Genomic DNA, 55,014 nt, shown 5'->3' with positions numbered 1-55,014 from the left:
GGTGAGGACCTTCTCGTGGCCCACGCCACGTCGGGGGTCGGCGTTGGTGATGTCGACGAGCTCGGTGACGGTGTGCTCACCGTCTCCGACGACGTGCGCCGGCACGCGCTCGGCGATGGCCTGCATCCGGCCGCCGACGATGAGGCAGCGGTAGTCCTTGCCGGTGATGAACGACTCGACGATGACGTGGCCGCGCCGGGACTGCTCGCGCGCCACCTCGAAGGCTTCGCGCACCTCGTCGTCGGTGGTGATGTCGAGGCAGACGCCACGTCCGTGGTTGCCGTCGAGCGGCTTGAGAACCACCGGGAAGCCGATGCGCCGGGCGGCCGCGACGGCGTCCTCGGGGCCACGCACGGTCTCCTGCTTGGGCACCGGCAGACCGGCCGACCCGAGCAGCTTGGTCGTCAGGTCCTTGTCCGAGGCGATGTCGACCGCCAGTGCTCCGGTCTTGGACGTCATCGTGGCGCGGATGCGCTGGGCGTGAACCCCCTGACCCAGCTGGACGAGGCTGGCGCTGTTGAGCCGGATGTAGGGGATGTCGCGGCTGACCGCCTCCTCGAGGATCGCCGCGGTCGACGGCCCGAAGGCGGTCCGCTCGGCGCGACGCAGGAACGCCTCGAGAGCGCTGTCGAAGTCGAACCCCTCCTCGGCCCGGACGAGGTGGTTGACGAGGCGCACCGCGAGCTTGCCGGCCGCCAGGCCCACACCCTCGTCGGAGTAGCCGTAGACGACGTTGTAGCGGCCCGGGTGGCCCTTGACCTCACGGGTCTTGCCGCGGCGCTGGTCGTGACCGGCCTCCTGCTGGAGCTGGAGAGCGATGTGCTCGCTCACGTGACCGAGCCAGGTACCCTCGCGCAGCCGCTGGACGAAACCGCCCCTCACCCCCCGTGAGCAGGTGTGGTTCTCGATGCCGGGCAGGAGCTGGAGGAGCTGGTCGGTGAAGCCGTCGAGGAGGTCTGTGGGGTACTGCTCGAGGATGCCCAGGTCCACGATGAGGTGGACGGCCGGGTCGTAGGACCAGATGTTGCCGCCGCGGTAGACCCTCGACTCGACGATCGTGAGCTCGGGCGCGGCAGGGCCGGTGGGGGTGGGGCGGTCCTCGGTCATCGGACTCCTCGGTGCTGGCAGGGGTGGTGCAGGGTGCGGGTGCTGCGGCTGGTGCTGTGGGGCGGGAGCGCTCCGGCCAGGAGTGCTGTGGGCGCCCCTAGGCCTTGGCGGTGGCGAGGCCGATCGCGACGTCACCGTGCTGCTCGACGAAGTCGACGAGGGTGGCCGTGGGGAGGTCGAACGTGGCTCCGGCGGGGAGGTTGTGGATGACGGCTCCGGACACGAGCAACGGTGCTCCGCGCCGGGCGTCGGGAGCGTCCGTCGTCACGTCCCGGCAGTCCATGACGATGACCCCGCCACGACCGTGGACGGTGAACCGCGTTCCGTCGCTGACCTCGATCGCGGTGTCCTCGTCGATCCCGATCCCGAGCAGGCTCGGGGAGGACGCGACGACGGACAGCAGCCGCCCGTAGCGGGAGCGCTGGGCGAAGTGCTGGTCGACGATGACTCCCTTGAGGAGGCCGATGCCCGCACTGACCTGGCTGGCTCGTTGCACGGGGGTGAGGCCCTCGTCACCCATCGAGATCATGAACTCGCTCATGATCGAGGCGCCGGCCGACGTGCCCGCCACGACCGCGCCGCGCGAGTGTGCGCGGTGGAGCGCGTCGCCGAGCGGAGTGCCGGGGAAGAACTGGGACAGGCGGAGCTGGGACCCACCGCTCATGAAGATCCCGGTGGCCTGGTCGAGGAGGGCGACGGCACGGGGGTCGTGTGCCTCGCGTCGCGACTGCGGGTTGACGACGTCGACGGCCTCGACACCGAAGCGGTTGAAGACCTCGGTGTAGGACGCCACCACCTCGTCCTGGAACGAGGACGCGGTCGGGATGACGACGACGCGGGACTGCCGACCGCCACTGATCCGGACGAAGCGTCGCAGCAGCGCTGCCCGTCCGACACGGTCCTCGGCGCCGCCGATGATGAACAGCGTGGGTGTCGTGGAGGGGTAACGGGCCATTGGTCCAGCCTAGGAGGTGTCAGCCGTGCTCGACGGCAGGGGCGTGTGTCGGTGTGCCGTCGGCGTCGTCGGCCTCCTCGATCTCCTCCCGGGTGATCCCGAGGAGGTGGAGCACCGCGTCGAGGTAGGGCACGTTGACGGCGGTGTCCGCCTGCTCGCGGACGAGCGGCTTGGCGTTGAAGGCGATGCCCAGGCCGGCCGTGCCGAGCATGTCGAGGTCGTTGGCCCCGTCGCCGATGGCGACGGTTCGGGACAGGGGCAGCCCGGCGTCCTCGGCGAACTCGCGCAGCGCGCTGGCCTTGCCCTGACGATCCACCACTGCGCCGAGCACGCGGCCCGTGAGGCGACCGTCCTCGACCTCGAGTCGGTTGGCCCGGGCGTGGTCGATGCCGAGCTCGTCGGCGATCGGCTGGACGATCTCGATGAAGCCGCCGGAGACGAGGGCCACGGTGAACCCGAGCCGCTTGAGCGTGCGGACGAGCGTGCGTGCACCGGGCGTGAGGCGCACCGCCGCCCGAACCTCCTCGAGGACGGCGACGTCGAGACCCGCGAGGGTGGCGACGCGGGCGTGCAGGCTCGCGGCGAAGTCGAGCTCACCGGCCATGGCCCGTTCGGTCACGGCAGCGACCTCCGCCTCTCGACCCGCGTGCCGCGCGAGGAGCTCGATGACCTCGTCCTGGATGAGCGTCGAGTCGACGTCCATGACGACCAGCCGTCGACCGCGCCGGGCCAGACCTGCGGGAGACACGGCGATGTCGACCCTCTCGTGGGCAGCGACGAGCGACAGCTCGCGGCGCAGGGCGCCGAGGTCAGCCCCGCTGACGTCCAGCTCGAGGGTCGTCACGGGGTAGCGCGAGAGTCGGCGGATGCGGTCGATGTTGGCGCCGTGGGCGGCGATCGAGCGAGCCACCGCGGCGACGCCCTGCGACCGCAAGGGAGCACCCAGCACGACGACAGCAGCCCGCCCGGTGGGGCGCTCGCGGTTGTCACCCCGTCCCTTGGACATGCTCACGCTGAGGCCCAGCTCGTCCGCGACGCCGTCGACCACGCCACGCAACGCCTTGGCCGCGCCACCGGGCTCGAGCAGGACGGCGAGCGTGAGCTGACCCCGCACGACCACCTGCTCGAGGTCGAGCACCACGGCACCCGTCGGGGCGACGGCGTCGAACAGGGTGCTGGTCACCCCCGGCCGGTCCTCGCCCGTCAGGGTCACGAGGAGCGTGGACGGGAGCTCGGGCGTCGGCCCGTCAGGGGCCGGTCGGGTGGTCACGGGATCAGGCTAGGAGTTCACCGCGTCGCGCCACGCGAGGAGGTCACGGACCGGACCGAGGTCGTGGTGCGGACCACTCAGTCCGGTGGTGAACAGACGCGTGCCGACGGCATACAGGGCGTCTGCTCCGGCGGCGTAGTCCTCGACGTCCTCGGGGAAGCGACCGGGGCGGGGACTGACCCCCGCCGAGCGGATGATCGACGAAGGGTCGCGACCCACGCGGCCACACCAGTCGTCGAGCACGGCGTGCTTGTGGGCGATCGTGTCGGCGTCGCCGAACCCGTGCCAGATGTCGGCCTGCTCGGCGACGATGCGCAGCGTCTTGCGCTCGCCACCACCGCCGATGAGCATCGGGATCTTCCGCGTGGGAGCGGGGTTGAGCTTGCCCCAGCGCTCCTTGATGAGGGGCAGGTCACGGTCGAGCGCGTTCAGTCGTCCACCGGCAGAACCGAACTCGTAGCCGTACTCGTCGTAGTCGCGCTCGAACCAGCCCGACCCGATACCGAGGATGAGCCGCCCCTCGCCGCCGCGAGCGGAGATGTGGTCCACGGTCCTCGCCATGTCGGCCAGGAGCTGTGGGTTGCGATAGGAGTTGCAGGTGACGAGTGCGCCGATCTCGACGCGCTCGGTGGCCTCGGCCCAGGCCGCGAGCATCGACCAGCACTCGAAGTGCGCGCCGTCGGGGTCACCGTTGAGCGGATAGAAGTGATCCCAGTTGAAGAGGACGTCGACGCCCATCTCCTCGAGCGTCGCGCAGGTGCGTCGGATCTCGGCGTATGCCGCGTGCTGTGGCTGGACCTGTACGCCGATGCGCGCTCGGCTCACGACCCGAGCACCGTGCCCTTGCCGACGACGGTGATGCCGGAGTCGGTGACGGTGAAGCCGCGGGCCCGGTCCTGCTCGGCGTCGAAGCCGACGGAGGTGCCTTCGGGCAGGCGGACGTTCTTGTCGATGATGGCGCGCCGCACCCGGCAGTTGCGGCCGACGTCGACGCCGTCGAGGAGGACGGAGTCGTCCACCTCCGAGTAGCTGTGGACGCGGACGTCGGGGGAGACGATCGAGGAGTTCACGCGGGCGCCGCTGATGATGACGCCCGGGGAGACCATCGAGTTCAGCGCCTCACCGAAACGACCACTCGCACCGTGGACGAACTTGGCCGGCGGGTAGGGGCCGTAGCTCGTGAACAGCGGCCAGTCGTAGTTGTAGAGGTTGAAGATCGGGTGGATCGAGATGAGGTCCATGTGGGCGTCGAAGTAGGAGTCGAGCGTCCCGACGTCACGCCAGTAGCCCTTGTCGCGCTCGGTGCCGCCGGGGATGACGTTCTTCTTGAAGTCGTAGGTGTAGGCAGCACCCTGCTTGACGAGCGCCGGGACGATGTCGCCGCCCATGTCATGGGTGCTGTCCGGGTCCTCTGAGTCGCGGGTGACGGCCTCCTGGAGGACGTCGGCGTCGAAGACGTAGTTGCCCATCGAGGCGAGGATCTCGTCGGGGGAGTCGGGCAGCCCGTCCGGGTTCTTCGGCTTCTCGAGGAAGGCCTTGATGCGCGTGTGGTCGTCGGCCTCGACCTCGATGACCCCGAACTGGGCGGCCATGTCGATCGGCTGCCGGATGGCGGCCACCGTCACTCCGGCACCGGACTCGACGTGCTGGTCGACCATCTGGGAGAAGTCCATGCGGTAGACGTGGTCGGCGCCCACGACGACGACGATGTCCGGGCGCTCGTCGGTGATCGTGTTGAGGCTCTGGAAGATCGCGTCGGCACTGCCTTGGTACCAGGACTTGTCGATGCGCTGCTGCGCCGGGATCGGCGCGACGTAGTTGCCGAGCATCGTCGACATGCGCCACGTCTTGGTGACGTGCCGGTCGAGGCTGTGCGACTTGTACTGCGTCAGCACGACGATCTTGAGGTAGCCGGAGTTGACGACGTTGCTCAGGGCGAAGTCGATGAGGCGGTAGATGCCCCCGAACGGCACCGCTGGCTTGGCCCGGTCGGCGGTGAGTGGCATGAGTCTCTTGCCCTCTCCACCTGCGAGAACGATGACGAGCACCTTGGGTCCACCGCTGCGGTATGCCATGTCGCTCAACCTAGTGGAACGAGCACCAGAATGTGACCGGCGTCTCGCGTCGGGCTCGGCACGTCGCTAGGGTCAGGGCGTGCGCGTCGACATCCTCAGCAAGGAGTACCCACCCACGATCTACGGCGGGGCGGGGGTGCACGTCGCCGAGCTGACCAGAGCTCTGCGCGAGCGTGGCGACATCGACGTCCGCGTACGCGCCTTCGGCCCTCCTCGTGACGAGGAGGGGACGACGGGGTATGCCGACCTGCCGGCTCTCGAGGACGCCAACCCGGCGCTCGTGACGATGGGCGTGGACCTCGCCATCGCGGCTGACTGCGCCGGCACCGATCTCGTGCACTCGCACACCTGGTACGCCAACTTCGCCGGGCACACCGCCTCGCTCCTCGAGGGTGTCCCGCACGTCGTCAGTGCGCACAGCCTCGAGCCGATGCGTCCCTGGAAGGCCGAGCAGCTCGGTGGTGGCTACCGGCTGTCCTCGTGGATCGAGCGGACGGCATACGAGGGCGCTGCGGCCGTCATCGCGGTGAGCGACGGCATGCGCAAGGACGTCCTGCGCAGCTATCCGTCGATCGACCCGGCCAAGGTGAAGGTCGTCCACAACGGGATCGACAGCGACCTGTGGAAGCGGGCCGAGGACCCGGACACGGTGCGCCGCCACGGCGTCGACCCCGACCGGCCGAGCGTCATCTTCGTCGGACGGATCACCCGACAGAAGGGCCTGCCCTACCTCCTGCGGGCGGTTGCCGAGCTCCCGCCCGAGGTGCAGATCGTGCTCCTCGCGGGCGCGCCCGACACTCCCGAGATCAAGGCCGAGGTCGAGCGGCTGATCGATGACCTCCGCCAGACCCGGGACGGCGTCGTCTGGGTCCCTGAGATGCTGCCGCGCGCCGAGGTCATCGCCTTGCTCTCTGCCGCAACGGTCTTCGTCTGCCCGTCGGTCTACGAGCCGCTCGGCATCGTCAACCTCGAGGCCATGGCCTGCGACCTGCCCGTCGTGGCCACCGCGACGGGCGGCATCCCGGAGGTCGTCGTCGACGGCGAGACCGGCTGGCTCGTCCCCATCGAACAGGTCCAGGACGGGTCGGGCACGCCAGTCGACCCCGACCGCTTCGTCGCCGACCTCGCGAACGCGCTCAACGCTGCCGTGTCGGACCCTGACCGGGCGGCGCGCTTCGGCCAGGCCGGTCGCGCCCGCGCGGTGGAGTCCTTCTCCTGGTCACGCATCGGTGACGAGACCCTGACGGTCTACCGCGACGTCCTGGGGTGAGCGACGGCGACGACGCCCGCGTTCGTCGCATCCACGAGTGAGCGTTCGGCCACGCGACGCAGCTCGCGCAAGAGGTCGAGCCGCCGCTGCTGCGTGTAGCCGTCCAGCGCGTCCTGGGGTCCGTCCAGCCCTGCCGCCGCGGCGGTGCTGATGGCGGCGGCGAAGGTGATGGCGCGCAGGGTCTGGCCGGGCAGCTCCTCCGGCAGCGCCCACGATCCCGGCCGTGGCACCGCCTCACGGGCCGAGACCGCGTCGAACGGCTGCCCGCCGAGCTCGTCCAGCTGCGCGGTCGTCTCGAGGACGGTCGTCGTGAGCAACCGGGTCGACTCGCGCGGGTCGAGCGCCTCGACACGGTGGACGGGCACGGGGTCGCAGTCGTGTGCGGACCAGTCGAGCCGGGTACCGGAGTCGGCCCTCGTGGCCCCGGGAGGGCCGAAGGTCGACCAGGTCGGAACGAGGAGGGCGCCCAGACCGGGTGCGATCACGCACTCCTCGGCGTCCACGGCTGCGGCCCGGGCATCGGCGCCGCACCGCGGGAGGCTCGTGATGTCACCGCTCGTCGGCAGGGCCACGAGGACCGTACGCTCGCCGAGGTCGTGCCACAGGTCGAGGGTGCGTACCCCCGACCCCACGGCATCGACGTCGGGCAGGGCCGACTCGATGGCGCTCTCGAGGGTCTCGCCGCGAGTCCACGCGGAGGTGACCCAGAGGGCGAGCCGAACGGAAGCGGGCAGCTCGGGCATGCCGTCATCGTAGGCACGCCCGGGTCAACTAGGGTTCCCGTCATGAGCGATGTGCTGGCGCTGGCGGGGGTGACCGTCGTCCGCGGCGGCGCGACCCTGCTCGACGACGTCGACTGGGAGGTCGAGGAGGGGCAGCGCTGGGTCATCCTCGGTCCCAACGGGGCGGGCAAGACGACGCTGCTGCAGCTGGCCTCGGGACGGATGCACCCGACGTTGGGGGTCGCCGGTGTCCTCGGTGAGGTCCTCGGTGCGGTGGACGTCTTCGAGCTCCGGCCGCGGATCGGACTGGCCTCGGCCTCGTTGGCCGAACGCATCCCCGGGGGTGAGCGCGTGGGCGACGTCGTCGTGACCGCGTCCTACGGTGTGGTCGGTCGGTGGCGCGAGAGCTACGACGCCCTCGACCATGCCCGTGCCGGTGAGCTGCTCGGCGCGCTCGGTGCCGGCCACCTCGTGGACCGCACCTACGGCACGTTGTCCGAGGGAGAGCGCAAGCGCGTCCAGATCGCGCGTGCCCTCATGACCGATCCCGAGCTGATGCTGCTCGACGAGCCCGCCGCCGGCCTCGACCTCGGTGGCCGCGAGGACCTCGTCGCCCGGCTCGGCACCATCGCGGGCGACGTGACGGCACCCGCGCTCATCCTCGTGACCCATCACGTCGAGGAGATCCCGCCCAACTTCACCGATGTCCTCCTCCTGCGCGAGGGCCGCGTCGTGGCCCAGGGGCCGCTCGAGATCACCCTCACCGCCGAGAACCTCAGCGCCACTTTCGGGTTGCCGCTCGAGCTGGAACGGCGGGGATCCCGGTATGCCGCGTGGTCCCGTTGAGGACGCGGTGACCGGCACCCGTCGCCTCGTGGGATCGTTGTCCTGACAGAGGCCGTCGAGGACGACGGCACGAAAGGGGAATGTCATGGAGTGGCTCACCGACAACCCGTGGCTGGTCTGGGTGGGAGTGGCCCTGATCCTCGCTGCGGTCGAGGCGGCGACGGTGGACTTCGTCTTCGTCATGCTCGCCGGCGGGGCGCTGGCCGGCGGGCTCGCGGCCGGCCTCGGCGGCAACGCCACCGTCCAGGTCATCATCGCCATCCTCGTCGCAGGACTGCTCCTCTTCGTCGTGCGCCCGATCGTCAAGCGCAAGTTCACGCAGGGCGAGCACGACCACAGCATCGGCGCGTCGAGTCTCGTGGGACGTGAAGCCCGGGTGCTCCAGACCGTCACCGACACCGACGGCCGGATCAAGCTCGCCGGGGAGACGTGGTCGGCCCGGGTCGCTGAGGGCTCTGAGTCCCTGCGCCCCGGCGACGACGCTCGTGTCATCGCCATCCACGGCGCGACGGCCATCGTCGCGGCCGACCGCCACTGACCACTAGGGGATCTCATGATCGAACTCATCATCCTGGGCCTGCTGCTGCTCTTCGCAGTGATCGTCATCATGCGCACCGTGCGCATCGTGCCGCAGCAGACCGCGCTCATCATCGAGCGGCTCGGGCGCTACAACGCCACGCTGGAGGGCGGCATACATTTCCTCGTGCCCTTCGTCGACAAGGTGCGCGCCAACATCGACCTGCGTGAGCAGGTCGTGTCGTTCCCGCCGCAGCCGGTGATCACCAGCGACAACCTCGTCGTCAACATCGACACGGTCATCTACTACTCCGTCATCGACGCCAAGTCCGCGGTCTACGAGATCGCGAACTTCATCCAGGGCATCGAGCAGCTCACCGTCACCACGCTCCGCAACGTCATCGGCTCCCTCGACCTCGAGCAGACGCTGACCAGCCGCGACCAGATCAACGCGCAGTTGCGCGGCGTCCTCGACGAGGCGACGGGCAAGTGGGGCATCCGCGTCAACCGCGTCGAGCTCAAGGCGATCGACCCGCCCATGTCGATCCAGGAGTCCATGGAGAAGCAGATGAAGGCCGAGCGTGAGCGGCGCGCCATCATCCTCACCGCCGAGGGCGCCAAGCAGTCCAACATCCTCACGGCCGAGGGTGAGAAGCAGAGCCAGATCCTGCGTGCCGAGGGCTCGGCCCAGGCCCGTGTCCTCGAGGCCCAGGGTCAGGCCCGCGCCATCCAGCAGGTCTTCGACGCCATCCACCGCGGCAAGCCGACCCAGAAGCTGCTCGCCTACCAGTACCTCCAGGTCCTCCCGCAGATCGCCCGCGGCGACTCCAACAAGATGTGGATCATCCCCAGCGAGCTCACCGACGCCCTCAAGGGCATCGGCGGCATGCTCGGACGCAACGAGGGAGGCGGCGGCAACGGTGGCGGCTTCAGCGACGACGACGCCGAGCCGTGGGAGCCGACCGAGGAGATGAAGACGGTCTTCGACGACACGGTGCTGGCCGACCCGGCGCAGGCCCTTGCCGAGGCCCGTGGCGAGGCGGGTGAGGCCTCCCGCGAGGCCAAGGACCACTCCCAGGTGCCGGTCCGTCAGCAGCCGCCGCTGAGGCCGCCCGCCGACGCCGTCCCGCCACGGACCCCGCAGGCGGACCCTGCCCCGCTGACCGAGCCCATCCCGGCGATGGACCCCGCTCCGCCGGCGGATCCGGCCCCGCCGACGGACCCCGCCCCGCCGCGCCAGAGCTGAGGTGGGCGCCGCCGAGGCAGCGCTCATCCTGGTCGCCGGCGTCGTTGCCGGCACGATCAACACCGTCGTCGGTTCCGGCACGCTGGTGACCTTCCCGACCCTGCTCTTCTTCGGGTATGCACCGGTCACGGCCAACGTCTCCAACACCATCGGGCTCGTGGCCGGTGGCCTCACCGGGTCGTGGGGCTACCGGCACGAGCTCCGTGGGACGAGGGCAACGCTGTTGCGGTGGGCTCCGATGTCGCTGCTCGGCGGAGTCGTCGGCGCGGGGCTGCTCCTCGTGCTCGACCCCGCGGCGTTCCGGGCGATCGTGCCGGCGCTCATCGGTCTCGGCCTGCTGCTGGTCGTCTTCGGACCTCGCATCACGGCGTGGACGACCGCGCGCCGCGGGGACTTCCCGGCGACAGCCCTGGACGAGCACTCGGCGCGCAGAGCCGCCCTGCTCATGGTCGGTGTCTTCGCCACCGCGATCTACGGCGGCTACTTCGGGGCGGCGCAGGGCGTGATCCTCATGGGCGTCCTCACGACGCTCACGAGCGCGAGCCTGCAGAGCCTCAACGCCATCAAGAACGTCCTCGCGACCATCGTCAACTCGGTGGCGGCCCTGACCTTCATCATCGTCGCGCCCGAGCAGGTCGACTGGCGCGTGGCCGGACTCATCGCTGCCGGCTCGCTCCTCGGTGGCGTCCTCGGCGCCCGGGTGGGACGTCGACTGCCGCCCACCGTCCTGCGTGCCGTCATCATCGTCATCGGTGTCGTCGCGATCGTGCGCATGCTCTGGTTCTCGTGATCGACTGGCCGCTCGTCCTCGGGCTGGGGGTCGCTCTCCTGACCGGGGCGTTCGTGCAGTCGTCGATCGGGTTCGGCATGTCGGTCGTGGCCGCCCCGTTCGTCGTCGTCCTCGCGCCAGACCTCATGCCCGGCGCCCTGCTGGTCACGAGCTTCTCGCTGCCCATCGTCCAGCTGTCCATGGCGCCTGTCGACATCGCGTGGAGGTCCCTGTCGTGGGCCCTGCTCGGGCGCCTGCTCCTCACTCCCGTCGGGGTCGCCGTGGTGGCGGTCCTCTCCGTGCGCTCGATCTCGGTCATCGTCGCGGTGCTCATCCTCCTGACGGTGGCGACGTCCCTCACCACCATCCGCATCCGCAACACACCGGTCACGGCGGGGGTCGCCGGAGGCCTCGCCGGCGTCTGGGGGACGGCGACGAGCATCGGTGGGCCGTTCCTGGCTCTCGTGCTGCAGCACGAGAAGCCGGACCGTCTGCGGGCGACCCTGGCCGCCTTCTTCCTCATCGGCTCGACCCTCTCGGCGGCAGGTCTCGTCCTCCTCGGAGAGTTCACCGACGAACAGCTCGTCACCGGGCTCGTCTGGATACCGTTCCTGCTGCTGGGGTATGCCGCCGCGTCACCCCTGCGAGCCCGCCTCGACACCGAGCGGCTCCGCCGAGCAGTGCTCGCCTTCTGTGTCCTGGCCGGAGTGAGCATCCTCGTGCGCGCATTCGTCTTCTGAGCGCGCACCTCCTAGCCTCACACCGTGCCGCAACGGATCACCGACCCCCACGACGACCGCGTCCGCGACTACGTCGCCCTCACCGACGTGGCGCTCCGGCGACGGACCGAGCCTGAGCGCGGCCTCTACATCGCCGAGTCCGAGAAGGTCATCCGGCGGGCGGTGGCGGCCGGGCACCGGCCGCGCTCCTACCTCATGGCGGAGCGCTGGCTCACGGACCTCAGTGACCTCGTCACGGACGCCGAGCGAGACGGCATACCCGTCTTCGTGGCCGACCACGACGTCATCGAGGGCTTCACCGGGTTCCACCTGCACCGAGGAACGTTGGCCTCGATGCAGCGCCCCGAGCTGCGCTCGGTCGACGAGGTCGTCGCGGACGCGCGACGGGTGCTCGTCATCGAGGACGTCGTCGACCACACCAACGTGGGTGCGATCTTCCGGAGCGCGGCAGCCCTCGGCGTGGATGCCGTGCTCGTCACGCCCCGGTGCGCCGACCCGCTCTATCGTCGCGCGATCCGCGTGTCGATGGGGACGGTGTTCCAGGTGCCCTGGACGCGCATCGACCCGTGGCCGGCGGGGATCAACGTGCTTCGTGACCGCGGTTTCACGGTGGCTGCCCTGGCCCTGTCCGACGACGCGATCGGTCTCGACACGCTCGCCGCCGACCCACCCGAACGGCTTGCGCTCGTCCTCGGCACCGAGGGCGACGGGCTGAGCCGTCGCACGGTCGAGAGCGCCGACCTCGTCGTCACGATCCCCATGGCTGGCGGCGTGGACTCCCTCAACGTCGCCGCCGCCGCCGCCGTCGCAGCATGGGCCCTGCGGGCCCGCTGACCCGGCTTCTCCTAGCGGACGAGTCGGTCGAGCAGCGCTGCCAGCTCGGCCGCGGGGTCCTCGGCCGTCCCGCCGTGCACGCCGGACGGCTGGATGACGGTGCTGCGGGGCGCGCTGAGCCATCCGAACCGCTTGCCGGACGTCGCGAGCCGCGGACGCCCGCCGCCGTCGGTGCCGGCGCACACGTCGTCGACGACGGCCAAGGAGGCGATGACGGCCTCGACGTCCACCTCCGGGGCGAAGGCACGCAGCCGTTCGGCGTCGACATGGCACGCCGCACCGAGGAAGCCGGCCGACTGCGAGAAGAGCACGACGCCGACGTTGAGGCACTCGCCACGGTCCACGCGGGGGACGCACTTGAGGACGACGTACTGGTAGGGGTGGCTCATGCGGTGGCCTCCCACCAGACGGTGGCGTTCTCGAGTCGTCGTGTGAGGTGATCGACGTATGCCGTCCGCACCGCGGCTGCGTCGTCGAGACCCGGAGCCGGTTCGAGCCATTCGGTGGGGACGAGTCCCACGACCTCGGCCAGCAGCCCCGGGGTGACGATCGCGCACGCGCGGGCGTGTGCCGCCGCGAGGTCACCAGCGACGTCACCGAGCACGTGCTCGGAGGCGTCGAACGGCTGGCTGGCGAACCGCGAGGCATCGGCGCCGCGGCTCGGCCAGGAGTGGTGGAACCAGATCGCCGCTCCGTGGTCGATGGCCCACACCTGGCGGTGCCACACGAGCAGGTTGGGGTTGGACCAGGTGCGGTCGACGTTGGCCGTGAAGGCGTCCAACCACACGATGTCGGCGGCCTCGTCGGCGGTGGGTGGACGCGAGCCGTCATAGCCGAAGGACCCCGGCAGGAAGTCGACGGCGAGGTTGTCACCCGTGCTCGCGACGAGGAGGTCTTGGACCTCCTCGTCGGCTTCGTAGCGGGCCAGGGCCGGAGGCAGGTCGATGACCGCCATGGCGGGGACGCGGATCCCGAGGCGCCGGCCCAGCTCCCCGACGATCACCTCCGCGACGAGAACCTTGAGCCCCTGGCCCGCGCCGCGGAACTTCGCCACGTAGGTGCCGTCATCCGACGCCTCGACGATCCCGGGCAGCGAGCCACCCTCGCGCAGGGGGGTGACGAACCTCGTCGCAGTGATCTGGGGCAGCACGTTCACAGGTTACGGGAGGGACTAGGGTCGGACGGACGTCCACGCGAGGAGTTGCATTGAGCACGACGCAAGGGCGGCTGCTCGGCGGTCGCTACCGACTGGGGGCCCCGCTGGGACGCGGTGGCATGGCTGTCGTCTGGCGGGCCGATGACGAGATGCTCGGGCGCGAGGTGGCGGTCAAGACCCTCGACCTCACCGGCCCCGACAGCGACAACGCCGGCGAGCGCTTCCGCCGTGAGGCGCGGGCGACCGCTGCTCTCAACCACCCGCACATCGTCACCGTCTTCGACACCGGCGTCGAGGAGCACACGGCATACCTCGTCATGGAGCTGCTTCCCGGACCGACGCTCGCCGAGCAGCTGCGTGACTTCGGCCCGCTGCCCGTCGACGAGGTGCGCACCATCGGCCAGGAGGTGGGCGACGCCCTGCAGGCCGCCCACGACGCGGGCATCATCCACCGTGACATCAAGCCCGGCAACATCTCGTATGCCGCGGACGGCACCACCAAGGTCCTCGACTTCGGCATCACCCAGCTCGTCGACGAGGCACTGGGCCACCACCAGCTGACGATGACCGACACGATCGTCGGCACGGCCGAGTACCTCGCCCCCGAGCAGGCGACCGGGCAGCGGGTCGATGCCCGTGCCGACCTCTATGCCCTCGGGTGCGTGCTGCACGCCCTGCTGACGGGACAGGCACCCTTCACGGCCCCGACACCGGTCGCGATCCTCATGAAGCACGCCCACGACATTCCAGCGGACGTGCGCGAGCTGCGCCCCGACACCCCGGCCGACCTCGCCGCGATCATCGCAGCGCTCCTCGCCAAGGACCCCTCGGAGCGGCCGCAGTCCGGCCACGAGGTCGCCGAGCTGCTGCGCTCGCACCGCGCCCCGGCCGTGACCGAGATCATCAGCCCAGTGGCTGCTGCTGCCGTGCCGCCGACCACGCTCGCCCCGCGGCCGGAGAGGTGGGACGAACCGGTCTACGCACCGGCATCCGAGCCTGCCTGGGAGGACGAGCCGCGCCGGTCGCGCGCCTGGGTCTGGCTGCTCCTGCTCGCCGCGGCCATCGCGGCGGCGGGCATCTGGTACCTGCTCTCGCAGGACGACGAACCGAACACACCGACGAACACGCCGACGTCGTCCCAGACCAGTCCCGCGGTCACACCGACGGACTCGCCGACGACGGACACTCCGACGCCGACCCCCAGCCCGACGACCCCGAGCCCGCCTGTCACGGTGACGCAGACGGCGACGCCCACCCCGACCCCGACGCCCACACCCACCACGCCCTCACCGACATCTTCGGTGGACACCGGTGCGGCCGTCATCGATGCCAGCGCGGCGATGAGCGATGCCGTCCGTGGCCTCTCGGCCGACGGCCTGGACCCGTCCATCGCCAAGACCATCGAGGGCAAGCTCCGCGATATCGACAAGGCCGTCCGTGCAGGCGACGCGCCGGCGGTGAACTCACTGGTCGGCGACATCGAGGGAGAGCTCAACCAGGCCCGGCAGCAGGGCGAGCTCAGTGAGCCCGGTGCGGCTGCTCTCGAGGAGCCGCTGGCCAGTCTGGGCGAGGCGGCAGACGCGTTCCGACCCTGACGGGCCCCCGCGCACGGTACGTTCCGCCCCATGGATTCCGCCCTCATCTCGGTCGGCCTGCCGATCGCGCTGGCCGTCATCATGTTCGGACTCGGCCTCTCCCTCACGCCCGCCGACTTCCGCAGGGTGGGACAGAGCCCGAAGGCCGTGGCGATCGCACTCGCCTGCCAGCTGCTGCTCCTGCCGCTGGTCGCGTTCGGGCTGGTCAAGCTGTTCGACCTGTCACCGTTGCTCGCGGTGGGCTTCATGATCCTGGCGGCGTCTCCCGGCGGCACGACCGCGAACCTCTACAGCCACCTGTTCCGCGGTGACGTCGCCCTCAACATCACCCTCACGGCCATCAACTCGGTCATCGCGATCATCACCCTGCCGGTCCTCACGAACTTCGCGATCAGTCACTTCATCGACGACTCGAGCCGGGTGGGCCTGCAGTACGACAAGCTGCTCCAGGTCTTTGCCATCGTCGTGGTCCCGGTCGTCATCGGGATGCTGGTGCGGCGCCGCTCACCCCGGTTCGCGGACCGGATGGACCGTCCCGTGCGCATCGCCTCGGCGGTGCTGCTGCTGCTCGTCGTCCTCGGCGCGATGCTGTCCGAGCGCGACAACATCGCCGACTACTTCGCCGAGGTCGGGCTGATCGCCGCCCTGTTCTGCGTCCTGTCGCTCGGCGTCGGCTATGTCGTCCCGCGGGCTCTGGGGCTGTCGGAGGACCAGGCGGTGGCGAGCGGTTTCGAGATCGGGATCCACAACAGCACCCTGGCGATCGCCATGGCGCTCACCGTCATCGGAAACACCCAGATGTCCATCCCGGCCGCCGTCTACGGGGTGCTGATGTTCCCGATCGCCGCCGTGTTCGGGGTGGTGGTCCGCAACCGCGCAGTGGCCGGTGCGACCGACGAGAAGCGCTCACTGGACCAGCGCAGCCGCTGACGTACCCCTGGTGCTCCCCGGCTCTCCTCCAACGGGCAAAGCGAAGCGCCCCGAGTCTCTGACCTGCAGAGACTCGGGGCGCGATCTGTGTCCGAGGGGGGACTTGAACCCCCACCCTCTATACGAGGACTAGCACCTCAAGCTAGCGCGTCTGCCATTTCCGCCACCCGGACGAGGTGATTGCCGGACCCGTGGAGCGGTCCTTCGCAACGTGCCGGAACTTTACACGGCATACCGACGCATCGAGAAATCGGGTGGGCGTCCTACTGTGGACGGCATGACGCAGACCACGAGCAGCCGCCCCGAGGACGAGGTCGTCGGCATCTGCCAGGACCTCATCCGCATCGACACGTCGAACTACGGCGACGGATCCGGCCCGGGGGAGCGGGCCGCGGCGGACCACGTCGTCGGGCTGTTCCGCGAGGTCGGCCTCGAACCCGAGATCATCGAGTCCGACCCCGGCCGTGCCTCGGTCGTCGTCCGCATCCCGGGGGCCGACCGGGAGCGTGGGGGCCTCTGCATCCACGGGCACCTCGACGTCGTCCCGGCCAACGCCGAGGACTGGGAGGTCGACCCCTTCTCGGGTCTCGAGAAGGACGGATGCATCTGGGGGCGCGGGGCCGTCGACATGAAGGACATGGACGCGATGATCATCGCCTGCGTCCGCCACATCGCCCGCGAGGGCATCGTCCCGCCGCGCGACCTCGTCATCGCCCTCTTCGCCGACGAAGAGGCCGGGGGAGTCAAGGGCTCACACCACCTCGTCGACACCCGCCCCGAGCTGTTCGAGGGCGTGACCGAGGCCATCAGCGAGGTGGGGGGCTACAGCGTCACCGTGCCGACGGCAGATGGCGGCGAGAAGCGCGCCTACCTGCTGCAGACCGCCGAGAAGGGCATCGCCTGGATCCGCCTCACCGCAACGGGCCGCGCCGGCCACGGCTCCGTGCCCAACGACGAGAACCCCATCGCCCGGCTCGCCGAGGCCATCAGCCGCCTCGCCGCGCACAAGTGGCCGCGTGAGTACATCCCCTCGGTGCGCACCCTGCTCGACGGACTGAGCGAGCTGACAGGTGTGAGCTACTCCGACGAGGACGCCGAAGAGCTGCTCGAGCACCTCGGTGGCGCCCAGGGGTTCGTGCGAGGAACGTTGCAGGACACCAGCAACGTGACGATGCTCGACGCCGGCTACAAGCACAACGTCATCCCGCAGCACGCCAGCGCCAACGTCGACTGTCGCTTCCTCCCCGGCCATGAGGACGAGCTCATGCAGACCGTCAAGGACCTCGTCGGTGAGCACGTCACGATCGAGGTGCTGCACCGTGACATCGCCCTGGACTCGCCCTTCGAGGGGCCGCTCGTGGAGGCGATGGTCGCGGCGCTCAAGGAGGAGGACCCCGAGGCCGAGGTGCTGCCCTACTGCCTCTCCGGCGGCACCGACAACAAGGCGCTGTCTCTGCTGGGCATCACCGGCTACGGCTTCGCGCCGCTGCGGCTCCCGGCGGACCTCGACTTCGCGCCGATGTTCCACGGTATCAACGAGCGCGTCCCGACCGAGTCCCTGAAGTTCGGCGCACGCGTCCTGCAGCGACTCATCGAGACCAGCTGACGGGCTCCTGGGCAGTGCGCAGGCGAGCCCGAGACCGAGTGGTCAGGAGGCGCGCCGAGCGCGGATGATCCTGCGTCGCAACCAGGTTCGCGTGACGCCACCGATATAGATGCGGGTGCGGTGCAGCTCCCAGTGGCCGTACTCGGCCTGCTCGGTGAGGGTGCGTCGGATGTCACCGCGGCGGGTGTCGCGCCCGAACGACAGGACCCGATACTCGTATTCGACCATTGACACATTGTGCGGCACGAGGCGCTACCGTTCTCAACTATGAGCGCCGACCCGCGTGCCGCCCTTTCCCTCCTCGTCTCCGCCTTCGAACGCCACCTCGAGGCGTGCTCCGGTCGTCGCGGTGAGGACGACCCGACGGTGGCAGCGGCCTACGACGACCTCCTCGACGCCTTCGAGACCTACGACAACACGCTCTACGAGTCCTTCGGCGAGATGACCCCCCTCGACGTCTACACCGGTGACGACGGTGACGACAGCGACGAGGAGGACGATGACGACGACCTCGGCGACGACGATGACGACGATGACGGTGTCTACTCCGGGCTCGACGACGAGGAGTTCGACGACGAGTCCGACGACACTCCTGGCGACACTGCCGGTGACAGCGGCCCCAGTGCCGCCCCTGCGTCCAACGGCGACACGCGAGCCCGCTGACCCACCTCGGTGACGCCGTGACCAGCGGCCGCCACTACCGTTGGCGCCATGCGACTGGCAGTGAATCTCGGCTACATGGGGCTCTCCACGAGCCAGGACATGCTCACCCTCGCGACGGAGGCGGACCGCCTCGGCTACGACTCGGCCTGGGTCGCTGAGGCCTATGGGAGTGACACGGTGTCCTTCCTGTCGTGGATCGGCGCCCGCACCGAGCGGATCGGGCTCGGCTCGGCCGTGATGCAGATCCCGGGCCGCACCCCGGCCATGACCGCGATGACCGCCGCCACCCTGGATCACCTCTCCGGAGGCCGTTTCCGGCTGGGCCTCGGGGTCTCCGGGCCCCAGGTCAGCGAGGGCTGGCACGGCGTCCGTTTCACCAAACCGCTCGCGCGCACCCGTGAGTACGTCGAGATCGTGCGGCAGGCGCTGTCGCGCCAACGCGTGGAGTATGCCGGCGAGCACTTCACGCTGCCGCTGCCCGATGGTCCCGGGAAGGCCCTCAAGCTGACGATCGCCCCCACCCAGCAGAACCTGCCGATCTACCTCGCCGCGGTGGGTCCCAGGAACCTCGAGCTCACCGGCGAGATCGCCGACGGCTGGCTAGCCATCTTCTTCTCGCCCGAGCACTCCGGGGAGATCGTCGAGTCCATCGCGACCGGACGTCGCGCCGCGGGCAGGGGAGCCGAGGACGACCCGCTCGACGGGTTCGACATCGTGCCCACCGTCCCGGTCGTCATCACCGACGACCTGGAGGCGGGAGCGGCGGCCGTCGCGGCATACTCCGCCCTCTACATCGGAGGCATGGGCTCGAAGGAGAAGAACTTCTACAACCAGCTCGCCTGCCGCATGGGGTTCGAGGCCGAGGCGGCCCGCGTCCAGGAGCTCTTCCTCGCGGGCCGGCACCGTGACGCCGCCGAGGCCGTCCCGTTCGAGTTCATCGACGCGACAGCCCTCCTCGGCACGCCCGAGCGGATCGCCGAGCGCATCGGGCGCTACGCCGACGCCGGGGTCACGACGTTGGCCGTCTCACCCTTCGCCCTGACCGTCGAGGAGCGCATCGAGACCCTCCGCGTCATGTCCGAGCTCGTCCCCACCACCAGCCAGGAAGTCCCCACCCCGTGATCGTTGCCGTCGACGCGCCCGTCGAGCTCAGCTACTTCCAGTCCGTCGTCCTCGGCATCGTCGAAGGGGTCACCGAGTACCTCCCGGTCTCCTCGACGGGCCACCTCACGATCGCCGAGAAGCTCCTCGGGATGCCGGTCGACGCACCGGCGGTCACGGCATACACCGCCTTGATCCAGATCGGCGCGATCCTTGCGACGTTCACCTATTTCGGCAAGAAGATCCTGCGTCTCTTCCTCGCCTGGGTGGCCGGGCTCCGCAGCGCCGAGGCGAGGCAGGACCACGACTACCAGCTCGCCTGGGCCGTCATCGTCGGCTCGTTGCCCGTCGTCGTCGTCGCGCTGCTGCTCAAGGACCTCATCTCCGGCCCGTTGCGCAGCCTCTGGGTCGTCGCCGGAGCGCTCGTGCTGTGGAGCGCGGTGATGTGGGTGGCCGAGCGCCGTCATGACGTCCTCGAGGCCAAGGGGGTGCATCGCGGTGAGGACGCGCTGACCGTCAAGGACGGACTGATCATCGGTCTGGTGCAGTGCTTCTCGCTCGTGCCCGGTGTCTCCCGCTCAGGAGCCACGATCTCGGCCGGCCTCATGCGGGGGATCGACCGGGTCACGTCGACCGAGCTGTCGTTCTTCCTCGCCATCCCGGCGCTCACCGGCGCCGGGATCTACGAGACCTTCGACAACGTCGAAGCCCTCAAGGTCCTCGGTGTCGGACCGATCCTCACCGGGATGGTGGTGGCGTTCGTCGTCGCCTACGCGTCCATTGCGTGGCTGCTGAAGTTCGTGCAGAGCAACTCGCTCATGTCGTTCATCGCCTACCGCGTCGTGCTGGGTGCCTTCATGTTCCTGGCGCTCGGCGCCGGCTGGATCACCGCCACCTGACGCAGGTGTTGGTGGGGCTCAGAGCCACCGGACCTTCTTGAAGGTGACGAAGAGGCCCACGCAGACGGTCGCCATGAGTCCCAGGACCGCGAAGTAGCCGTACTGCCACCGGAGCTCGGGCATGTTGTCGAAGTTCATGCCGTAGATCCCGGCGATGGCCGTGGGCACCGCGGCGATCGCGACCCAGGCCGAGATCTTGCGCATGTCGGAGTTCTGCTGCACGGAGATCTTGGCGAGGTTGGCGCTGAGCACGTCGCTGAGCAGCCGGTCGTAGGAGTCGACGCGATCGGCCACGAAGTGCAGGTGGTCGTCGACGTCACGGAACAGCAGCCGAAGCTCGTCGTCCGGGACCGGCGAGCGAGCGCTCGTGTGGAGCATCCGGACGGGCACGATGAGAGGGGTGATGGCCCGGCGGAACTCGAGCACCTCCCGCTTGAGGCGATAGATCGTGTCCGACGAGACGAGGCCGTCCGAGAACACGGCCTCCTCGATCTCGTCGATGTCGCGCGCGAGCTCGACCTCGATGTCGCGGTACTGGTCGACGACCCGGTCGATGATGGCGTGCAGCGCGGCCATCGGCCCGAGGGCGAGCTTGGCCTGGTCGTCCTCGAGGTCCTTGCGCACACCGGCGAGCGGGCTGAGCTCCCCACGCCGGATGGTGAGGACGAAGTGCTCACCGACGTGGACCATGAGCTCGCCGGTCTCGACGTCGGAGGTGGCCTCGATGTAGCTCAGCGTCTTGAGGACGACGAAGACGTTGGTGCCGTAGAGCTCGATCTTGGCGCGCTGACGACCGTTGACCGCGTCCTCGATGGCGAGGGGGTGCAGTCCCAGTCCGAGCTCGTCGTTGGCGTCCTGGAGCTCGGTCATCGAGGGGTCCTTGAGCCCGATCCAGAGGAAGTCGGTGCCCACCCCGTTGGCCCTCAGGGCGTCGAGCTCCTCGCTGAGGTCGCCGCACGATCCTCGCCGGCCATCGCGGTAGAGCGCCTTGTCGATGATCACGCGCGCCATTGTTGCCTACAGTGGGCGCCGTGGCACTGCTCCTGCTCGTCCGACACGGTCACTCGACCGCCAACGCCGACGCCGTCCTCGCGGGATGGACGAAGGGGGTGGGTCTCACCGACCGCGGGCGCGCCGACGTGGCCCGGATCGCCGCCCGACTGGCCGAGACCGGCACCGAGGTGGCGCGGCTCGTCACCAGTCCGCTCCAGCGCTGTCGCGAGACGTCCGAGCTGCTGCTGCCCGGTGCCACGGCAGAGGTGGACGACGACCTCGGTGAGTGCCACTACGGGGCGTGGACGGGACGGCCGATCGCCGAGCTCGCCTCGGAACCGTTGTGGCGCACCGTCCAGGACGATCCCGCCTCCGCCCGTTTCCCGGACAGCGAGCTGTATGCCGCGGAGTCCCTGCCCGAGATGGCGGCCCGCATCGGAGCGGCCGTGCGGCGCATCGACGCCGAGGTCGAGGCCGAGCGGGGTCCGGACGCGGTGTGGGTCGCGGTGAGCCACGGCGACCCGATCAAGGCGCTCCTCGCGGATGCGATGGGTGCGGGCCTCGGCGGCCTCCAACGCGTGCACGTGGACCCCGCGTCGGTGTCCGTCATCCGCCGCACCGGAGAGCGGGCGATGGTGATGGCCGTGAACTCGTCGGGGGATGCCATCCGTCCGCATCAGAAGGCTGCGGCAGCCGTCCCTCCGGGTGACGCCGTCGTCGGGGGCGGGACCGGCTAGAGTCCTTGTTGCAAACAATGTGCAACAAGGGCTGTGGCCCGGAAAGGCTGTCGGCATGCACGTCCCTGACGGATTCCTCGACGCACCCACGTCGATCGCGACGGCCGTCGCCGCTGCCGGGGGAGTCTCCCTCGCGCTGAGCCGCGCCCGGCGGGAGCTCGATGACCGCACGGCGCCGTTGGCCGGACTCGTCGCCGTCTTCGTCTTCGCCGCACAGATGCTCAACTTCCCGGTGGGCGCCGGGACGTCAGGGCACCTCCTCGGCGGGACCCTGGCCGCCGTGCTCGTCGGCCCGTGGACGGCGACGCTGTGCCTCACCGTGGTGCTCGCCGTCCAGGCACTGCTCTTCGCCGACGGCGGCATCACCGCCCTGGGCACCAACATCAGCCTCATGGCGCTCGTCGGAGTGTGGTCCGGCTGGCTGGTCTTCGTCGGTCTGCGCCGCATCGTGCGCTCGGCCGGCGTGCGTGCCGTGCCGGCCCTTGCCGGTGTCGCAGCCTTCCTGTCGGTCCCGGTCACCGCGCTGGCCTTCACCGCCCTGTATGCCGTCGGCGGGCGGGCGCCGATCCCCTTCGATGCGCTCGTGAGCGCCATGCTGGGCTGGCACACGCTCATCGGTGTCGGCGAGGGCGTCATCACCCTGCTCGCCGTCGGCAGCATCATCGCCACGCGACCCGACCTCGTCCACGGGGCACGTGGGCTGGTCCAGGCGCGGCCCCTCGAGATCCGGACGGAGGTGCCCGCATGAGTGTGTCCCCGCGCAACCGGATCACGACGAGCCGCCTCGTCGTCACGGGCCTCGTCGTCTGCCTGGCGCTCGCCGGCATCGTCTCGCTCTGGGCCTCCGGCAACCCGGACGGACTCGAGTTCGTCGCCGAGCGGCTCGGCTTCATCGACTCGGCGAGCGAGCACGGCGCCAGCGCCTCCCCGTTCGCCGACTACGGCACGGCCGGCGTCGATGATCCCCGCCTGTCCGGCGGGCTTGCGGGCATCGTCGGCGTGGTCGTCGTGGCGGTCGTCGCCTTCGGGCTCATGCACCTGCTGCGCCGGCGCGGTCCACGCGACGGCGACTGACGTGGGAGCCGAGCTCGGCCCCCATCTCCACATCGACGGGGACTCCGTCGTCCACCGGCTCCCCGCCCACGTCAAGCTCGTGGGCCTGCTGACCTTCGTCCTCCTCGTCGTGGCCCTGCCGCGTGAGGCACACATGGCGCGCCTGGCGCTGCTGGGTGTGGCGCTGGGAGTCGTGCTCTCCACTCGAGTTCCCCTGCGGCACGTCGCGTCGCGGCTCGTCGTCGAGGTTCCGTTCGTCGTCTTCGCCCTCGTGCTGCCCTTCGTCGCCACCGGACCAACGACGCAGCTCGGGCCGTTCACCGTCTCCCGCGATGGGGTCGAGGCCGGCATCGCCCTCCTCCTGACGGCGACGACGAGCGTGCTCATGGCTGTCGCCTTCGCGACGACGACGTCCAGCCGCGACCTCGTCCGGGCCCTCCAGCACCTCAAGGTGCCGGACCGGCTCGTACAGATCCTGGCGTTCATGGTGCGATACCTCGGTGTCGTCGGATCGCAGGCCCAGCGCATGAGGGTCGCCCGCGAGTCGCGGGCCTTCACCGCCCGGTCGGTGGGGTCGTGGCCGGTCATCGCCTCCAGTGCCGGAGCCCTGTTCATCCGCAGCTACGAGCGGGGCGAGCGCGTCCACCTGGCAATGATGTCGCGTGGCTACGACGGACGGATGCCCGTGACCGACCCCATGACCGCTCGGCGCGCCGACTGGATGCGCGCCCTCCTGCCCGCCGCGCTGGCCCTCGTCGCCCTGACCCTGGTCCGCCTCCCGTGAACACGACCCGTCGAAGCAGCACCCTCATGAGCAACACCCGATGAGCACACCCGTCCTCGACATCCGCGGCCTCGCCTTCGCCTACCCCGACGGTCACCAGGCGCTCTTCGGTGTCGACCTCCACGTCCACCGGGGCGAGCGGGTCGCCCTCCTCGGGCCCAACGGCGCGGGCAAGACCACGCTCGTGCTCCACCTCAACGGCATCCTCGAGGCGGGCGCCGGCAGCGTCTCCGTCTCGGGCCTGCCCGTCGTCCGGGCCAACCACCTGGAGATCCGCCGTCGGGTCGGCATCGTCTTCCAGGACCCGGACGACCAGCTCTTCATGCCCACCGTGCGCGACGACGTGGCGTTCGGCCCGGCCAACCTCGGGCTGCGAGGGGAGGAGCTCGGTGCGCGGGTCGACGCAGCCCTGCGGGCCGTGGCCATGACGGAGTTCGCTGACCGGGCGCCGCACCATCTCTCCTTCGGTCAGCGGCGCCGGGTCGCCATCGCCACGGTGCTCGCGATGGAGCCCGAGATCCTGGTGCTCGACGAGCCGTCCTCCAACCTCGACCCCACGTCACGACGCGAGCTCGGTGAGCTCATCCAGTCGCTCGACGTCACCGTGCTCATGGTCACCCACGACCTGCCTTTCGCCCTCCAGCTCTGCGAGCGGTCGGTCATCCTCTCCGGCGGTGTCGTCGCCGCCGACGGCAGCACCCGCACGCTCCTCGACGACGCCGCCCTGCTCAAGGAGCACCGCCTTGAGCTGCCGTGGGGCTTCTCGGGTTAGTCTGCGCGCATGGCGATCAGTGACTTCGACCCGCCAGAGCGCTTTGTCGCCGGCACCGTCGGCCCGCCTGGCGGCCGCACCTTCTTCCTGCAGGCCCGCGGAGCCGGCCGGCTCGTCTCGGTGTCCATCGAGAAGGTCCAGGTGAGCATCCTCGCGGACCGCATCGCGGACCTCCTCGACACCGTCGGTGGTCCGGAGGGCTCCGACGCCGTCGCCGAGCACTTCGCGGACACGGAGGCGCTCGAGACCCCGATCGAGGACGAGTTCCGGGTGGACACGGTGAGCCTGGCGTGGGACGAGGACCGCTCCAGCATCGTGATCGAGTGCCACGACAGCGACCCCGAGGAGACCACGCCCTCGGACACGGTCAGGGTCGTCCTCAACGCGGCGAACGCGCGGGCCTTCGCCCGGCGCTGCCAGGCCATCGTCGCAGCGGGGCGCCCCCCGTGCCCGTTCTGTGGCCAGCCCCTCGATCCCGAGGGACACATCTGCCCCCGGTCCAACGGATACAAGCGCTAGACCGTGTCGCTCGAGGTCGAACACCTCCTGCAGGCCGGCGAGGTCGAGCTCCTGGGCCGGATCGTCGAGTCCTCCAACGGCGCCGTCCTCGTGCGGGTCAGCCTCGACGCCGACTCGAGGCTCGCCATCCACAAGCCCGTCGCGCTCGAACGCCCGCTCTGGGACTATCCCGACGGCACGTTGGCGGCTCGTGAGCGGGCGGCATACCTCATCAGTGAGGCCGGTGGGTTCGGTGTCGTCCCACCCACCGTCCTCCACGACGGACCCTGGGGCCCTGCCGCCACCCAGCAGTGGGTCGGTGAGCCCGACCGAGCACCCGACCTCGTCGTCGACGTCGTCGCGCCGGGTGAGGTCCCCGCCGGCTGGCGCGAGGTCCTGCGCGGTGAGACCCCCGACGGTGAGCAGGTGGTCGTGGCACACGCGACCGAGCCCGGTGTCCGCACGGCTGCCGTCTTCGACGCGCTCATCAACAACTCCGACCGCAAGGGCGGTCACCTCCTGCGCTGCGACGGCACGGTCTGGGGCGTCGACCACGGCGTGAGCCTCGGCGTCGAACCCAAGCTGCGCACCGTCCTGTGGGGCTGGGCCGGTGAGGCGCTCGACGTCGCCGACCTCGACCGGCTGGAGCGGGTGCGGGGCGCCCTGCACGAGGGCGACCTGGCATCGCGCCTCGCCGACCTCCTCACGACCGACGAGGTCGCTGCCCTCCTCGCGCGGACCGATCGCCTCCTCGAGGACCGGCGTCATCCGTTGCCCGTTCCCGGGTGGCCGGCCATCCCGTGGCCAGCGATGTGAGGAGCCCGTCGTAGGCTTCGACGGTGATCTCGTGGCCGCCTCCGTTCCTGCCCGCCATCCCCGGAGACGGAGTGGCGCTCAGCCTGCACGACACCAGCTCGGGGGAGCTGCAGCTGGTCGACCCCGGACCCGTGGCCCGGCTCTACGTCTGCGGCATCACCCCCTATGACGCGACCCACCTCGGCCACGCCGCGACCTACGTCGCGTTCGACCTCGTCGGTCGCGTTCTGCGCGACGCCGGGCACGAGGTGCACTACACCCAGAACGTCACCGACATCGACGACCCGCTCCTCGAACGCGCCCGACGCGATGGGCTCGACTGGCGGGACCTCGCCGTGGCCGAGGCGGACCTCTACCGCGAGGACATGACCGCGCTGCAGGTCATCCCACCGACGGACTACGTCGGTGTCGTCGAGGCGATGCCGACCATCGCGGACCTCGTGCGGCGCACGATCGACAGCGGGGCGGCATACGCGCTGACCAACGACGACGCGTCCGGTCCCGACCTCTATGTCGACCTCTCCCACGTCTCCGGATTCGGCGAGGTGTCCGGATGGACGCGCGAGCAGATGCTTGCCGTCTTCGCCGAGCGCGGTGGCGACCCGGACCGCCCCGGCAAGCGCGACCCGCTGGACCCGCTGCTGTGGCGCGCGGCCCGCGAGGGCGAGCCTTCCTGGGAGTTCGAGGGGCTGCCCGCGGGGCGACCCGGCTGGCACGTGGAGTGCACCGCCATCGCTCTCGACCGGCTCGGTGTGCCCATCGACGTCAACGGTGGAGGCTCGGACCTGATCTTCCCCCACCACGAGATGACGGTCGCGCAGGCCAGTGCCATCGGTGTCCAGGACTATGCGCAGATCCACAGCCACGCGGGCATGGTCGGACTCGACGGCCACAAGATGAGCAAGTCGCGCGGCAACCTCGTCCTCATCTCGCGCCTGCGTGAGGACGGAGTGGACCCCATGGCGATCCGCCTGGTCCTGCTCGCCCAGCACTACCGCTCCGACTGGGACTACACGCCGGACCTCCTGACCGCGGCGCAGGTCCGTCTGGAGCGGTGGCGCGAGGCCCTCTCGGTCAACACTGCGCCGTCAGCCGACGAGACGATCGCTGAGATCCGGGCCGCACTCGCCCATGACCTGGACGCACCACGCGCCCTCGCGGCCATCGACGCCTGGGCCGACGAGACCCTGGCCCGCGGTGGCGAGGAGGCGTCGGCTCCCGGCCTGCTGGGTCGGGCGCTCGACGCGCTGCTCGGAGTGCGCTTCTGACCACGCACGGAGGACGCCGCCCACGGCGTCAGTCGTCGGCGCCGCGCTTCCTCAGGTAGCGCTCGAACTCCTTGGCGATCGCATCGCCGCTGGCCTCGGGGAGCTCGGCCGTGTCCTGGGCCTCCTCCAGCGACTCGACGTACTCCGCGACCTCGGCGTCCTCGGACGCGAGCGCATCGAGGCCGTTCTCCCACGCACGGGCGTCCTCGTCGAGGCCGACGTGGTCGATGGGCCCGTCGAGGAGCTCCTCGAGCCGCGACACCATGGCACGCGTGGCCTTGGGGGACGGGGTGTGGTGGGCGTAGTGGGGGACGGCCGCCCACACCGAGATCGAGCTCACCCCCACCTGGACCGCCGCGTCGGCGATGACACCGACGATGCCCGTCGGGCCCTCATAGGTGCTTGCCTCGAGGTCGTGGCGGTGGCGCGTGTCCTCGTTGTCCGAGGTCGCGGTCACCTGGATGGGTCGGGTGTGCGCCACGTCGGCGAGCAGTGCGCCCAGGGTGATGACTGTCGTGACATCTGCCGCCTGGGCCAGCTCCATGAGCTCGATGGCGAACGTCCGCCACCGGAACGACGGCTCGACCCCCTGGACGAGGATGACGTCGCGCCCGATGGAGGTGTTGGTGGCGACGAGGATGCGCGTCGTGCGCCAGCTGATCCGGCGCTGCCCACCCTCTGAGAGCACCCGCGGGCGGTTGACCTGGAAGTCGTAGTAGTCCTCCGGGTCGAGCGCCGCGACCGGCTCCGCGTCCCAGAGCTGGGCCAGGTGCTCGATTACGCCACTTGCTGCCTCACCGGCGTCGTTCCACCCCTCGAAGGCCGCGATCATCACGGCGTTCTCCAGGTCAGGCAGGTCGTCGAGCTCGATCAACGCGTCCTCCTCGTAGGTGCACCTCCACCCTATTCGTAGACTCGGCCCATGACGTTGCCTGCTGCGGTTCTCTGGGACATGGATGGGACCCTCGTCGACACCGAGCCCTACTGGATCGCCGCCGAGCACGACATCGTGGAGGAGCACGGGGGAGTGTGGTCCGACGAGTACGCGCACCAGCTCGTGGGCAACGACCTCATGGTCAGTGCGGAGTTCATCCGCGACAACTCGCCGATCACGTGGGAGCCCGAGCGGATCATCGAGGAGCTCCTCGTCCGCGTCACGTCCCGGGTCCGCGAGCACGTGCCGTGGCGTCCGGGCGCGCGGGAGCTGCTCGCGGCGCTCATCGACGAGGGAGTCCCCAACGCGCTGGTGACGATGTCGTGGCGATCACTGGCGACCGCTGTCGTCGAGGCGCTGCCCGAGGGCACGTTCGCGGCCGTGGTCACCGGCGACGAGGTCGAGCACGGCAAACCGCACCCCGAGCCCTATCACGCGGCCGCGCGGATGCTGGGCGTCGAGGCACGTGACTGCATCGCCATCGAGGACTCGCCGACCGGGGTCCGCTCGGCCGTCGCCGCGGGGGTGCCCACCATCGCGGTCCCGCACGTCGTGCCCGTGCCCATCACGCGCGGTGCCGTCCAGCTGCCCAGCCTGCGGGGCCTCACCCCGCACGACCTCGTGTCAGTCGTCGCCGACGAGCGCCTCGCCGGTGACGCGCGGGTCGAGGACGAGCCGACCGGCGTCGGCAGGTAGCGGCGGAGGAGTGCCGCCCCACTCGGGGCACAGCTCCTTGAAGTCGCACCAGTCGCACAGCCGGGACACGCGGGGTCGCCAGTCACCGGTCTCGCTGGCCCGGACGATGGCCGCCCAGACCGCTTGGACGTTGCGCTCGAGCCCGAGCAGGTCGTGCTCGTCCGGCTCGTAGCGCACGATCTCGCCGTTGCCGAGGTAGACGAGCTGCAGCTGCTTGGGGATGACGCCGCGCTGGCGCCAGAGCACGAGCGCATAGAACTTCATCTGGAAGAGGGCCTTGCCCTCGAAGGCCTCACGCGGCGAGCGACCGGTCTTGTAGTCGACCACGCGCATCGCACCGTCGGCAGCGATGTCGAGGCGGTCGACGTAGCCGCGCAGGGTGAGACCGTCGACCTCGGTCTCGACATAGAGCTCGCGCTCGGCCGGCTCGAGCCACTGCGGGTTCTCGAGCGTGAACCACCTCTCGACCAGCGCTCCGGCCGCCGTGAACCACCCCTCCTCGGTCAGGGTCTCGTCGTCCTCGATCATCGTCGCGAGCTCCGGCCGCTCCTCGACGAGACTCAGCCAGCGCGGCTGGAGCAGCGCGACGGCCGCCTCAGGGGTCCGCTCGGCCGCCGGCAGCTCGAAGAGGTGCTCGAGCACCTCGTGCACGAGGGTGCCGCGCGCGGCTGCCGGTGAGGGTGGCCCGTCGAGCTTGTCGATGGTGCGGAACCGGAAGAGCAGGGGGCACTGCTTGAAGTCCGCTGCGCGGCTCGGAGACAGTGCGGGGGTCATGGACGACACGGTATGCCGTCCTGCCGACACCCCCGCACACCTCACCGCCCAGCCCGCTCGCGTCCGCGAACCCGGTCCGGAACGCGGCCAAGGTCGCGGACGCGAGCGGGGGAGCGGGCGTGGCTCAGGCGATGGGCTGCTGCAGCTCGGTGACCCAGGCGTCCTCGTCGCCGTGGGGCGTCGCGATGTAGACCTCCCGGCATCGCCCATCGAGGGAGAGACCTTCGGCTCCGAGGTACTGCATCAGCGCCTGCCAGCTGTCACCGATGGTCTCCATCGAGCCGTGGTGGACGACGGTGACGGCTCGTCCGGCGGCCGGCAGCGTCTCCACCTCGTAACCGGGGATGCTCTCCCCGGCTGCGAGCGGCATACCCGCCGCGAAGCGGATCGAGTCCTCGCTCATCTCGTACCAGGCGACCGTGGGCTGCTCCACGTCCAGGCCGGCCCGGCCCGCATCCGAGAGCAGGTCGGCGAAGAGCGGCCCGATCGTCTGCCCGATCTCGGACTGGTCGGTGACGCTCCCGGTGCGCTGGGCCAGGGTGAGCTCTGGCAGCGCCTTGGTGACGAACTCGAGGTCCTGCATGGTGTGCTCCTTCTCGATCGTCCGAAGGCGACGCTCGATCTCGGCGAGGCGGGTGTGGTCCTCCTCGATCCGCGCAGCGATCTGCGAGCGGCGCAGGGCGAGCATCGCCCGCAGCTCGTCGGCGGACACGTCGGCGTCGAGGATCGGCGCGATCTCGGAGAGAGCGAAGCCGAGGTCCTTGAGCGCGACGAGCCGGTTGAGCCGACTCAGCTGGTCGGCGGTGTAGCGCCGGTAGCCGCTGTGCGCATCGACGGCTGCGGGCACGAGCAGCCCGAGCGCGTCGTAGTGGCGCAGCATGCGCACGGACACCTGTCCGTGGAGGGCGAAGTCACCGATGCCGAGCACGTGCGTCCCTTCGGTCCTGTGGAGTGCCCGGGTCCAGCGCCCGGGCGACACCGATCAGCAGACAGCCTGACACCGTGTCAGGGTCAAGGACCTTTTTGCGTATGCCGGCCCACGCAGAGCGTGGGACCCGCGCTCACCTCAGGCGACAAGGACCGCGTCGTCCGAGCCGGCCGACGACGCCGTCGCGGGCCCGGGCTGCGGGCGGCGCAGCGCACCGCGCAGGCGCCACGCGGCATACACGGCGAGAGCGCTGATGGCGATGTGCAGCCCCAGGAAGCCGGTCGTGAGCCCGGCGCCCAGGAGCACGCCGGCGACGAGGGGACCCAGCGCCGAGAAGGTCGTCTGCAGCGCGGCGAAGGCACCCAGCGTCTGGCCGACCATGCCCCGCGGTGCGAGGGAGGCGGTCAGGGGGCTGAGGACCGGGCTGTACATCGTCTCGCCGACGGCGAAGATCCCGTAGGTCGTCACGAAGAGGGCCGCCGCGACGCCCGGTGCGAACTGCGCCGTGGAGAGCACGACCCAGGACAGGACCCAGATCCCACCGACCGCCATGAGCAGGGTCGGCGCGCTCCTGTTGGCGGTGAGGCGGACGACGATGACCTGGAGCACGACGATGACGATCGCGTTGACCGCGGCGGCGGTGCCGACGGCGGCTGTGTCGATGTCGAGGGTCGTGATCGCGTAGGCCGGCAGGCCCGACTCGAACTGGGCGTAGAACCCCAGGGCGAGCGTCACCGTGACCACCGCGGTCCATCGCAGCGCCGGGGTGGCGAAGACGGCACGCATCGACTCCAGCGGGCTCATCGGCCGGGCAGCGGGGCTCGCGACGATCTCGCTGCCCGGGTGGATGGTGGCGCCTCGACCGGCGAGGCCGATGATGAGCGAGGAGATCGCGAATCCGGCTGCTGCCGTGAGGAACCCGACGTCGAGCCCCTGCGGGTCGCGCAGGTCGACGAGGTGTCCGGCGACGTAGGCGCCGGCCGCCATGCCGAGCGCCTCACCCGTGAACTTGTAGGCGAAGACGCGGCGACGGTCGCTGCTGTCGACCCAACGGAGCACGAGGACCTGCTTGGCCGGGACGGCGGCGGTCAGCCCCAGCCCGAAGACGAACATCCCGCCGAGGAAGGCTGCGGTCGAGTCGGCCAGCACGAGCGAGCCGACGCCGACCGCTCCCAGCAGCTGGGCGAGAACTGCGACGGCGACCGGGTCGTAGCGGTCGCTGAGCCGTCCGGCCACCGGTGCGGCGACCAGTGCCCCGACCGAGAAGAGCGAGGATGCGGCAGCAGCGGCGAGGGCGCCCCAGCCGCGGGTGTCGGCCGCATACGCGTACTGATAGGGCAGCACCGCACCCCAGCCGAGCATCCCGATGGAGGAGGCGAGGACGAGCAGCTTGGCGCGCATGGTGGTCACACCCTTTCTGTTGGTGGCGGAAGACAAGACGGTCAACGGCCTTCGACGTCGAACCATTCGGTATCGAATGTTCGATGTCGAAAGGTTAGCATTCGAAGAACGCATGCGAGGATGGGGTTATGCCCCGACGCACGAAGTCCGCAGCGCAGCAGCACCGCGACGCCGTCGCGGCCTACGTCGCCGCCGGAGGTGAGGAGTCGGTCCAGCGCGTCATCACCGCGCTCTACGGAGTGACCAAGAAGCTCGACCAGTGGTACGCGCGACAGCTCGCCGACCTCGACCTCACCCAGGGGGAGTGGGCGGTCGTCGCCGCGCTCGCCCGGGCAGGGGACGACTGCCAGACGCCCAGCCAGCTCGCCGAGCTCACGAGTGTCGCGCCGTCGTCGATGACGCACCGGCTGGACAAGATGTCTCAGCGCGGGCTGGTCGAGCGCCGTCCGGACGCGGACAACCGCACCCGCATCCTCGTCTCACTGAGCAAGGAGGGCTGGGAGCTGTTCAGCCAGTCGGTCCGCGAGTCCGACATGGTCGAGAGCGACGTCCTGAGCGGGCTCACCAAGGCCGAACGGGGTGAGCTGGCGCGCCTCCTCGAGGGCGTCATCGCCCACCTGGACGACGTCGACGCCTGAGCCTCGCGGCGGACGTCGACGCCTGCCGACGGACGCCGCCAGCGGACGCCTCAGCCTGACAGCGGAAGCCAGCAGGCCGGCATACGCGAAGGAAGTCCTCAGTCCTCGGGCTGATACCCCAGGTTGGGGCCGAGCCAGCGCTCGGCCTCGGCGAGGGTCCAGCCCTTGCGCTCGGCGTAGTCCTCGACCTGGTCGCGACCCAGGCGCCCCACGACGAAGTACTGGCTCTCGGGGTGGGAGAAGTACCAACCACTCACCGAAGCTCCCGGCTGCATGGCCATCGACTCGGTGAGCTCCATGCCGGCACGGTCAGCCGCACCGAGGAGCTTGAAGAGCGTCTCCTTCTCGGTGTGGTCCGGGCACGCGGGGTAGCCGGGGGCCGGACGGATGCCGGTGTACTTCTCGCCGATGAGGTCGGCGTTGGAGAGGTGCTCGTCGCCGGCGTGACCCCAGAACTCGCGACGGACCCGCTCGTGCATGCGCTCCGCGAACGCCTCGGCCAGCCGGTCCGCCAGAGCCTCGACGAGGATCGCGCTGTAGTCGTCGAGCTCCTCCTTGAACGCCGCGATCCGGTCGTGGGTGCCGTGGCCGGCCGTGACCGCGAAGCCTCCGACGTAGTCGCGCAGGCCCGTCTCCTTGGGCGCGACGAAGTCGGAGAGGCAGCGGTTGGGGACGCCGGCCCGGTGCTGACCCTGCTGCCGCAGGCCGTGGATCGTCGTGAGGACGCTCTCTCGCGACTCGTCGGCGTAGACCTCGATGTCGTCGCCGACCGCATTGGCCGGGAAGAGCCCGATGACGCCCTTGGCGGTGAGCCACCTCTCGTCGATGATCTTGTCGAGCATCGCGTTGGCGTCCTCGAGCAGCTTGCGTGCGGTCTCGCCCGTCGCGGGGTTGGAGAGGATGTCGGGGTAGCGACCCTTCATCTCCCAGGCCTGGAAGAACGGCGTCCAGTCGATGTAGCGACGCAGCTCCTCGATCGGGTAGTCGACGAACTCCCGGGTGAACTGGGCAGCCGCCCGGTGCCACCTGGTGTCGGACTTGCCCGACCACACGTCCTTGCTCTGCTGGGCGAGCAGGTGGGGACGAACTGGCCGGTAGGCCGTCCAGTCGATGGGGGTGGCCGCCTTGCGGGCCGCGTCGATGGACACCAGCGGGCGCTCGGTGGACTTCGCGGCGTGACGGGCCCGCATCGAGTCGTAGTCGGCCTTGATCGTCTCGAGCAGGGGCTCGCGCTGCGTCGCCGACAGGAGCTGGCTCGCCACCGGCACGGAGCGCGATGCGTCCTTGACCCAGACGACGGGGCCGCTGTACTGACCGTCCACCTTGACGGCGGTGTGCGCCCGAGAGGTCGTCGCCCCACCGATGAGCAGCGGGATCGTGAAGCCCTGTCGTTCCATCTCGCCCGCCACGCGCACCATCTCGTCGAGTGAGGGTGTGATGAGCCCGGAGAGGCCGATGATGTCGGCGCCCTTCTCCTTGGCCGTGTCGAGGATCTTCTGCGCGGGCACCATGACGCCGAGGTCGATGACGTCGTAGTTGTTGCACTGGAGGACGACCCCGACGATGTTCTTGCCGATGTCGTGGACGTCGCCCTTCACCGTCGCCATGACGATGAGGCCCTTGCTGTTCTGGGTCGAGACGCCCGAACGTTCCTTCTCGGCCTCGATGTAGGGGATGAGGTGTGCGACAGCCTTCTTCATGACGCGCGCCGACTTCACGACCTGGGGGAGGAACATCTTGCCTGCTCCGAAGAGGTCGCCGACGACGCCCATGCCGTCCATGAGCGGGCCCTCGATCACCTCGATCGGCTTGCCGTCCGCCGCGTCGATCTCCTGCCGCAGCAGCTCGGTGTCCTCGACCACGAAGTCGTCGATGCCCTTGACGAGGGAGTGGGTGATGCGTTCGCGCACGGGCAGCCCCCGCCACTCGGCCTCGGTCACCTCGGGGGCGGCCTCGCCGGTGTTGTTGAACTTGTCGGCGATCTCGAGCAGCCGCTCCGTGGAGTCGGGTCGGCGGTTGAGGACGACGTCCTCGATGCGCTCGCGGAGCTCGGGGTCGACGTCGTCGAGGACGACGAGGGCGCCGGCGTTGACGATGCCCATGTCCATCCCGGCCTGGATGGCGTTGTAGAGGAAGACCGCGTGGATCGCCTCACGCACGGGGTTGTTGCCGCGGAACGAGAACGAGACGTTGGAGACGCCACCGGAGACGAGGGTGCCCGGCAGGTTCTCCTTGATCCACCGGGTCGCCTCGATGAAGTCCGTGCCGTATGCCGCGTGCTCCTCGATGCCCGTGGCCACCGCGAAGATGTTGGGGTCGAAGATGATGTCGTGCGGGTCCATGCCGACCTCGCCGGTGAGCAGGTCGTAGGCGCGCTGGCAGATCTCCTTGCGCCGCTCGAGGGAGTCGGCCTGACCCTCCTCGTCGAAGGCCATGACCACGACGGCCGCGCCGTACTTGTGGCAGAGGCGGGCCTGCGCCAGGAACGGCTCGACCCCCTCCTTCATCGAGATGGAGTTGACGATCGGCTTGCCCTGGGAGCACTTGAGGCCGGCCTCGATGACCTCCCACTTGCTGGAGTCGATCATGAGCGGCACCCGGCAGATGTCGGGCTCGCTGGCGACGAGCTTGACGAAGCGGTCCATCGCGGCGACGCCGTCGATCATCCCCTCGTCCATGTTGATGTCGATGACCTGCGCCCCGGCCTCGACCTGCTGGCGGGCGACCGACAGCGCAGCCGGGTAGTCCTCCTCCTTGATGAGGCGGCGGAAGCGGGCCGAGCCGGTGATGTTGGTGCGCTCGCCGACGTTGACGAAGAGCGAGTCCTCGTCGACGGTGAGGGGCTCCAACCCGCTGAGGCGCAGCGCGCCGGGGACCTCGGCCCGGACGCGGGGGGTGCCCTTCGCGGCAGCATCGGCGATGGCCCCGATGTGCTCCGGTGTGGTGCCGCAGCAGCCGCCGAGGATGTTGACCAGGCCGCTCGTCGCGAACTCGCCCACGACAGAGGCCATCTGGTCCGGGGTCTCGTCATACTCACCGAACGCGTTGGGCAGGCCGGCGTTGGGATAGGCCGACACGAAGCAGTCGGCGATGCGGGAGAGCTCGGCGATGTAGGGGCGCAGCTCGTCGGCGCCGAGGGCGCAGTTGAGCCCGATGACGAGGGGGCGGGCGTGGCGCACGGAGTTCCAGAACGCCTCAGTGACCTGGCCGGACAGGGTGCGTCCGGACGCGTCGGTGATCGTCCCCGAGATGATGATCGGCCAGCGCCGACCGAGGTCCTCGAAGAGGGTCTCGACCGCGAAGATCGCCGCCTTGGCGTTGAGGGTGTCGAAGATCGTCTCGATGATGAGGGCGTCGACCCCGCCGTCGACCAGCCCGCGAGCCTGCTCGAGGTAGGCCTCGACGAGCTGGTCGAAGGTGACGTTGCGTGCGCCGGGGTCGTTGACGTCGGGCGAGATCGAGGCCGTGCGGGTCGTCGGACCCAGGGCCCCGAGGGCCCATCGCTGGCGACCGGTCTCGGCCGTGACGGCGTCGCACGCGCTCCGGGCCAGCCGTGCGGCCTCACGGTTCATCTCGTAGGCGAGGTCGGCCATGTCGTAGTCCGCGAGCGAGATCCGCTGCGCGTTGAACGTGTTGGTCTCCACGAGGTCGGCGCCGGCCAGCAGGTACGCGCGATGGATGCCCTCGATGACCGCCGGGCTGGTCAGGCTGAGCAGGTCGTTGTTGCCGCGCAGGTCGCTGGGCCAGTCGGCGAAGCGCTCTCCCCGGTAGTCCTCCTCCGCCAGTCCCTCCTGCTGGATCATCGTGCCCATCGCGCCGTCGAGGACGAGGACGCGCTCCATGAGGGCAGCGGTGAGGTCGGCGGTGGCGTCCGGGCGGTGTGCGACCGCCGCATCTGCGGGTGACGTCGTCGTGGAGGAGTTCACGTGTCCCAGTATGCCGTCGTGCCTTGTAGGGTCGCGGCGTGGCCGTACCCAGTGAGACCAAGTCCTCCGGCCTCGTCATAGCCCGTGTCGGCGGGGTTCCGGTCCAGATCGGCGCGAGCTGGCTGCTCCTCGCAGCGGTCATCACGTTCATCATCGGCAGTGGCGCCCCGGAGCTGGGTGCCGTGGCCTACGCCATCGGCGTGGCCTACGCCGTCTCGCTCCTCATCTCCGTCCTGGTCCACGAGGGAGCGCACGCCGGCATGGCCGTGGCCCTGGGCCTGCCGGTCCACCGAGTGGTGGCCGACCTCTGGGGTGGGCACACGGCATACGACGCTCGTCTGTCCACGCCCGGGAAGGCGGCGGCGATAGCCGTCGTCGGCCCGGTCGCCAACCTCGCCCTCGGCCTCGTCGCTTGGGTGGCCTCCCTCGCCGTCAGCGCCGACGTGCCCAGCCGGATCCTCTACGGAGTGGCCTTCGTCAACGTGCTGCTGGCCGTCTTCAACCTCCTTCCGGGACTCCCGCTCGACGGTGGGCAGCTGGTCGACGCGGCCGTCTGGAAGGCGACCGGTCGACGCGAGAAGGGGTTGATCGCGGCCGGATGGACGGGGCGGGTCGTGACCCTCGGCGTCGTCCTCTTCTTCGTCGTGAGGCCGCTCGTCTCGGGGGACTCGCCGTCCTTCACCTGGATCATCTGGTCGGGTCTCATCGCGGCCTTCATGTGGCGGGGCGCGACCGCTGCGATCCGCACGGGTCAGGCACGCGAGATGCTCGGCCGGGGGACCGTCGCCCAGGTGGTGCGGCCGGTCCCGGTGCTGCGCAGCGGGGACGTGCTCGAGGCCTCGGCTGCGACCGGCGGGCTCGCCGTGGTCGTCGACGAGAGCGGCCGCCCGACCTCGCTCGTCCTCCCGGCCGATGCCGCGACGGTGCCGCGGGAGCGATGGGCCACGACCCCGGTGTCGGCCCTGGCCCGCATGCAGCCCGACGGGTGGGTCGCCGAGACCGGGCGCCACGACGACCTCACCGCCGTCGTCACCGCCATCCAGGAGTCCTCGAGCCAGGTGGTCGTCGCCGTCGAGGACGGCAGGGTGCTCGGCCTCGTCACCGTCGAGGCGGTCAACGCGGCGATCGCCGGCAACTAGACTCCACCCCCATGAGTGCGACCGGTGCCGACCTGCGACGTGGACCCTTTGCCGAAGGTGAGCGAGTGCAGCTGACGGACTCCAAGGGCCGCCTCCACACCATCACCCTCGCGCCGGGCAAGCAGTTCCACACCCACCGCGGCTACCTCCAGCACGACGACCTCATCGGCTCACCTGACGGCTCGACGGTCACCAACACCGCGGGCTTCCAGTACCTCGCGCTGCGACCGCTGCTGTCCGACTACGTCATGTCGATGCCACGGGGGGCTGCCGTGGTCTACCCCAAGGACGCCGGCCAGATCGTGACGATGGCCGACATCTTCCCCGGCGCCGTCGTCGTCGAGGCGGGCGTCGGCTCGGGAGCCCTGTCGATGTCGTTGCTGCGCGCCGTCGGTGAGACCGGTCGCCTCCACTCGTTCGAGCGGCGTGAGGACTTCGCGGACATCGCGATGGCCAACGCGCGCGCCTACTTCGGCACCGACCACCCGGCATGGACGGTCACCGTCGGCGATCTCGTCGAGGCGCTGCCGGCGAACGTCGAGCCCGGCACCGTCGACCGCGTCGTCCTCGACATGCTTGCCCCGTGGGAGTGCCTCGACGTCGTCGGTGAGGCCCTCGCTCCTGGTGGCGTGCTCATCTGCTACGTCGCCACGGCCACCCAGCTGTCCAAGGTCGCCGAGGCGATGCGCGACGCGGGGGAGTGGACCGAACCGTCCGCCTGGGAGTCGCTCGTGCGCGGTTGGCACCTCGAGGGCCTGGCGGTCCGGCCCCAGCACCGCATGCACGGCCACACCGGCTTCCTCATCACCACCCGGCGCCTCGCGCCCGGAGTCACCCCGCCGTTGCGCAAGCGACGTCCCGGGAAGGGCTACGAGAGCGCGGAGGACGCGGACGGCATCCCCGCTGACCCGCTGCCCGGAGCGGACGCCGAGGAGTGGACGCCGGAGGCCATCGGCGAACGCGTTCCGTCCGACAAGCGAGTCAGGAAGGTCCGTCGCAGCGTCACGGGTTAGCGTTAAGGGGCCAGTCGAGCCGAGGAGGCCCCGATGACCGAGTTCACCCCTCCACCCACGAGCGATGCCGTGCGCCGTCTCGAGGGCACGGTCACCGACCTGCGTTCGCAGGTCAACACCGTGTCCGCGCAGAACGAGCGCCTCGTGCGCACGCTCCGCGACGCCCGCGACCAGATCGTCACGCTCAAGACCGAGGTCGACCGGCTGGGTCAGCCGCCGTCCGGCTACGGCATCGTCCTTGAAACGTTCGGCGACAAGACGGTCGACGTCCTCACGGGTGGCCGCAAGATGCACGTCGCGGTGAGCCCGACGATCGAGGCGGGCGAGATCGAGGTCGGCCGCGAGGTCATGCTCAACGAGGCCATGAACGTCGTGGCCGTCCACGGCTTCGAGCGGGCCGGCGAGGTCGTCCAGCTCAAGGAGCTGCTCGAGGACGACCGCGTGCTCGTCCTGTCGCGCGCCGACGAGGAGCGGGTATGCCGTGTGGCCGCCTCCCTCAAGGACGTCAAGCTGCGCGTCGGTGACGCCCTCCTGCTCGAGCCCCGCAGTGCCTTCGTCTACGAGCAGATCCCGCGGGCCGAGGTCGCGGACCTCGTCCTCGAGGAGGTGCCGGACATCGCCTACGACGACATCGGCGGTCTCGGCAGCCAGATCGAGCTCATCCGTGACGCGGTCGAGCTGCCCTACCTCCACCCGGACCTCTTCACCGAGCACCACCTCAAGCCGCCCAAGGGCGTGCTGCTCTACGGTCCGCCCGGCTGCGGCAAGACGATGATCGCCAAGGCGGTCGCGGCGTCGCTGTCCCGCAAGATCGCCGAGAAGGAGGGGCGGGCACCGGGCAAGAGCTACTTCCTCAACATCAAGGGTCCCGAGCTGCTCAACAAGTACGTCGGTGAGACCGAGCGGCACATCCGCCTCATCTTCCAGCGCGCCCGCGAGAAGTCGTCCGAGGGCTTCCCGGTCGTCGTGTTCTTCGACGAGATGGACAGCCTCTTCCGCACCCGCGGGTCCGGCGTCTCCAGCGACGTCGAGACGACGATCGTCCCGCAGCTCCTCAGCGAGATCGACGGCGTCGAGGGCCTCGAGAACGTCATCGTCATCGGTGCCAGCAACCGCGAGGACATGATCGACCCTGCGATCCTGCGGCCCGGACGCCTCGACGTGAAGATCAAGATCGAGCGCCCGGATGCCCAGGCCTCGACCGAGATCTTCGCGAAGTACCTCACGGCCGACCTGCCGCTGCACGCGGATGACCTGGCCGAGAACGGCGGGTCGCCCGAGGCCACGGTCGACGCGATGACCGAGGCCGTCGTGACTCGCATGTATGCCGAGGACGAGGACAACGAGTTTCTCGAGGTGACGTATGCCGGCGGCGACAAGGAGGTCCTCTACTTCAAGGACTTCAACAGCGGCGCGATGATCCAGAACATCGTCGACCGCGCCAAGAAGATGGCCATCAAGGACTTCCTCCTGACCGGTCACCGAGGCCTGCGCGTCGACCACCTGCTGCAGAGCTGCGTCGACGAGTTCAAGGAGAACGAGGACCTGCCCAACACCACCAACCCCGACGACTGGGCACGGATCTCGGGCAAGAAGGGCGAGCGCATCGTCTACATCCGCACGCTCATCAAGACCAAGGAAGGCAACGAGCCGGGCCGGTCGATCTCGACCATCGCCAACACCGGTCAGTACCTCTAGGTCAGTCCAAGTCCGCCGCTTTGGTAGAACGGGCCCATGGCGCACCTCATCACCGAAGACAACCTCGGGGCTTGGCTCATCAAGTGCGATCCCGAGCTCAACTCCGACGTGCCGCGACAGATCGGCCAGCCCGGGACCGGTGTCGTCACGACATGGTGCGTCGCGAGGAACTACCGCAGCCGGATGATGAAGCCCGGAGACCGAGCCATCCTCTGGGTCTCGGGCAACGGCCGACGTCTGACGCGTGGCATCTGGGGCGTGGGCTGGGTCACGGGGCACGTGCAGGACACTGACGCCGAGTCCGGGCTCCCTGTCGCAAACCAGGTCTCGCTCGACATCTCCCTCTTCGAGAGAGGAGCCGAGCTGTCCTCGACGGAGCTCCTCGGCGTGGGCATCACCGACCTCGAAGTCCAGAAGCAAGCCCACATGTCGAACCCCTCTTGGGTGACAAAAGACCAGCTGGCCCGGATCGAGGTGTTGCTCCCCCCTTGGCCGGACCACGTTGGGCCGGGGGAGGGGATCCCGACCAGCGACCCGGGACCCGGCCTCGGCAACCCAATTCACACACAATAGGCCGCGCGACAGGGGGCTCGTCGACCCAACCTCCCGGATCGCGGCATGTCCGGGCGCTCGGCTCCGCGTCATTCGCGGCGGAAAGACGCGGTCCGTGTGCCTTCCATCGCCAGATCCGACCTGGTGAACGCTGGGGCGTGTCGGCGCAGCGTCAGTCCAGGAGGCGGGCGACGAGACGCCAGCCGAGCATCGTTACCCCGAGGAAGACCGTCGCCACGACGACGAACGACGGAGCCGTGCCGGTCGCAGCCAACCGACGGAAGAGCATCCCGACCGCGACCGTGGCCACGACGACGATGACACCGAACTGCCACGACCGGGGCGAGGCGTCCAGGGTGAGCGACGCGACGAGATAGCCGGCGGCGGTGCCGCAAAGGAACGGCGCTGCGGTCTCGAGGACGCCGGCGAAGGTGATGCCGTGCGCGTGGGAACGTCGCCCCACGAGGGCGAAGACCACGACGGCGAGGAGGTCGAGGACAGGCGCGATGAGCCGGCTCATCGCCGTCAGCCACCCACCTTGTCGAAGAGCGAGCCCTGGGGTGGTGCGTGGGTCGGGTCGACGCCGTCGAAGAGGATGCTCACCGACTCACCGCCGTGAATTCGGGCGATCGCCTCGGCGAAGAGACCAGAGACGGTGCGGACCTGGAGCTCCGGCCAGTCGCTCGGCGCGGGCACCGTGTCGGTGGTGACGATCTGGCTCACCATGGGGTGGCCCCGCAGTCGCTCGACTGCCTTGCCCGCGAAGAGCCCGTGGGTGCACGCCACCGCGGCCTCGGTGACCCCGAAGTCGGCGAGGCGGTCGAGCAGCTCGAGGATCGAGCCACCCGTCGCGATCTCGTCGTCGAGGACGATGGCGCGCTTGCCCCGGACGTCACCGACGATCGAGTCGATGACGACCTTGTCGTCGCTCTGCCGCTGCTTGCTGCCGGCGGCCACCGGAAGGCCGAGGAGGCGCGAGAACTGGGTCGCCTCCTTGGCGTTGCCGAGGTCGGGGGAGATGACGACCGAGTTCGTGAGGTCGGTGCCACGGAAGTGGTCGGCGAGCACGCCGAGGGCGGTGAGGTGGTCGACGGGGACCGAGAAGAAGCCGTGCACCTGCGGGGCGTGAAGGTTCATCGTGAGCACCCGGTGGGCGCCGGCGGTCGAGATGAGGTCGGCAACGAGCCGCCCGCCGAGCGAGATGCGCGACGCATCCTTCTTGTCGGAGCGCGCATAGGCGAAGTGGGGGATGACCGCAGTGATCTGGGCCGCGGACGCACCACGCGCCGCGTCGATCATCAGGAGCAGCTCCATGAGGTGCTCCTGCGTCGGAGGCACGAGCGGCTGGATGATGTAGACGTCGCGCTGGCGGCAGTTCGCCAGGAGCTGAGCTTGGAGGCAGTCGTTGCTGAAGCGCTTGCTCTCGCTGCGTGACAGCGGAACTCCCAGCTTGTCGCAGATGCGGGAGGCGAGAGTCTGGTGGGCACTGCCGGAGAAGACCACGATCTCGCGCATGGGTCGACCCTAGGCCAGAGCCCCGGTCAGGTGGCGGCGGAGTTCACTGACGAGCTCCCAGCGCTGCTGTGGGCCCGCAGCACTGGCGCCCGGGAAGCTCGCGAAACCGTGCGGAACCCGAAGGTAGTTCGTGTGGCGCACCTGGACACCAGCGGAACGGAGCGCAGCGGCATACCGGACTCCGTCGTCCCGGATCGGGTCGAGGTCCGCCGTCTGGATGAGCGCGGGCGGCAGCCCGGACAGCTCGCCGAAGAGCGGCGAGACCAGCGGGTCGGTGAGGTCCTGCCCGCCGGCATACAGCTCCCGGAACGCAAGGATCGAGGCCTTGGTGAGGATGGGTGCGTTGGCGTGCTCGTCGATGGACGGCGACTGCATGGTCAGGTCGGTGGCCGGATAGATGAGCGCCTGGTGGCGGATCCAGTCGGCGCCGCGCGCGTGGACGACCTGGGCCACGACAGCCGCCAGGTGACCGCCCGCCGAGTCCCCACACACCGCCAGCCGGTGGGCATCGGCCCGCAGCACGTCGGACTGGGCCGCGATCCAGGTCGTCGCGTCCACCGCGTCGTGGACCCCCGTCGGCGACGGGCTCTCGGGCGCCAACCGGTAGTCGACGCTCACGACCACGGCGCCGACCTCGGCCGCCAGCTGCGTGCAGATGGGGTCGTAGTTCACGACGTTGCCGAGGACCCAGCCGCCGCCGTGGAACCAGACGATGACGGGAACGTCGGTCTGCACGTCCCGAATCGCGCGCGGACGATAGATGCGCAGGGGATCTCGTAGCCGTCCCGGGCCGGCGCCGTCCCGAAGGTGATGCCGACAGCGGGGTCGGCCCGGCCGGTGACCCAGGACCAGGGCGGCTTCGTGGGATAGGTCCGGGCGCGGGCCAGGTGTCGTTCCGTCTCGGTCATCCGCTCGACCGGCACCCTCAGGCGGTCCGCGACGGCGACGGTCACGGTGGTGAGCGGAGACATCCCGCGATAGGAGCGCATGCCGGGAGTATGCCGTGGGGCCTGCGCGGCGCCGGGCATGGTTTCCTTGCACGCATGTCCCGATTCCTCTCCGTCGCGGGTGCGCGATGACCGTCCGGCGCGTCATGGGTATCGAGACGGAGTACGGCATCTCGGTCCCCGGTTCACCGACGGCCAACCCCATGGTCCTGTCCGGGGACGTCGTGACGACGTATGCCGCGAGCCGGGGGATCCGTCCGGCGCAGGCGTCGTGGGACTACGCCGACGAGACGCCGCTGCACGACGCCCGCGGCTTCGACATGGGCAGGGGAGCGGCCCACCCGAGCCAGCTCACCGACATCGAGGACCCGACGATGGCCAACGTCGTCCTCACCAACGGAGCGCGTCTGTACGTCGACCACGCCCACCCGGAGTACTCGTCGCCCGAGGTGACGAACCCGCGCGACGCCGTCGTCTGGGACAAGGCCGGAGAGCTCGTGATGCGCGAGGCCGTGCACCGTCTCGCGACCGTCCCGCCGGGGGTCAACCTCTACAAGAACAACACCGACGGCAAGGGCGCGTCCTACGGCACGCACGAGAACTACCTCATGTCGCGCCGCACACCCTTCTCCCGGATCATCGCCCAGCTGACGCCCTTCTTCGTCGTGCGCCAGGTCATGGCCGGGTCCGGTCGGGTCGGCATCGGCGTCGACTCGCGCACCGCCGGCTACCAGCTGGCCCAGCGCAGCGACTTCTTCGAGACCGAGGTCGGGCTCGAGACCACGCTCAAGCGACCGATCATCAACACCCGCGACGAGCCGCACGCCGTGGCCGACCTCTATCGCCGCCTGCACGTCATCCTCGGCGATGCCAACCACTGCGACGTGGCCAACCTCGTCAAGATGGGCTCCACCTCGCTCGTCCTGGCCATGATCGAGGACGACGCGTTCCGGACCGAGCTCAGCATCAGGTCGCCCGTGCGCACCCTCCAGGCCGTCAGCCACGACCCCAGCCTCCAGTCGACGATCGAGCTCACCGACGGCCGCTCGATCCGTCCGGTCGAGCTGCTGCGCACCTTCCACGAGCTGGCCGCGTCCTACGTCGACGACAAGTGGGGGAGCGACGTCGACGCCGAGACCACCGAGGTCCTGCACTGGTGGGACACGGTGCTGACCGCTCTCGAGGGCGACCCGATGGACGCGCGTCGATGGGTCGACTGGGTGGCCAAGCTGTCCGTCCTCGAGGGCTACCGCGAGCGTGACTCCCTCGGCTGGGGCGACCCGCGGCTCAAGGCCGTGGACATCCAGTGGTCCGACGTGCGCGCCGACCGGGGCCTGGCCCACCGACTGGCGGCGACCGGTCGCGTCGACGTGCTCGTGCCCGAGGCCGAAGCCACCCGAGCGATGGACGAGGCACCCGAGGACACGAGGGCGTGGTTCCGCGGGGCGTGCCTGCGCAAGTTCCCCGAGTCGGTCGTCGCCGCGTCGTGGGACTCCGTCGTCGTCGAGGTGCCCGGCGAGCGCTCCCTTCAGCGCATCCCCATCCTCGAACCCCTGCGCGGCACGAAGGACGCTGTGGGCGATCTCGTCGACGGGGCGCCCGACATCCGGTCGCTCCTCGAGTCCCTGGCCGCGGTCGAGAGGAGCGCCGACTAGGCTCGGACGTGCAGGCACCGTGACGGTGCCTCACGTGACACGAGGAGGAGCCCATGGCCGGCCAGGAGCAGATCAAGCCAGGTCGACGGGACGACGGTCCGGACGACGCGCCCGCGCCCGCAGCGGCGCCCGCGGCCCAGGTCGCCGACACCGACATCGACGACATCCTCGACGAGATCGACGGCGTCCTCGAGACCAACGCCGAGGAGTTCGTGCGTGGTTTCGTCCAGAAGGGCGGCCAGTGAGCTCCCTGTCTGACAGCGGTCGTCTCCCCGCGGCATACCTGCGCACGGGTTCTGCCTCGTTCACCGAGTTCGTCGCGGAGCACGAGCCGAGTCTCATCCCCTCACGCCGTGGGCTGCCGCCGGGAGCGACGATCGACGCCCCGCACGGCACGACGATCGTCACGCTGACCTATGACGGCGGCGTCCTCATGGCCGGTGACCGGCGCGCGACGATGGGCAACCTCATCGCCAACCGCGACATGGAGAAGGTCTTCGCGACCGACGAGTTCTCCGTCGTGGGCATCGCCGGCACCGCAGGTCTCGCGATCGAGCTCGTCCGACTCTTCCAGGTCGAGCTCGAGCACTACGAGAAGATTGAGGGCACGCTCATGTCCCTCGAGGGCAAGGCCAACCGGCTCGCCTCGATGATCCGCGGCAACCTCGCCATGGCCATGCAGGGCCTGAGCGTCGTGCCGGTCTTCGCCGGCTTCGACCACCAGGACGGGATCGGCCGGATCTTCTCCTACGACGTCACCGGCGGGTGCTACGAGGAGCACGACCACCACAGCGTCGGCTCGGGCTCGCTCTTCGCCCGTGGCGCCCTCAAGAAGCTCTACAGTCCGGGCATGCCGAGCGATGAGGCCGTCCGGATCGCCGTCGAGGCCCTCTGGGACGCGGCCGACGACGACTCGGCCACCGGTGGCCCGGACGTCGGTCGGCGGATCTGGCCGACCGTCGCGCTCGTCGACGCGGACGGGGCGCGCTTCGTGCCCGACGACGGGGTCGCCCCCGTGGTCGACGCCATCGTGGCCGACCGCCGGGGCAATCCCGGCGGACGACGCGGGGGAGGTGCCTCATGACCGCGGGTATGCCGTTCTACGTCTCGCCCGAGCAGCTCATGAAGGACCGCGCCGACTTCGCCCGCAAGGGCATCGCTCGTGGTCGGTCGGTCGTCGTCCTCGGCTACGACCACGGCATCGCCTTCGTCGCCGAGAACCGCTCACGAAGCCTGCACAAGATCGGCGAGATCTATGACCGGATCGCGTTCGCGGCGGTCGGCAAGTACAACGAGTTCGAGAACCTGCGCGTTGCCGGCGTCCGGTATGCCGACCTGCGCGGTTACTCCTACGACCGCAGCGATGTGACCGCCCGAGGTCTTGCCAACGCCTACGCGCAGACGCTCGGGACGGTCTTCACCCAGGAGTCCAAGCCCTACGAGGTCGAGATCGTCGTCGCCGAGGTCGGCAACGACGTCGAGGACGACCAGATCTACCGACTCACCTATGACGGCTCCGTCGCCGACGAGCGCGGCCTCGTCGCCATGGGTGGGGCGTCCGAGCAGATCGAGGAGCGCCTCACCGAGCAGTGGCAGCCCGGCCTGACCCTCGCCCAGGCACTGCAGCTTGCGGTGGCGGGTCTGGCCCACGACCCCGCTGGTGGAGCCGACCGGGAGCTTGGACCTGACGCCCTTGAGGTGGCCGTGCTCGACCGCACGAGGTCTCGGCGCACCTTCCGTCGCATCAACGGAGCGCTGCTCGGTCAGCTCCTGTCCGAGGACGACCCGACCGACGACGCACCCCCCGTCGACCACGACTCCCCGCGCCAAGCAGCGAGCAACCCGCAGACGCAGCGCCACGGCGACGAGCCGACACCCGACTCCGACTAGTCGCCCGGTCCGCAGCTTCGGGGTCCAGGCCCCGAAGCTGCGGAACGCAGGCCGTGTCAGTGCTTGTGCAGCTGGGCCCACTCGCGCTTGGTGAGCTCGCGCAGGCCGTCCGTCGTGGTGGCCACGCGGCTACCGGCACCGCCGACAAGGCCACCGCCGAAGACGATGTTGTCCCAGTTGTCCTGGGCGGTCAGCGTCGTCTGGCTGCCGCTGCGGTTGATGTCCGTGGCCACCGGGTTGTCGACGGTGTCGTTGTCGCAGTTCCAGTCGATGGGGTTGCTCGCCGCGCCCGCCGACGTCTGCTTGGTCGTGCCGCAGTACCAAGCGGTGCGGTACTTCGATGCGGTGGCGCCCAGCCCGGTCGGTTCGGCCAGCGCGCTCTCGTTGAGGCTGACCGCGGCAGTGTCGGAGTAGCTGAACGAGGAGCCGCCCGCGGCCAGGGGCACGCCGCCGAACTGGAAGGTGTAGTTCATGACGCTGAGGTAGTTCGGCTTGTAGTTCACGTGGTCGGTGCCGCCGTGCTTGAGACCGAGGCCGTGGCCGAGCTCGTGCAGGAAGGTCCCCACCTGCATGTCCTCAGTGGGACTCCAGGCGCAGCGCGGCCCCATCGTCACGATGAACGTGTCCGCGGGGATGCCGAGCGCGAGACCGCTGCTGCACGAGCGGTCGTAGTCGTCTGCCCAGAGCATGTAGTAGAAGACCGAGGAGCGAACCGAGGCGAAGTTCTTGGCCTTGATCGCGTTCGTCTCGCGTGAGGCGGGCGAGAGGTTGGCGTCGTAGGTGACCTGGTTGCCCCCGCCGAGGTTGTGCGCGGCGCCCCCGGCCGAGCCGGCGTCGAGGTGGATCGTGATGCCGGTCGTGCCGTCGGGGTTGCTGACGGGCGCGCTCGCGAAGCTCTGGACGATCCGGTCGAACGCGGTGGTGCGGGGCAGCCGGCCCTGCATGTAGTCCATCTCGACGAAGACGTCCTTGCGCTGCGGGTTCGCGCCCATCGCGGGGAGGTCGACGTCGATGGTTCCGTTGCCGTCCGCGTCGTAGCCCTGCGTCTCCCAGGCGTCGGGAAGGCTGTCTCCGTCGCTGTCGGTCCCGGCGACGGTGGACGTCACAGGGGCCGCAGGCTTGGCCGAGGCGGTCGGCAGGGCGAGAGCCCCACCTGCCACGCTGGCGACGAGGGACAGGGCGAGGGCAGTCGCGGGGGTGCGGCCCAGGGAACGGATCACGATGTTCGGCCTTTCAGCGAAGGGATGTGGCTCGTCCGATGATGGAGAGTCCGCATCGTCCTGGGCGCCCCTTGGCGGGTATGGACTCGGTCAAGACTTGGTATGCCGGCCAGACAGCTCCTCTGCGGAGCCGCTCAGGCGGTGGGGAGCTTGGCCCCGAGCCACGCCACGGTCTTGGCCCAGGCCTCCTGTGACGCACCCTCGTGGTGGAACATCGGCGACGGGTTGTCGAAGGCGTGGCCGGCGCCCGGGTGGACCACGAACGTGACGTCGTCGTTGGCGCCGGTGACAGCCTGCTCGATCTCGCGAACGGTGTCGACCGGGATGTAGTCGTCGCTGTCCCCGAAGTGGTGCAGGCTCGGCGTCGTGACCTCGGGTGCGAGCCCCAGCAGCGACGGGAGCGCGGATCCGTAGTAGCTCACCAGGGCGTCGGGCTTCGAATCCGCCACTGCCGCAACGTTGAAGGCGAGTCCACCGCCGAAGCAGAAGCCGAGGAGACCGACGCCACCCGTCACCGCTGGGTGGTCGCGTAGGGCGCTCAGCGCGGCAACCCCGTCGGCCACGGCGCCGTCCCAGTCGAGCTCCTCGAGCAGGCCCATCGCCTGGGGGAGCCCGTCGCCGCCTTCCTCGACGACCGGGTCGCCGAGCCGTCCGTAGAAGTGCGGCACGAGCACGACGTAGCCGAGGTCGACGAGGTCCTGCGCCCGCGAGCGGATGTAGTCGGTCACCCCGAAGATCTCCTGGAAGAGCACGATCCCCGGTCCGGAGCCGGACGCGGGGATCAGCAGGTCTGCGGGGACGTCGAGCTCGATCGATGGGGTCATGGGACAAAACGTATGCCGTGCGCTCCGGGAGGGGAGCGCACGGCATACGGCGAGCTTGTCCGGTCAGGCGGTGGGGGCTGCGGCGTAGCGGAGGTAGGGCTTGACCTCTTCGACCTCACCGAACTTGTCGCGGGCGTCCTCGGTGGACACGGTCGGCGCGACGATGACGCGCTCACCCGGCTGCCAGTCGGCGGGGGTCGAGAACGGTCCGGAGTCGTTGACCTGGAGGGCGTCGAGGGCGCGCAGGACCTCGTCGAAGTTGCGGCCGGCGCTCTTGGGGTAGGTCAGGGAGAGGCGGACCTTGCCCTTGGGGTCGATGAGGAAGACCGAGCGCACGCTCGAGGTGTCGCCCTCGCCGGGGTGGATCATGTCGTAGAGCTCGGCGACCTTGCGGTCCTTGTCGGCGACGATCGGGTAGGTCACGGCGGAGCCGCCGACCTCCTCGATGTCCTTCTTCCAGGCCTGGTGGTCCTCGATCGCGTCGACGGAGACGGCGAGCACCTTGGCGTCGCGCTTGGCCCACTCGTCCTTGAGCGCCGCGACGCGGCCGAGCTCGGTGGTGCAGACGGGGGTGAAGTCGGCCGGGTGGCTGAAGAGGACGGCCCAGCCGTCGCCCTTCCAGTCGTGGAAGCTGATCTCACCCTCGGTGGTCTCAGCCGTGAAGTCGGGGGCGTTGTCGCCGAGACGCAGCGTGGCCATGGATCGGTCCTCTCGTCGGTAACACGAAGTTGTCAGATCCCTAACATGCCGTTAAGTCCCGCATGGTGGAGCCGACGTTTCGGATGCTGGACGCCGCTCTTCGCGGCGCGACCGTCAGGGAGAGGGCAGACGGCGCCGCGCGACTAGGGTGACGCCATGGACCGACGGATCTTCGGGATCGAGAACGAGTACGGCATCACGGCCTCGTCCGAGGGTCAGCGCACGCTCACGCCCGACGAGGTCGCCCGCTACCTCTTCCGCAAGGTCGTGGCCTGGGGCCGCTCGAGCAACGTCTTCCTCGCCAACGGGTCCCGGCTCTATCTCGACGTGGGCAGCCACCCTGAGTACGCCACGGCAGAGTGCGACTCGCTGCGCCAGCTGGTCGCTCACGACCGTGCGGGGGAGCGGGTCGTCGAGGGTCTGGTCGCCGACGCGGAGGCACGCCTGCGGGAGGACGGCGTGCGCGGCGACATCTACGTCTTCAAGAACAACACCGACTCGGCCGGCAACTCCTACGGCTGCCACGAGAACTACCTCGTCGGGCGCGCCGGCGACTTCCAGGTCTTCTCGGACGCGCTGCTGCCGTTCCTCATCAGCCGCCAGATCATCTGCGGCGCCGGCAAGCTCGTGCGCACCTCCAAGGGCGTGGAGTATGCCGTGAGCCAGCGGGCGGACCACATCTGGGAGGGCGTGTCGTCGGCGACGACCCGCAGCCGTCCGATCATCAACACCCGCGACGAGCCCCACGCCGACGCCGAGCACTACCGGCGCCTGCACGTCATCGTCGGCGACTCCAACATGAGCGAGACGACGACCCTGCTCAAGGTGGGCTCGTGCGACCTCGTGCTGCGGATGATCGAGGACGAGGTCGTGATGCGCGACCTCACCCTCGAGAACCCGATCCGGGCCATCCGCGAGATCAGCCACGACATGACCGGCCGGCGACTCGTGCGCCTGGCCAACGGACGTGAGCTGAGCGCCCTGGACCTGCAACGTGAATACCTGACTGCCGCAACGGCATACGTCGAGCGTGAAGGCACGAGCGACCCCGATCACAAGACGGTCCTCGACCTCTGGGAGCGCACCCTCGACGCGGTGGAGTCGGGCAACCACAGCAAGGTCGACACCGAGATCGACTGGATGATCAAGCACAGGCTGCTCAGCGACTACGCCACCAGGCACAGCCTCGACCTCGACCACCCGCGGCTCGCCCAGATCGACCTCGCCTACCACGACGTCAACCGGCGGCGTGGGCTGTTCTACCTGCTGCAGGCGCGGGGGAGGGCGGCGCGAGCCGTCACGGATCCCGAGATCTTCGAGGCCAAGGTCAAGCCGCCGCCCACGACCCGGGCCAAGCTGCGCGGTGACTTCATCCGGGCGGCCCAGGAGCACCGGCGCGACTTCACGGTCGACTGGGTCCACCTCAAGCTCAACGACCAGGCGCAGCGCACGGTCCTGTGCAAGGACCCGTTCCGCAACGAGGATCCGCGCGTCGAGCGGCTCATCGCGGGCATGTGACCCGGGCACGGGATTCAGGAAAGGGTCAGGTCGTCTGGTTATGGTGGCCCCTTCCCAGCCACCGCTGAAATCTGAGGTATCACCTGTGTCCCGCCCCCGTTTCGCACCCCTCGCCGCCGCTCTCGTCGTGGGTGTCGTGGCCCTCGCAGGCTGCGGCGACTCCTCCGGCGAGTCCGCCAGCGACGCGAAGGCCGACGCCGGTCCGCTCGCCTCCGTCAAGGTCGAGGGGACGGACCCGGCCAAGGAGCCGACCGTCACGCTCGGGACCAAGCCGCTCAAGCTCACCGGTGAGACCAAGCGCGTCATCACCGAGGGCGAGGGCCAGGCCGCCGGCAAGACCGACATGCTCGCGATCAAGGCCCAGATCGTCAACGGCACCGACGGCAAGACCGTCACCAGCACCTGGAAGGAGAGCCAGACGCTCGGCATCGACCTGACCGACCAGAAGATGCTGCCCCTCTTCACGTCCCAGCTGCCCGGCTCCAAGCCCGGAGCACGTGTTCTCATCGGTGCCAAGACCTCCGACGTCTACGGCCCCCAGGGCAACGAGGGCCTCGGCCTCAAGCCCGAGGACCCCATGGTGTTCGTCGTCGACGTCGTCAAGGTCGTGGCGCCGTCCAAGGAGGCCACCGGAGCCGCCGTGGCCCCCAAGGCCGGTCTGCCCACGGTCAAGTGGAACCCCGGCAAGGCCGCGACCATCGCGATGCCCAAGACCACCCCGCCCAAGACCCTCGTCAGCCAGCCGCTCATCACGGGCAAGGGAGCCAAGGTCACCAAGGGCCAGACGCTGCGCGTGGCCTACACCGGCGCCCTCTGGGGCAGCGGCAAGGTCTTCGACAGCAACGCGACCGGCTTCCCGACCCCCATCGGCGTCGGCGCGGTCGTGCCCGGCTGGGACAAGTCCTTGGTCGGCCAGCCCGTCGGCAGCCGCGTCATGCTCGTCGTCCCGCCCGCCGACGGCTATGGCGCGCAGGGTCAGGGCGAGATCAAGGGCACTGACACGATGGTCTTCGTCGTCGACATCCTCGGCGCCGTCTGAGCAGCATCACCGCGCTGGACCTCGCACGACCCCTGCACCATCCCCTGACCGCACCTCCGGAAGGACTCCCCATGGGTTTCGACCCCGCCACGACCAAGCCTGAGATCGACTTCCCGGGCGATGCAGCACCCACCGAGCTCGTCACCGAGGACCTCACCGTCGGAGACGGCGCCGAGGCCACGGTCGGCTCGACGATCTCGGCCCACTACGTCGGTGTCGCCCACTCGACCGGCGAGGAGTTCGACGCCTCGTGGAACCGCGGCGAGCCCCTGACCTTCCGTCTCGGCGTCGGTCAGGTCATCCGCGGTTGGGACGACGGCATCGTCGGGATGAAGGAGGGCGGCCGCCGGCGCCTGCTCATCCCCAGCGAGCTGGCCTACGGCGAGCGCGGCGCGGGCGGCGTCATCAAGCCCGGCGAGAGCCTGATCTTCGTCGTGGACCTCGTCAGCGTTCGCTGACCAGCTGCGCCGCGCACACACCGGCGACGGCGCTGACGACGAACGCAGCGAGGTCCTCCTCGAGACCACGCCCCATCGTCGACAGCCTGACCGGGGTCTGACGCAGCGCCTCCAGCACACCCTCCGTGCCGATCTCGACGACGTCGAGGTCGGCACGGCTGTGTGCGGCCAGCTCGGCTGCCTGCCTGCGGACGAGGGCGGCCAGCTCGCCGCCGCCCGCGAGGATGGGCAGGATCGCGGGGGAGAGCAAGGCCTTCCCGTATGCCGTGGCGCTGTGGTGCGAGATCCCGCGGTGCCGTGGGCGTGGGTCACCTCCCGAGACGCGCAGCGCCGCGATGGAGGTGCCGCCCAGCACATGGGTGGCGTGCAGCGCCTCCGCGGCGGCGACGCCCGAGTAGCCCCACGGGGTGCCCGTGCCGACGTTGCCCGGGCCCTGGACGACGACCGTGACGTCGGCCTCGACGACGTGCCGGGCCGCAAGCAGGCCGCTGTGGAGCGAGACGGCCTCGTGGTCGCCGCCGAACGTCTGGCCGACGGTGAGGGTCGCGGCCAGCCAGCCCGCCTCCTTGAGCCCGGCCACGGCCCGTGAGAACGCGATGGGGAGTGCGCCGCCGTCCGTCATGACGTAGGCGACCCGGGCGTCCGGCCGCACCAGGCGCACGCCGGCGATGATCGCCGGCAGGGCGGAGTGCAGGTCGGCGGCGACGACCGGCATGCCGTCGAGGGAGTCGGCGTCGAGGAGGACGTCGTGGTGGATGCTGTCCTGCTCGTCGACCGCGAGGAACATCTGCTGCTGCGGGGTGTAGCGCGCCTTGACGATGTGCCCGAGCGAGTCGGGTGCGTCCTGCGGGAGGCGGTCCGGGATGGCGACGATGAACGCCAGGCCACCAGTGCCCAAACCCTTGAGCAGGGCCGAGGCGTTGAGGACCACCCGGTCGCCGGGCTCGGGACGCCCGACCATCGCCGTGTAGGCGAGGGCACGCACCTCCGAACCGGTGTCACCAGCGGAAGTCAGCCTCACGGCATACTCCACCGCTCCCGGCCATTCACCGGTCGTCTCGACGACCACGCCCTCGCGCCACTGCATCACGAGGTGCAGGCTATCGAGTAGCGTCGGTCACATGAGCGGAGCGACGGGGACGGCGGCCAAGACCGAGCGCCTCCTCAACCTCGTTCTCGTCCTTCTGTACACGCGGCGCCCGCTGTCCAAGGCCCAGATCCGCGCGCTCGTGCCGCAGTACGGCGAGACGGCCTCGACCGAGTCCTTCGACCGGATGTTCGAGCGCGACAAGGACGAGCTTCGGGCGCTCGGTGTGCCGCTGGCGACCGAGGAGATCGACCTCTTCCACGAGGACGAGCCGGGCTACCGCATCCACCAGCGCGACTACGCCCTGCCCGACCTCGAGTTCGAGCCGGACGAGCTGGCGGTCCTCGGACTGGCGAGCCGGAGCTGGGCCCAGGCCTCGATGGCCGGGCCCGCGGCCCAGGCCCTGCGCAAGCTGCGCGCCGCCGGAGTGGAGCGCGACGAGGGCGCCCTCATCGGCATCGAGCCCCGGCTGCGCACGACCGAGCCCGCGTTCGAGGCGGTCAAGGACGCCGTCCTCAGCCGCACGCCGATCACGTTCACCTACCGGCGCCCGGAGCGTCGCGAGTCCCAGACACGTCGGGTGCAGCCCTGGTCGCTCGTGCAATGGCACGGCCGGTGGTACCTCGTCGCTCACGACCTCGACCGCGAGGCCACCCGCGTCTTCCGCCTCTCGCGGGTCGACGGGGCGGTGCGCAAGGCGGGCAGGGCAGGTTCGTTCGAGGTGCCGGCCGACCACGAGGCCCGCATCATGGTCGAGCGCTCCGCACCCCATGGCGAGGCGCGTCGGGCACGGCTCCTTGTGAGGCCGGGAGCAGCGCACAGCCTGCGCCGTCGGGCGAGCACGACGGCCGAGGTGGACAGCGGATGGTCCGAGCTGGGCATCGACTTCCACGACGTCGACGGGTTCGCAGCCGAGATCGCCGGCCATGCCGACCACGTGCGGGTGCTCGAGCCGGCGGAGCTGCTCGAGCGCGTGCAGACCCAGCTGCGGGCCACGCTCGCCGCGCACGAGGCGGGCGCCTGATGGCCACCGAGACCGCGACGAACCGGCTCGCCCGCCTGCTGACGATGGTGCCGTGGCTCGTCAACCGCCAGGGCATCGAGCTCGAGGAGGCCGCGCGTGGCCTCGACGTCTCGGTCGAGCAGCTCGAGTCCGACCTCAACCTGCTCTTCCTCTGCGGCTACGGCCAGATGCCCGACGAGCTCATCGAGGCCGACTGGGAGGAGGGCCGCGTCTTCGTG

General features: G+C 69.9%; 58 protein-coding genes and 1 tRNA gene (2 of these 59 cut by a window edge). 36 read left to right on the top strand and 23 right to left on the bottom strand.

Annotated elements, in window-relative coordinates; all coding sequences use genetic code 11:
• The 5 genes from cphA to glgC form a co-directional block, all read right to left on the bottom strand.
• On the bottom strand, positions 1-1,107 hold the beginning of the coding sequence (cphA, locus tag ACFQW8_RS17205; protein ID WP_380089489.1) for a cyanophycin synthetase. The gene continues 1,764 nt to the left of window position 1, outside the view; 1,107 of the gene's 2,871 nt are visible here — the first part of the coding sequence; the start codon lies at positions 1,105-1,107; its stop codon lies off the left edge, out of view.
• Positions 1,108-1,204: 97 nt separating this feature from the next.
• Positions 1,205-2,062, bottom strand: a complete 858-nt coding sequence (locus ACFQW8_RS17200) for a cyanophycinase (protein ID WP_380089487.1) — start codon at positions 2,060-2,062, stop codon at positions 1,205-1,207.
• Positions 2,063-2,081: 19 nt separating this feature from the next.
• Complete coding sequence (gene serB / locus ACFQW8_RS17195) at positions 2,082-3,332, bottom strand: phosphoserine phosphatase SerB (protein ID WP_380089485.1); 1,251 nt, start codon at positions 3,330-3,332, stop codon at positions 2,082-2,084.
• Between the two features lie 9 nt (positions 3,333-3,341).
• On the bottom strand, positions 3,342-4,157 hold the full coding sequence (locus ACFQW8_RS17190; protein ID WP_380089484.1) for an LLM class F420-dependent oxidoreductase: 816 nt from the start codon (positions 4,155-4,157) through the stop codon (positions 3,342-3,344).
• Positions 4,154-5,407: a glucose-1-phosphate adenylyltransferase gene (gene glgC, locus ACFQW8_RS17185; protein ID WP_380089482.1), complete on the bottom strand. Its 1,254-nt coding sequence runs from the start codon at positions 5,405-5,407 to the stop codon at positions 4,154-4,156. The genes ACFQW8_RS17190 and glgC overlap by 4 nt, the downstream gene beginning before the upstream one ends.
• A gap of 79 nt (positions 5,408-5,486) precedes the next feature.
• Between glgC and glgA the strand changes: the two genes are divergently transcribed.
• The gene (gene glgA, locus ACFQW8_RS17180) at positions 5,487-6,677 is read left to right on the top strand and encodes a glycogen synthase (RefSeq protein ID WP_380089480.1); all 1,191 of its coding nucleotides are present in this window, start codon (positions 5,487-5,489) and stop codon (positions 6,675-6,677) included.
• Here the strand turns inward: glgA and ACFQW8_RS17175 are convergent.
• The gene (locus ACFQW8_RS17175; protein ID WP_380089478.1) at positions 6,656-7,420 is read right to left on the bottom strand and encodes a hypothetical protein; all 765 of its coding nucleotides are present in this window, start codon (positions 7,418-7,420) and stop codon (positions 6,656-6,658) included. The two genes, glgA and ACFQW8_RS17175, sit on opposite strands and share 22 nt — an antisense overlap.
• Positions 7,421-7,462: 42 nt before the next feature.
• Here ACFQW8_RS17175 and ACFQW8_RS17170 point away from each other — a divergent pair, with 42 nt between their 5' ends.
• The 6 genes from ACFQW8_RS17170 (at position 7,463) to ACFQW8_RS17145 (ending at position 12,350) form a co-directional block, all read left to right on the top strand.
• Positions 7,463-8,245: an ABC transporter ATP-binding protein gene (locus ACFQW8_RS17170; RefSeq protein WP_380089476.1), complete on the top strand. Its 783-nt coding sequence runs from the start codon at positions 7,463-7,465 to the stop codon at positions 8,243-8,245.
• An 85-nt stretch (positions 8,246-8,330) separates the two neighbouring features.
• Positions 8,331-8,783, top strand: coding sequence for an NfeD family protein (locus tag ACFQW8_RS17165; RefSeq protein WP_380089475.1), 453 nt, complete (start codon positions 8,331-8,333; stop codon positions 8,781-8,783).
• Positions 8,784-8,798: 15 nt separating this feature from the next.
• Positions 8,799-10,007 carry an SPFH domain-containing protein gene (locus ACFQW8_RS17160; RefSeq protein WP_380089473.1) on the top strand — a complete coding sequence of 403 codons (1,209 nt, stop codon included), beginning with the start codon at positions 8,799-8,801 and terminating at the stop codon, positions 10,005-10,007.
• 1 nt (position 10,008) lies between these two features.
• Complete coding sequence (locus ACFQW8_RS17155) at positions 10,009-10,797, top strand: sulfite exporter TauE/SafE family protein (RefSeq protein WP_380089471.1); 789 nt, start codon at positions 10,009-10,011, stop codon at positions 10,795-10,797.
• A complete protein-coding gene (locus tag ACFQW8_RS17150; protein WP_380089470.1) occupies positions 10,794-11,516 on the top strand; it encodes a sulfite exporter TauE/SafE family protein in 723 nt (240 codons plus the stop codon). The genes ACFQW8_RS17155 and ACFQW8_RS17150 overlap by 4 nt, the downstream gene beginning before the upstream one ends.
• 24 nt (positions 11,517-11,540) lie before the next feature.
• Positions 11,541-12,350 carry a TrmH family RNA methyltransferase gene (locus tag ACFQW8_RS17145; protein WP_380089468.1) on the top strand — a complete coding sequence of 270 codons (810 nt, stop codon included), beginning with the start codon at positions 11,541-11,543 and terminating at the stop codon, positions 12,348-12,350.
• 11 nt (positions 12,351-12,361) lie between these two features.
• On the opposite strand, the gene ACFQW8_RS17140 is transcribed toward ACFQW8_RS17145, so the two are convergent.
• Both ACFQW8_RS17140 and ACFQW8_RS17135 read right to left on the bottom strand, forming a co-directional pair.
• The gene (locus ACFQW8_RS17140) at positions 12,362-12,739 is read right to left on the bottom strand and encodes a DUF3037 domain-containing protein (protein WP_380089466.1); all 378 of its coding nucleotides are present in this window, start codon (positions 12,737-12,739) and stop codon (positions 12,362-12,364) included.
• On the bottom strand, positions 12,736-13,500 hold the full coding sequence (locus ACFQW8_RS17135) for a HipA family kinase (RefSeq protein ID WP_380089464.1): 765 nt from the start codon (positions 13,498-13,500) through the stop codon (positions 12,736-12,738). The genes ACFQW8_RS17140 and ACFQW8_RS17135 overlap by 4 nt, the downstream gene beginning before the upstream one ends.
• A gap of 56 nt (positions 13,501-13,556) precedes the next feature.
• Between ACFQW8_RS17135 and ACFQW8_RS17130 the strand changes: the two genes are divergently transcribed.
• Positions 13,557-15,101 carry a serine/threonine-protein kinase gene (locus ACFQW8_RS17130; protein ID WP_380089462.1) on the top strand — a complete coding sequence of 515 codons (1,545 nt, stop codon included), beginning with the start codon at positions 13,557-13,559 and terminating at the stop codon, positions 15,099-15,101.
• A 30-nt stretch (positions 15,102-15,131) separates the two neighbouring features.
• Positions 15,132-16,031 carry a bile acid:sodium symporter family protein gene (locus ACFQW8_RS17125; protein ID WP_380089460.1) on the top strand — a complete coding sequence of 300 codons (900 nt, stop codon included), beginning with the start codon at positions 15,132-15,134 and terminating at the stop codon, positions 16,029-16,031.
• An 88-nt stretch (positions 16,032-16,119) separates the two neighbouring features.
• Here ACFQW8_RS17125 and ACFQW8_RS17120 read toward each other — a convergent pair.
• Positions 16,120-16,204, bottom strand: a tRNA-Leu gene (locus tag ACFQW8_RS17120).
• Positions 16,205-16,308: 104 nt separating this feature from the next.
• On the opposite strand from ACFQW8_RS17120, the gene ACFQW8_RS17115 reads away from it, so the two are divergent.
• On the top strand, positions 16,309-17,637 hold the full coding sequence (locus tag ACFQW8_RS17115; protein WP_380089458.1) for a M20/M25/M40 family metallo-hydrolase: 1,329 nt from the start codon (positions 16,309-16,311) through the stop codon (positions 17,635-17,637).
• Between the two features lie 42 nt (positions 17,638-17,679).
• Here ACFQW8_RS17115 and ACFQW8_RS17110 read toward each other — a convergent pair whose 3' ends face one another.
• Positions 17,680-17,865 (bottom strand): DUF5703 family protein, encoded by a 186-nt coding sequence (locus tag ACFQW8_RS17110; RefSeq protein ID WP_380089457.1) that lies wholly within the window; start codon positions 17,863-17,865, stop codon positions 17,680-17,682.
• A 39-nt stretch (positions 17,866-17,904) separates the two neighbouring features.
• Here ACFQW8_RS17110 and ACFQW8_RS17105 point away from each other — a divergent pair, with 39 nt between their 5' ends.
• Genes ACFQW8_RS17105 through ACFQW8_RS17095 form a run of 3 tightly spaced genes read left to right on the top strand, consistent with a single transcriptional unit; the run spans position 17,905 to position 20,300 of the window.
• Positions 17,905-18,300, top strand: coding sequence for a hypothetical protein (locus ACFQW8_RS17105; RefSeq protein ID WP_380089455.1), 396 nt, complete (start codon positions 17,905-17,907; stop codon positions 18,298-18,300).
• Positions 18,301-18,348: 48 nt separating this feature from the next.
• Positions 18,349-19,422, top strand: coding sequence for an LLM class F420-dependent oxidoreductase (locus ACFQW8_RS17100; RefSeq protein WP_380089453.1), 1,074 nt, complete (start codon positions 18,349-18,351; stop codon positions 19,420-19,422).
• Positions 19,419-20,300 carry an undecaprenyl-diphosphate phosphatase gene (locus ACFQW8_RS17095; RefSeq protein WP_380089451.1) on the top strand — a complete coding sequence of 294 codons (882 nt, stop codon included), beginning with the start codon at positions 19,419-19,421 and terminating at the stop codon, positions 20,298-20,300. Before ACFQW8_RS17100 ends, ACFQW8_RS17095 begins: the two co-directional genes overlap by 4 nt.
• An 18-nt stretch (positions 20,301-20,318) precedes the next feature.
• Here ACFQW8_RS17095 and ACFQW8_RS17090 read toward each other — a convergent pair whose 3' ends face one another.
• Positions 20,319-21,302: a magnesium and cobalt transport protein CorA gene (locus ACFQW8_RS17090; protein WP_380089449.1), complete on the bottom strand. Its 984-nt coding sequence runs from the start codon at positions 21,300-21,302 to the stop codon at positions 20,319-20,321.
• A gap of 29 nt (positions 21,303-21,331) precedes the next feature.
• Between ACFQW8_RS17090 and ACFQW8_RS17085 the strand changes: the two genes are divergently transcribed.
• The 8 genes from ACFQW8_RS17085 to mshC are packed head-to-tail and all read left to right on the top strand — an operon-like array spanning position 21,332 to position 27,221.
• Positions 21,332-22,030, top strand: coding sequence for an MSMEG_4193 family putative phosphomutase (locus ACFQW8_RS17085; RefSeq protein WP_380089447.1), 699 nt, complete (start codon positions 21,332-21,334; stop codon positions 22,028-22,030).
• A 55-nt stretch (positions 22,031-22,085) separates the two neighbouring features.
• Positions 22,086-22,778 (top strand): energy-coupling factor ABC transporter permease, encoded by a 693-nt coding sequence (locus tag ACFQW8_RS17080; protein ID WP_380089445.1) that lies wholly within the window; start codon positions 22,086-22,088, stop codon positions 22,776-22,778.
• Positions 22,775-23,104 carry a PDGLE domain-containing protein gene (locus ACFQW8_RS17075; protein WP_380089443.1) on the top strand — a complete coding sequence of 110 codons (330 nt, stop codon included), beginning with the start codon at positions 22,775-22,777 and terminating at the stop codon, positions 23,102-23,104. Before ACFQW8_RS17080 ends, ACFQW8_RS17075 begins: the two co-directional genes overlap by 4 nt.
• Position 23,105: 1 nt before the next feature.
• A complete protein-coding gene (gene cbiQ, locus ACFQW8_RS17070) occupies positions 23,106-23,867 on the top strand; it encodes a cobalt ECF transporter T component CbiQ (protein WP_380089441.1) in 762 nt (253 codons plus the stop codon).
• Between the two features lie 40 nt (positions 23,868-23,907).
• Complete coding sequence (locus ACFQW8_RS17065) at positions 23,908-24,639, top strand: energy-coupling factor ABC transporter ATP-binding protein (RefSeq protein WP_380089440.1); 732 nt, start codon at positions 23,908-23,910, stop codon at positions 24,637-24,639.
• Between the two features lie 9 nt (positions 24,640-24,648).
• Complete coding sequence (locus tag ACFQW8_RS17060) at positions 24,649-25,158, top strand: DUF3090 domain-containing protein (protein ID WP_380089438.1); 510 nt, start codon at positions 24,649-24,651, stop codon at positions 25,156-25,158.
• Between the two features lie 3 nt (positions 25,159-25,161).
• Positions 25,162-25,953 (top strand): SCO1664 family protein, encoded by a 792-nt coding sequence (locus tag ACFQW8_RS17055; RefSeq protein WP_380089436.1) that lies wholly within the window; start codon positions 25,162-25,164, stop codon positions 25,951-25,953.
• A gap of 23 nt (positions 25,954-25,976) precedes the next feature.
• The gene (gene mshC, locus ACFQW8_RS17050) at positions 25,977-27,221 is read left to right on the top strand and encodes a cysteine--1-D-myo-inosityl 2-amino-2-deoxy-alpha-D-glucopyranoside ligase (protein ID WP_380089434.1); all 1,245 of its coding nucleotides are present in this window, start codon (positions 25,977-25,979) and stop codon (positions 27,219-27,221) included.
• A gap of 28 nt (positions 27,222-27,249) precedes the next feature.
• Here the strand turns inward: mshC and ACFQW8_RS17045 are convergent, their stop codons facing one another.
• Entirely contained in the window at positions 27,250-28,095 is an 846-nt protein-coding gene (locus ACFQW8_RS17045; RefSeq protein ID WP_380089431.1) for a PAC2 family protein, read from the bottom strand.
• 48 nt (positions 28,096-28,143) lie between these two features.
• Between ACFQW8_RS17045 and ACFQW8_RS17040 the strand changes: the two genes are divergently transcribed.
• The gene (locus ACFQW8_RS17040; protein ID WP_380089429.1) at positions 28,144-28,851 is read left to right on the top strand and encodes an HAD family hydrolase; all 708 of its coding nucleotides are present in this window, start codon (positions 28,144-28,146) and stop codon (positions 28,849-28,851) included.
• Here ACFQW8_RS17040 and ACFQW8_RS17035 read toward each other — a convergent pair.
• From ACFQW8_RS17035 to ACFQW8_RS17025, 3 genes are all read right to left on the bottom strand, one after another.
• Entirely contained in the window at positions 28,780-29,625 is an 846-nt protein-coding gene (locus ACFQW8_RS17035) for a RecB family exonuclease (RefSeq protein WP_380089427.1), read from the bottom strand. The genes ACFQW8_RS17040 and ACFQW8_RS17035 overlap by 72 nt on opposite strands.
• 124 nt (positions 29,626-29,749) lie before the next feature.
• Complete coding sequence (locus ACFQW8_RS17030) at positions 29,750-30,553, bottom strand: MerR family transcriptional regulator (protein WP_380089425.1); 804 nt, start codon at positions 30,551-30,553, stop codon at positions 29,750-29,752.
• Between the two features lie 138 nt (positions 30,554-30,691).
• The gene (locus ACFQW8_RS17025) at positions 30,692-31,954 is read right to left on the bottom strand and encodes an MFS transporter (protein WP_380089811.1); all 1,263 of its coding nucleotides are present in this window, start codon (positions 31,952-31,954) and stop codon (positions 30,692-30,694) included.
• A 128-nt stretch (positions 31,955-32,082) separates the two neighbouring features.
• On the opposite strand from ACFQW8_RS17025, the gene ACFQW8_RS17020 reads away from it, so the two are divergent.
• A complete protein-coding gene (locus ACFQW8_RS17020; protein WP_380089423.1) occupies positions 32,083-32,592 on the top strand; it encodes a MarR family winged helix-turn-helix transcriptional regulator in 510 nt (169 codons plus the stop codon).
• A gap of 98 nt (positions 32,593-32,690) precedes the next feature.
• Here ACFQW8_RS17020 and metH read toward each other — a convergent pair whose 3' ends face one another.
• Entirely contained in the window at positions 32,691-36,434 is a 3,744-nt protein-coding gene (metH, locus tag ACFQW8_RS17015; RefSeq protein ID WP_380089809.1) for a methionine synthase, read from the bottom strand.
• A gap of 122 nt (positions 36,435-36,556) precedes the next feature.
• Here metH and ACFQW8_RS17010 point away from each other — a divergent pair, with 122 nt between their 5' ends.
• The 4 genes from ACFQW8_RS17010 to ACFQW8_RS16995 are packed head-to-tail and all read left to right on the top strand — an operon-like array spanning position 36,557 to position 40,941.
• A complete protein-coding gene (locus ACFQW8_RS17010; protein ID WP_380089421.1) occupies positions 36,557-37,657 on the top strand; it encodes a site-2 protease family protein in 1,101 nt (366 codons plus the stop codon).
• Positions 37,658-37,668: 11 nt separating this feature from the next.
• Positions 37,669-38,670 (top strand): tRNA (adenine-N1)-methyltransferase, encoded by a 1,002-nt coding sequence (locus ACFQW8_RS17005; protein WP_380089420.1) that lies wholly within the window; start codon positions 37,669-37,671, stop codon positions 38,668-38,670.
• 33 nt (positions 38,671-38,703) lie between these two features.
• Positions 38,704-40,368 carry a proteasome ATPase gene (gene arc / locus ACFQW8_RS17000; RefSeq protein ID WP_380089418.1) on the top strand — a complete coding sequence of 555 codons (1,665 nt, stop codon included), beginning with the start codon at positions 38,704-38,706 and terminating at the stop codon, positions 40,366-40,368.
• Positions 40,369-40,404: 36 nt separating this feature from the next.
• Positions 40,405-40,941, top strand: coding sequence for a hypothetical protein (locus ACFQW8_RS16995; protein ID WP_380089416.1), 537 nt, complete (start codon positions 40,405-40,407; stop codon positions 40,939-40,941).
• Between the two features lie 151 nt (positions 40,942-41,092).
• On the opposite strand, the gene ACFQW8_RS16990 is transcribed toward ACFQW8_RS16995, so the two are convergent.
• From ACFQW8_RS16990 to ACFQW8_RS16980, 3 genes are read right to left on the bottom strand one after another with little or no spacing between them, the layout of a single operon-like run.
• A complete protein-coding gene (locus ACFQW8_RS16990) occupies positions 41,093-41,440 on the bottom strand; it encodes a DUF3054 domain-containing protein (protein WP_380089415.1) in 348 nt (115 codons plus the stop codon).
• Between the two features lie 5 nt (positions 41,441-41,445).
• Positions 41,446-42,435, bottom strand: coding sequence for a ribose-phosphate diphosphokinase (locus ACFQW8_RS16985; protein WP_380089413.1), 990 nt, complete (start codon positions 42,433-42,435; stop codon positions 41,446-41,448).
• A 9-nt stretch (positions 42,436-42,444) separates the two neighbouring features.
• Positions 42,445-43,170 (bottom strand): alpha/beta hydrolase, encoded by a 726-nt coding sequence (locus ACFQW8_RS16980; protein WP_380089411.1) that lies wholly within the window; start codon positions 43,168-43,170, stop codon positions 42,445-42,447.
• Between the two features lie 340 nt (positions 43,171-43,510).
• Between ACFQW8_RS16980 and dop the strand changes: the two genes are divergently transcribed.
• The 4 genes from dop to prcA are packed head-to-tail and all read left to right on the top strand — an operon-like array spanning position 43,511 to position 46,927.
• Complete coding sequence (dop, locus tag ACFQW8_RS16975) at positions 43,511-45,037, top strand: depupylase/deamidase Dop (protein WP_380089409.1); 1,527 nt, start codon at positions 43,511-43,513, stop codon at positions 45,035-45,037.
• A gap of 53 nt (positions 45,038-45,090) precedes the next feature.
• Positions 45,091-45,282 carry a ubiquitin-like protein Pup gene (locus ACFQW8_RS16970; RefSeq protein ID WP_380089407.1) on the top strand — a complete coding sequence of 64 codons (192 nt, stop codon included), beginning with the start codon at positions 45,091-45,093 and terminating at the stop codon, positions 45,280-45,282.
• Positions 45,279-46,121 carry a proteasome subunit beta gene (gene prcB, locus ACFQW8_RS16965; protein WP_380089405.1) on the top strand — a complete coding sequence of 281 codons (843 nt, stop codon included), beginning with the start codon at positions 45,279-45,281 and terminating at the stop codon, positions 46,119-46,121. Before ACFQW8_RS16970 ends, prcB begins: the two co-directional genes overlap by 4 nt.
• A complete protein-coding gene (gene prcA / locus ACFQW8_RS16960; RefSeq protein WP_380089403.1) occupies positions 46,118-46,927 on the top strand; it encodes a proteasome subunit alpha in 810 nt (269 codons plus the stop codon). The genes prcB and prcA overlap by 4 nt, the downstream gene beginning before the upstream one ends.
• Before the next feature lie 56 nt (positions 46,928-46,983).
• Here prcA and ACFQW8_RS16955 read toward each other — a convergent pair whose 3' ends face one another.
• The 3 genes from ACFQW8_RS16955 to ACFQW8_RS16945 form a co-directional block, all read right to left on the bottom strand.
• On the bottom strand, positions 46,984-48,147 hold the full coding sequence (locus ACFQW8_RS16955) for a hypothetical protein (RefSeq protein WP_380089401.1): 1,164 nt from the start codon (positions 48,145-48,147) through the stop codon (positions 46,984-46,986).
• A gap of 134 nt (positions 48,148-48,281) precedes the next feature.
• Complete coding sequence (locus ACFQW8_RS16950) at positions 48,282-48,971, bottom strand: dienelactone hydrolase family protein (protein WP_380089399.1); 690 nt, start codon at positions 48,969-48,971, stop codon at positions 48,282-48,284.
• Positions 48,972-49,034: 63 nt separating this feature from the next.
• Positions 49,035-49,670: a peroxiredoxin gene (locus ACFQW8_RS16945; RefSeq protein ID WP_380089397.1), complete on the bottom strand. Its 636-nt coding sequence runs from the start codon at positions 49,668-49,670 to the stop codon at positions 49,035-49,037.
• A gap of 156 nt (positions 49,671-49,826) precedes the next feature.
• Here ACFQW8_RS16945 and pafA point away from each other — a divergent pair, with 156 nt between their 5' ends.
• From pafA to ACFQW8_RS16930, 3 genes are all read left to right on the top strand, one after another.
• Positions 49,827-51,188: a Pup--protein ligase gene (pafA, locus tag ACFQW8_RS16940; protein WP_380089396.1), complete on the top strand. Its 1,362-nt coding sequence runs from the start codon at positions 49,827-49,829 to the stop codon at positions 51,186-51,188.
• Between the two features lie 85 nt (positions 51,189-51,273).
• Positions 51,274-52,227 carry an FKBP-type peptidyl-prolyl cis-trans isomerase gene (locus ACFQW8_RS16935; RefSeq protein WP_380089394.1) on the top strand — a complete coding sequence of 318 codons (954 nt, stop codon included), beginning with the start codon at positions 51,274-51,276 and terminating at the stop codon, positions 52,225-52,227.
• A 71-nt stretch (positions 52,228-52,298) separates the two neighbouring features.
• On the top strand, positions 52,299-52,685 hold the full coding sequence (locus ACFQW8_RS16930) for an FKBP-type peptidyl-prolyl cis-trans isomerase (RefSeq protein WP_380089392.1): 387 nt from the start codon (positions 52,299-52,301) through the stop codon (positions 52,683-52,685).
• Here ACFQW8_RS16930 and ACFQW8_RS16925 read toward each other — a convergent pair.
• Complete coding sequence (locus ACFQW8_RS16925) at positions 52,672-53,775, bottom strand: DUF3866 family protein (RefSeq protein ID WP_380089390.1); 1,104 nt, start codon at positions 53,773-53,775, stop codon at positions 52,672-52,674. The genes ACFQW8_RS16930 and ACFQW8_RS16925 overlap by 14 nt on opposite strands.
• 31 nt (positions 53,776-53,806) lie before the next feature.
• On the opposite strand from ACFQW8_RS16925, the gene ACFQW8_RS16920 reads away from it, so the two are divergent.
• Both ACFQW8_RS16920 and ACFQW8_RS16915 read left to right on the top strand, forming a co-directional pair.
• Entirely contained in the window at positions 53,807-54,796 is a 990-nt protein-coding gene (locus tag ACFQW8_RS16920) for a helix-turn-helix transcriptional regulator (RefSeq protein WP_380089388.1), read from the top strand.
• Positions 54,796-55,014, top strand: partial view of a helix-turn-helix transcriptional regulator gene (locus ACFQW8_RS16915; protein WP_380089386.1) — the beginning only. 753 nt of this gene lie beyond the right edge of the window; the window shows 219 of its 972 coding nt (coding positions 1-219); it begins with the start codon at positions 54,796-54,798; its stop codon lies off the right edge, out of view. The genes ACFQW8_RS16920 and ACFQW8_RS16915 overlap by 1 nt, the downstream gene beginning before the upstream one ends.

The sequence above is a fragment of the Knoellia altitudinis genome, assembly GCF_042666355.1.
Lineage (GTDB): Bacteria > Actinomycetota > Actinomycetes > Actinomycetales > Dermatophilaceae > Knoellia > Knoellia altitudinis.
The sequence above is the reverse complement of the archived record's forward strand: the minus strand, read 5'-3'. Positions and strand labels throughout refer to the sequence as shown.

What these genes read in the sequence shown, in the direction of transcription:
- ACFQW8_RS17200 (WP_380089487.1), bottom strand. Translation starts at nt 2,062, where the DNA reads ATGGCCCGTTACCCCTCCACGACACCCACGCTGTTCATCATCGGCGGC.
- arc (WP_380089418.1), top strand. Translation starts at nt 38,704, where the DNA reads ATGACCGAGTTCACCCCTCCACCCACGAGCGATGCCGTGCGCCGTCTC.
- ACFQW8_RS17025 (WP_380089811.1), bottom strand. Translation starts at nt 31,954, where the DNA reads ATGCGCGCCAAGCTGCTCGTCCTCGCCTCCTCCATCGGGATGCTCGGC.
- ACFQW8_RS17115 (WP_380089458.1), top strand. Translation starts at nt 16,309, where the DNA reads ATGACGCAGACCACGAGCAGCCGCCCCGAGGACGAGGTCGTCGGCATC.
- ACFQW8_RS17020 (WP_380089423.1), top strand. Translation starts at nt 32,083, where the DNA reads ATGCCCCGACGCACGAAGTCCGCAGCGCAGCAGCACCGCGACGCCGTC.
- prcA (WP_380089403.1), top strand. Translation starts at nt 46,118, where the DNA reads ATGACCGCGGGTATGCCGTTCTACGTCTCGCCCGAGCAGCTCATGAAG.
- ACFQW8_RS17080 (WP_380089445.1), top strand. Translation starts at nt 22,086, where the DNA reads ATGCACGTCCCTGACGGATTCCTCGACGCACCCACGTCGATCGCGACG.
- dop (WP_380089409.1), top strand. Translation starts at nt 43,511, where the DNA reads ATGACCGTCCGGCGCGTCATGGGTATCGAGACGGAGTACGGCATCTCG.
- ACFQW8_RS17125 (WP_380089460.1), top strand. Translation starts at nt 15,132, where the DNA reads ATGGATTCCGCCCTCATCTCGGTCGGCCTGCCGATCGCGCTGGCCGTC.
- ACFQW8_RS17040 (WP_380089429.1), top strand. Translation starts at nt 28,144, where the DNA reads ATGACGTTGCCTGCTGCGGTTCTCTGGGACATGGATGGGACCCTCGTC.
- ACFQW8_RS17005 (WP_380089420.1), top strand. Translation starts at nt 37,669, where the DNA reads ATGAGTGCGACCGGTGCCGACCTGCGACGTGGACCCTTTGCCGAAGGT.
- ACFQW8_RS16945 (WP_380089397.1), bottom strand. Translation starts at nt 49,670, where the DNA reads ATGGCCACGCTGCGTCTCGGCGACAACGCCCCCGACTTCACGGCTGAG.
- ACFQW8_RS17170 (WP_380089476.1), top strand. Translation starts at nt 7,463, where the DNA reads ATGAGCGATGTGCTGGCGCTGGCGGGGGTGACCGTCGTCCGCGGCGGC.
- pafA (WP_380089396.1), top strand. Translation starts at nt 49,827, where the DNA reads ATGGACCGACGGATCTTCGGGATCGAGAACGAGTACGGCATCACGGCC.
- ACFQW8_RS16970 (WP_380089407.1), top strand. Translation starts at nt 45,091, where the DNA reads ATGGCCGGCCAGGAGCAGATCAAGCCAGGTCGACGGGACGACGGTCCG.
- ACFQW8_RS17100 (WP_380089453.1), top strand. Translation starts at nt 18,349, where the DNA reads ATGCGACTGGCAGTGAATCTCGGCTACATGGGGCTCTCCACGAGCCAG.
- ACFQW8_RS17140 (WP_380089466.1), bottom strand. Translation starts at nt 12,739, where the DNA reads ATGAGCCACCCCTACCAGTACGTCGTCCTCAAGTGCGTCCCCCGCGTG.
- ACFQW8_RS16930 (WP_380089392.1), top strand. Translation starts at nt 52,299, where the DNA reads ATGGGTTTCGACCCCGCCACGACCAAGCCTGAGATCGACTTCCCGGGC.
- ACFQW8_RS17105 (WP_380089455.1), top strand. Translation starts at nt 17,905, where the DNA reads ATGAGCGCCGACCCGCGTGCCGCCCTTTCCCTCCTCGTCTCCGCCTTC.
- glgC (WP_380089482.1), bottom strand. Translation starts at nt 5,407, where the DNA reads ATGGCATACCGCAGCGGTGGACCCAAGGTGCTCGTCATCGTTCTCGCA.
- ACFQW8_RS16950 (WP_380089399.1), bottom strand. Translation starts at nt 48,971, where the DNA reads ATGACCCCATCGATCGAGCTCGACGTCCCCGCAGACCTGCTGATCCCC.
- ACFQW8_RS17075 (WP_380089443.1), top strand. Translation starts at nt 22,775, where the DNA reads ATGAGTGTGTCCCCGCGCAACCGGATCACGACGAGCCGCCTCGTCGTC.
- metH (WP_380089809.1), bottom strand. Translation starts at nt 36,434, where the DNA reads ATGGAGCGCGTCCTCGTCCTCGACGGCGCGATGGGCACGATGATCCAG.
- ACFQW8_RS16985 (WP_380089413.1), bottom strand. Translation starts at nt 42,435, where the DNA reads ATGCGCGAGATCGTGGTCTTCTCCGGCAGTGCCCACCAGACTCTCGCC.
- ACFQW8_RS17160 (WP_380089473.1), top strand. Translation starts at nt 8,799, where the DNA reads ATGATCGAACTCATCATCCTGGGCCTGCTGCTGCTCTTCGCAGTGATC.
- ACFQW8_RS17110 (WP_380089457.1), bottom strand. Translation starts at nt 17,865, where the DNA reads ATGGTCGAATACGAGTATCGGGTCCTGTCGTTCGGGCGCGACACCCGC.
- ACFQW8_RS17035 (WP_380089427.1), bottom strand. Translation starts at nt 29,625, where the DNA reads ATGACCCCCGCACTGTCTCCGAGCCGCGCAGCGGACTTCAAGCAGTGC.
- ACFQW8_RS16920 (WP_380089388.1), top strand. Translation starts at nt 53,807, where the DNA reads ATGAGCGGAGCGACGGGGACGGCGGCCAAGACCGAGCGCCTCCTCAAC.
- ACFQW8_RS17175 (WP_380089478.1), bottom strand. Translation starts at nt 7,420, where the DNA reads ATGCCCGAGCTGCCCGCTTCCGTTCGGCTCGCCCTCTGGGTCACCTCC.
- ACFQW8_RS17165 (WP_380089475.1), top strand. Translation starts at nt 8,331, where the DNA reads ATGGAGTGGCTCACCGACAACCCGTGGCTGGTCTGGGTGGGAGTGGCC.
- ACFQW8_RS17060 (WP_380089438.1), top strand. Translation starts at nt 24,649, where the DNA reads ATGGCGATCAGTGACTTCGACCCGCCAGAGCGCTTTGTCGCCGGCACC.
- ACFQW8_RS17065 (WP_380089440.1), top strand. Translation starts at nt 23,908, where the DNA reads ATGAGCACACCCGTCCTCGACATCCGCGGCCTCGCCTTCGCCTACCCC.
- ACFQW8_RS16990 (WP_380089415.1), bottom strand. Translation starts at nt 41,440, where the DNA reads ATGAGCCGGCTCATCGCGCCTGTCCTCGACCTCCTCGCCGTCGTGGTC.
- ACFQW8_RS16995 (WP_380089416.1), top strand. Translation starts at nt 40,405, where the DNA reads ATGGCGCACCTCATCACCGAAGACAACCTCGGGGCTTGGCTCATCAAG.